This window comes from Acinetobacter sp. YH12252 (genome assembly GCF_013417365.1).
GTDB lineage: Bacteria > Pseudomonadota > Gammaproteobacteria > Pseudomonadales > Moraxellaceae > Acinetobacter > Acinetobacter towneri.
Genome location: NZ_VPEA01000003.1, coordinates 173,014 through 230,684, shown reverse-complemented (window position 1 = coordinate 230,684; position 57,671 = coordinate 173,014). Strand labels below are relative to the sequence as shown.

The 57,671-nt window shown below is 40.5% G+C and carries 50 protein-coding genes and 1 tRNA gene (2 of these 51 only partly in view); 26 read left to right on the top strand and 25 right to left on the bottom strand.

Annotation, left to right across the window (positions count from 1 at the left end):
• Positions 1–570, top strand: partial view of a hypothetical protein gene (locus FTV28_RS04900; RefSeq protein ID WP_167846097.1) — the 3' portion only. Its footprint begins 63 nt before the window's first position; the window shows 570 of its 633 coding nt (coding positions 64–633); its start codon lies beyond the left edge, outside the window; it ends in the stop codon at positions 568–570.
• Between the two features lie 121 nt (positions 571–691).
• Here the strand turns inward: FTV28_RS04900 and FTV28_RS04895 are convergent, their stop codons facing one another.
• Together FTV28_RS04895 and FTV28_RS04890 are read right to left on the bottom strand one after the other, a co-directional pair.
• Entirely contained in the window at positions 692–2,158 is a 1,467-nt protein-coding gene (locus FTV28_RS04895) for a CHAD domain-containing protein (protein WP_179989588.1), read from the bottom strand.
• 204 nt (positions 2,159–2,362) lie between these two features.
• A complete protein-coding gene (locus FTV28_RS04890; RefSeq protein ID WP_096901882.1) occupies positions 2,363–3,829 on the bottom strand; it encodes a CYTH domain-containing protein in 1,467 nt (488 codons plus the stop codon).
• Between the two features lie 503 nt (positions 3,830–4,332).
• On the opposite strand from FTV28_RS04890, the gene FTV28_RS04885 reads away from it, so the two are divergent.
• The 6 genes from FTV28_RS04885 to FTV28_RS04860 all read left to right on the top strand — a co-directional run bounded on the left by FTV28_RS04885 (position 4,333) and on the right by FTV28_RS04860 (position 12,670).
• Complete coding sequence (locus FTV28_RS04885) at positions 4,333–4,722, top strand: DUF962 domain-containing protein (protein ID WP_179989615.1); 390 nt, start codon at positions 4,333–4,335, stop codon at positions 4,720–4,722.
• Between the two features lie 643 nt (positions 4,723–5,365).
• Positions 5,366–5,986 carry a thiamine phosphate synthase gene (thiE, locus tag FTV28_RS04880; RefSeq protein ID WP_096900945.1) on the top strand — a complete coding sequence of 207 codons (621 nt, stop codon included), beginning with the start codon at positions 5,366–5,368 and terminating at the stop codon, positions 5,984–5,986.
• A 46-nt stretch (positions 5,987–6,032) separates the two neighbouring features.
• Positions 6,033–7,334, top strand: a complete 1,302-nt coding sequence (gene hemL / locus FTV28_RS04875) for a glutamate-1-semialdehyde 2,1-aminomutase (RefSeq protein WP_179989586.1) — start codon at positions 6,033–6,035, stop codon at positions 7,332–7,334.
• A 486-nt stretch (positions 7,335–7,820) separates the two neighbouring features.
• Positions 7,821–8,465, top strand: a complete 645-nt coding sequence (locus FTV28_RS04870) for an RluA family pseudouridine synthase (protein WP_004973024.1) — start codon at positions 7,821–7,823, stop codon at positions 8,463–8,465.
• Positions 8,466–8,611: 146 nt separating this feature from the next.
• On the top strand, positions 8,612–11,449 hold the full coding sequence (gene rapA, locus FTV28_RS04865) for an RNA polymerase-associated protein RapA (protein ID WP_179989584.1): 2,838 nt from the start codon (positions 8,612–8,614) through the stop codon (positions 11,447–11,449).
• 411 nt (positions 11,450–11,860) lie between these two features.
• Positions 11,861–12,670, top strand: coding sequence for an alpha/beta fold hydrolase (locus FTV28_RS04860; protein WP_179989582.1), 810 nt, complete (start codon positions 11,861–11,863; stop codon positions 12,668–12,670).
• Positions 12,671–12,747: 77 nt separating this feature from the next.
• Here the strand turns inward: FTV28_RS04860 and fabR are convergent, their stop codons facing one another.
• A complete protein-coding gene (fabR, locus tag FTV28_RS04855) occupies positions 12,748–13,428 on the bottom strand; it encodes an HTH-type transcriptional repressor FabR (RefSeq protein ID WP_179989580.1) in 681 nt (226 codons plus the stop codon).
• Positions 13,429–13,582: 154 nt separating this feature from the next.
• Here fabR and FTV28_RS04850 point away from each other — a divergent pair, with 154 nt between their 5' ends.
• Positions 13,583–14,653, top strand: coding sequence for a ferredoxin reductase (locus tag FTV28_RS04850; RefSeq protein WP_179989578.1), 1,071 nt, complete (start codon positions 13,583–13,585; stop codon positions 14,651–14,653).
• A 13-nt stretch (positions 14,654–14,666) separates the two neighbouring features.
• Complete coding sequence (locus FTV28_RS04845) at positions 14,667–15,761, top strand: acyl-CoA desaturase (RefSeq protein ID WP_096900933.1); 1,095 nt, start codon at positions 14,667–14,669, stop codon at positions 15,759–15,761.
• A 292-nt stretch (positions 15,762–16,053) separates the two neighbouring features.
• On the opposite strand, the gene FTV28_RS04840 is transcribed toward FTV28_RS04845, so the two are convergent.
• Positions 16,054–16,701 (bottom strand): HAD family hydrolase, encoded by a 648-nt coding sequence (locus tag FTV28_RS04840; protein WP_179989576.1) that lies wholly within the window; start codon positions 16,699–16,701, stop codon positions 16,054–16,056.
• The gene (locus FTV28_RS04835; RefSeq protein ID WP_179989574.1) at positions 16,668–17,873 is read right to left on the bottom strand and encodes a DUF1615 family protein; all 1,206 of its coding nucleotides are present in this window, start codon (positions 17,871–17,873) and stop codon (positions 16,668–16,670) included. The genes FTV28_RS04840 and FTV28_RS04835 overlap by 34 nt, the downstream gene beginning before the upstream one ends.
• A gap of 83 nt (positions 17,874–17,956) precedes the next feature.
• On the opposite strand from FTV28_RS04835, the gene dusB reads away from it, so the two are divergent.
• On the top strand, positions 17,957–18,982 hold the full coding sequence (gene dusB / locus FTV28_RS04830; RefSeq protein ID WP_179989571.1) for a tRNA dihydrouridine synthase DusB: 1,026 nt from the start codon (positions 17,957–17,959) through the stop codon (positions 18,980–18,982).
• An 84-nt stretch (positions 18,983–19,066) separates the two neighbouring features.
• On the opposite strand, the gene FTV28_RS04825 is transcribed toward dusB, so the two are convergent.
• Positions 19,067–20,113, bottom strand: coding sequence for a nitronate monooxygenase family protein (locus tag FTV28_RS04825; protein ID WP_154320665.1), 1,047 nt, complete (start codon positions 20,111–20,113; stop codon positions 19,067–19,069).
• Positions 20,114–20,272: 159 nt separating this feature from the next.
• Between FTV28_RS04825 and FTV28_RS04820 the strand changes: the two genes are divergently transcribed.
• Positions 20,273–20,788, top strand: a complete 516-nt coding sequence (locus FTV28_RS04820; protein WP_131260826.1) for a hypothetical protein — start codon at positions 20,273–20,275, stop codon at positions 20,786–20,788.
• Between the two features lie 403 nt (positions 20,789–21,191).
• Here FTV28_RS04820 and FTV28_RS04815 read toward each other — a convergent pair whose 3' ends face one another.
• Entirely contained in the window at positions 21,192–21,536 is a 345-nt protein-coding gene (locus tag FTV28_RS04815) for a hypothetical protein (RefSeq protein ID WP_179989569.1), read from the bottom strand.
• A 251-nt stretch (positions 21,537–21,787) separates the two neighbouring features.
• Between FTV28_RS04815 and FTV28_RS04810 the strand changes: the two genes are divergently transcribed.
• A complete protein-coding gene (locus tag FTV28_RS04810) occupies positions 21,788–22,006 on the top strand; it encodes a DUF1653 domain-containing protein (protein WP_004973051.1) in 219 nt (72 codons plus the stop codon).
• 87 nt (positions 22,007–22,093) lie between these two features.
• On the opposite strand, the gene FTV28_RS04805 is transcribed toward FTV28_RS04810, so the two are convergent.
• The 3 genes from FTV28_RS04805 to ahpC all read right to left on the bottom strand — a co-directional run bounded on the left by FTV28_RS04805 (position 22,094) and on the right by ahpC (position 23,776).
• Positions 22,094–22,300: a hypothetical protein gene (locus tag FTV28_RS04805; RefSeq protein ID WP_004973053.1), complete on the bottom strand. Its 207-nt coding sequence runs from the start codon at positions 22,298–22,300 to the stop codon at positions 22,094–22,096.
• Positions 22,301–22,549: 249 nt separating this feature from the next.
• Positions 22,550–22,867 carry a hypothetical protein gene (locus tag FTV28_RS04800; protein ID WP_225530638.1) on the bottom strand — a complete coding sequence of 106 codons (318 nt, stop codon included), beginning with the start codon at positions 22,865–22,867 and terminating at the stop codon, positions 22,550–22,552.
• 345 nt (positions 22,868–23,212) lie between these two features.
• Entirely contained in the window at positions 23,213–23,776 is a 564-nt protein-coding gene (ahpC, locus tag FTV28_RS04795; RefSeq protein ID WP_004973058.1) for an alkyl hydroperoxide reductase subunit C, read from the bottom strand.
• Between the two features lie 375 nt (positions 23,777–24,151).
• On the opposite strand from ahpC, the gene FTV28_RS04790 reads away from it, so the two are divergent.
• From FTV28_RS04790 to FTV28_RS04735, 12 genes are all read left to right on the top strand, one after another.
• Positions 24,152–28,111: a DUF3418 domain-containing protein gene (locus FTV28_RS04790; protein ID WP_179989567.1), complete on the top strand. Its 3,960-nt coding sequence runs from the start codon at positions 24,152–24,154 to the stop codon at positions 28,109–28,111.
• Positions 28,112–28,141: 30 nt separating this feature from the next.
• A complete protein-coding gene (locus tag FTV28_RS04785; protein WP_179989565.1) occupies positions 28,142–29,254 on the top strand; it encodes a beta-ketoacyl-ACP synthase III in 1,113 nt (370 codons plus the stop codon).
• 199 nt (positions 29,255–29,453) lie between these two features.
• Positions 29,454–30,875, top strand: coding sequence for a cysteine--tRNA ligase (cysS, locus tag FTV28_RS04780; protein WP_179989563.1), 1,422 nt, complete (start codon positions 29,454–29,456; stop codon positions 30,873–30,875).
• A gap of 65 nt (positions 30,876–30,940) precedes the next feature.
• A tRNA-Gly gene (locus FTV28_RS04775) sits at positions 30,941–31,016 on the top strand.
• A gap of 403 nt (positions 31,017–31,419) precedes the next feature.
• Positions 31,420–32,397 carry an SIS domain-containing protein gene (locus FTV28_RS04770; RefSeq protein WP_179989561.1) on the top strand — a complete coding sequence of 326 codons (978 nt, stop codon included), beginning with the start codon at positions 31,420–31,422 and terminating at the stop codon, positions 32,395–32,397.
• A 3-nt stretch (positions 32,398–32,400) separates the two neighbouring features.
• Positions 32,401–32,940 (top strand): HAD family hydrolase, encoded by a 540-nt coding sequence (locus FTV28_RS04765; RefSeq protein ID WP_004973069.1) that lies wholly within the window; start codon positions 32,401–32,403, stop codon positions 32,938–32,940.
• Positions 32,941–32,980: 40 nt separating this feature from the next.
• Positions 32,981–33,523, top strand: a complete 543-nt coding sequence (lptC, locus tag FTV28_RS04760; RefSeq protein ID WP_004973071.1) for an LPS export ABC transporter periplasmic protein LptC — start codon at positions 32,981–32,983, stop codon at positions 33,521–33,523.
• A complete protein-coding gene (lptA, locus tag FTV28_RS04755) occupies positions 33,513–34,079 on the top strand; it encodes a lipopolysaccharide transport periplasmic protein LptA (RefSeq protein ID WP_004973072.1) in 567 nt (188 codons plus the stop codon). The genes lptC and lptA overlap by 11 nt, the downstream gene beginning before the upstream one ends.
• Positions 34,079–34,846 (top strand): LPS export ABC transporter ATP-binding protein, encoded by a 768-nt coding sequence (gene lptB / locus FTV28_RS04750; protein WP_004973074.1) that lies wholly within the window; start codon positions 34,079–34,081, stop codon positions 34,844–34,846. The genes lptA and lptB overlap by 1 nt, the downstream gene beginning before the upstream one ends.
• 222 nt (positions 34,847–35,068) lie before the next feature.
• Positions 35,069–35,668 carry a YigZ family protein gene (locus FTV28_RS04745; RefSeq protein ID WP_096900925.1) on the top strand — a complete coding sequence of 200 codons (600 nt, stop codon included), beginning with the start codon at positions 35,069–35,071 and terminating at the stop codon, positions 35,666–35,668.
• Positions 35,661–36,287 (top strand): DapH/DapD/GlmU-related protein, encoded by a 627-nt coding sequence (locus FTV28_RS04740; RefSeq protein WP_096900924.1) that lies wholly within the window; start codon positions 35,661–35,663, stop codon positions 36,285–36,287. Before FTV28_RS04745 ends, FTV28_RS04740 begins: the two co-directional genes overlap by 8 nt.
• Before the next feature lie 126 nt (positions 36,288–36,413).
• Positions 36,414–37,256 (top strand): universal stress protein, encoded by an 843-nt coding sequence (locus FTV28_RS04735; protein WP_154320670.1) that lies wholly within the window; start codon positions 36,414–36,416, stop codon positions 37,254–37,256.
• A gap of 180 nt (positions 37,257–37,436) precedes the next feature.
• Here FTV28_RS04735 and FTV28_RS04730 read toward each other — a convergent pair whose 3' ends face one another.
• The 8 genes from FTV28_RS04730 to FTV28_RS04695 form a co-directional block, all read right to left on the bottom strand.
• On the bottom strand, positions 37,437–38,102 hold the full coding sequence (locus tag FTV28_RS04730) for an O-methyltransferase (protein WP_136144534.1): 666 nt from the start codon (positions 38,100–38,102) through the stop codon (positions 37,437–37,439).
• Positions 38,103–38,253: 151 nt separating this feature from the next.
• On the bottom strand, positions 38,254–38,973 hold the full coding sequence (locus FTV28_RS04725) for a D-Ala-D-Ala carboxypeptidase family metallohydrolase (RefSeq protein ID WP_004973092.1): 720 nt from the start codon (positions 38,971–38,973) through the stop codon (positions 38,254–38,256).
• Between the two features lie 142 nt (positions 38,974–39,115).
• Positions 39,116–39,439 carry a ferredoxin FdxA gene (fdxA, locus tag FTV28_RS04720; RefSeq protein WP_004973093.1) on the bottom strand — a complete coding sequence of 108 codons (324 nt, stop codon included), beginning with the start codon at positions 39,437–39,439 and terminating at the stop codon, positions 39,116–39,118.
• A 213-nt stretch (positions 39,440–39,652) separates the two neighbouring features.
• Positions 39,653–42,292 (bottom strand): DNA mismatch repair protein MutS, encoded by a 2,640-nt coding sequence (gene mutS / locus FTV28_RS04715; protein ID WP_179989559.1) that lies wholly within the window; start codon positions 42,290–42,292, stop codon positions 39,653–39,655.
• A 550-nt stretch (positions 42,293–42,842) separates the two neighbouring features.
• Positions 42,843–44,102 (bottom strand): OmpP1/FadL family transporter, encoded by a 1,260-nt coding sequence (locus FTV28_RS04710; RefSeq protein ID WP_179989557.1) that lies wholly within the window; start codon positions 44,100–44,102, stop codon positions 42,843–42,845.
• 236 nt (positions 44,103–44,338) lie between these two features.
• Positions 44,339–44,596, bottom strand: a complete 258-nt coding sequence (locus FTV28_RS04705) for a DNA-binding transcriptional regulator (RefSeq protein ID WP_004973099.1) — start codon at positions 44,594–44,596, stop codon at positions 44,339–44,341.
• Between the two features lie 145 nt (positions 44,597–44,741).
• On the bottom strand, positions 44,742–45,176 hold the full coding sequence (locus FTV28_RS04700; RefSeq protein ID WP_154321263.1) for a DUF2946 domain-containing protein: 435 nt from the start codon (positions 45,174–45,176) through the stop codon (positions 44,742–44,744).
• A gap of 148 nt (positions 45,177–45,324) precedes the next feature.
• Positions 45,325–45,732 (bottom strand): rhodanese-like domain-containing protein, encoded by a 408-nt coding sequence (locus FTV28_RS04695; protein ID WP_096900921.1) that lies wholly within the window; start codon positions 45,730–45,732, stop codon positions 45,325–45,327.
• A gap of 242 nt (positions 45,733–45,974) precedes the next feature.
• Between FTV28_RS04695 and FTV28_RS04690 the strand changes: the two genes are divergently transcribed.
• Together FTV28_RS04690 and FTV28_RS04685 are read left to right on the top strand one after the other, a co-directional pair.
• Complete coding sequence (locus tag FTV28_RS04690; protein ID WP_004973110.1) at positions 45,975–46,154, top strand: hypothetical protein; 180 nt, start codon at positions 45,975–45,977, stop codon at positions 46,152–46,154.
• Positions 46,155–46,408: 254 nt separating this feature from the next.
• Positions 46,409–47,452, top strand: a complete 1,044-nt coding sequence (locus tag FTV28_RS04685; RefSeq protein ID WP_257222797.1) for a maleylacetate reductase — start codon at positions 46,409–46,411, stop codon at positions 47,450–47,452.
• A 74-nt stretch (positions 47,453–47,526) separates the two neighbouring features.
• On the opposite strand, the gene FTV28_RS04680 is transcribed toward FTV28_RS04685, so the two are convergent.
• The 7 genes from FTV28_RS04680 to FTV28_RS04650 form a co-directional block, all read right to left on the bottom strand.
• Positions 47,527–49,521, bottom strand: coding sequence for a triacylglycerol lipase (locus tag FTV28_RS04680; protein ID WP_004973116.1), 1,995 nt, complete (start codon positions 49,519–49,521; stop codon positions 47,527–47,529).
• A gap of 128 nt (positions 49,522–49,649) precedes the next feature.
• Complete coding sequence (locus tag FTV28_RS04675) at positions 49,650–50,552, bottom strand: ABUW_2363 family tetratricopeptide repeat lipoprotein (RefSeq protein WP_004973117.1); 903 nt, start codon at positions 50,550–50,552, stop codon at positions 49,650–49,652.
• Positions 50,553–50,726: 174 nt separating this feature from the next.
• Positions 50,727–51,524, bottom strand: a complete 798-nt coding sequence (gene cysE / locus FTV28_RS04670) for a serine O-acetyltransferase (protein ID WP_004973118.1) — start codon at positions 51,522–51,524, stop codon at positions 50,727–50,729.
• A complete protein-coding gene (locus FTV28_RS04665) occupies positions 51,517–52,365 on the bottom strand; it encodes an RNA methyltransferase (RefSeq protein WP_004973119.1) in 849 nt (282 codons plus the stop codon). The genes cysE and FTV28_RS04665 overlap by 8 nt, the downstream gene beginning before the upstream one ends.
• Before the next feature lie 28 nt (positions 52,366–52,393).
• Positions 52,394–55,957 carry a DNA polymerase III subunit alpha gene (dnaE, locus tag FTV28_RS04660; protein ID WP_179989555.1) on the bottom strand — a complete coding sequence of 1,188 codons (3,564 nt, stop codon included), beginning with the start codon at positions 55,955–55,957 and terminating at the stop codon, positions 52,394–52,396.
• A gap of 244 nt (positions 55,958–56,201) precedes the next feature.
• Positions 56,202–56,897, bottom strand: a complete 696-nt coding sequence (locus tag FTV28_RS04655) for a methionine ABC transporter permease (RefSeq protein WP_004973122.1) — start codon at positions 56,895–56,897, stop codon at positions 56,202–56,204.
• A protein-coding gene (locus FTV28_RS04650) for a methionine ABC transporter ATP-binding protein (RefSeq protein ID WP_179989553.1) crosses the window boundary here: on the bottom strand, positions 56,894–57,671 show its 3' portion. It continues 248 nt past the right edge of the window; only the last 778 of its 1,026 coding nucleotides appear in the window; its start codon lies beyond the right edge, outside the window — the gene reads right to left on this strand; the stop codon is at positions 56,894–56,896. Before FTV28_RS04650 ends, FTV28_RS04655 begins: the two co-directional genes overlap by 4 nt.

Below are 57,671 nucleotides of genomic sequence, written 5' to 3'. Positions count from 1 at the left end.
TGGCCACCCGTGCAACTTGCCCATGTTGAAGGCTTGCCGATTTATTATGGAACACGCGCAGAAGTAGCAGAATACTATAAACAATGGACAGGGTTGATTGAACGTGCACAGGATTTATTTCAGCCTTTTATGCAAGATGCAGTCATTGATGCGGTGCATTTACCCAGTCATTTGAACTTGCCCTTATTTTATTTTCATGTCGATCGGATTCGAGTGAATAAAACCCGCGCCAAAGAATCGAAAACTTTTCGGGGGATTGCCAGCCTGATCGAAAAATGTGGGCAATTTGAACCGCAGGAAATTCAGCTCATGCAGCGTTGGTTAGACAGTGATGACAATGCAGCACTGGTGGCACATCGTGAGTTTATTGATTTGCGTACTTATGTGTTTCAGCATGGGCAAAGTGACTACACGCGCACCCGTTTTTATGTGAATGGTATTGTATTAAGTGTCGAACCATATTTTGAACTGGTCGATGCCCGAGATAAGCCACGTAAGCAGCGTAGTGACAGTTATCAAGACCCTTTGGCAGATAACCAAACATGGAAAGTATTTGGTAAATATCGTTAATCTTTTAGAAAGTTTGGAATTTGCAGATTAAATACTAATCTAAGATATAAAAAATAAGCTCAACATGAAATGAATCCCTGTTGAGCTTAAATGTGATCATTGATTGATGATCAAACTTCAACTACGACCAAAAAGGCTGACTTTCAGCAAACTGCTGTAAATCCTGTTCAATCTGTATGGAAATATGACGTTCTTCCGACGCAATCCAACCCAATACAAACCATGTTTTCGGTTCAGTTTGAGCATGGCTTTCATATAGACCTTGTGCCACCATTAAATCATTAAAATGCCCTAAAGTTTCCTGTAATGGTTTTAGGGTTTTTAAATACGTTTTGACGTCATCTTCTGCAAATAAACTACTCACAAACTCCACGGTATAGCGTAAACGTTTTACACGCTTACGCGTGCGGTGTTTAGATTCCACATCCAAGGTTTGGAAATGACCTGTATCATCACAAATTTGTTGATGCATTTTCTGCAAGCGTTTACGTAATACTTTTTTGATTGGTTTTGATTCTGCATCTGCAATCGCAGCCGAATGTGCAAAACTCATAAGTTGTAACAGTAATAAGGTTGTGGTCGGTGAGCGGAAAATTGCATCAATCGCAATGTTTTCAGATGCTGCAGGTGGTAGTTCGGTAATAGGTGAGCCTGCATTTTCAAGTTGCGGAATCAGACTTTCACGCAAAGCATCTTGATCACGGGTTGAACCTAACTGCTGAAAAAGTGTCGCCAATTGACTTTCCCAATTGTTATTTGCCAGTGCATCATATTCAGCAAAAATTTTTAAGGCACTGCGTAAACGTCGAATGGCAACACGCGCTTGATGCACATGCCCACTGGCATAATCTTGACTGGCAATCGCAGTTGCATTTGGCAGCAAGTGTGCCAAACAATTCTGGGTAATTTGCGCCAACAACTCATGCATATTTTCGGGGTGTTGCAATTGCAAGGTACTTTGCTGCTGTACAGGAATCATGGTTTCATTGTTATACAGCATATTGCCACGCTGCGATTTACTGCGTGTGTCGAGCCATAAATGATATTTTTTAATCCACGGCTGAATATAGGCAATTAAGTCTGCAATTTCACCTTGTTTCAGTTCAAACTCAACTTCGTAAATTTCAACCGAATTTTTGCTTTGGCGGATTTCACCTAAATCAAAAGCAACTTCAATTTGGCTGTTTTTATAATGTGCCAATTGGCTGTAGCGTAAAACATCGGTTTCAAACTGCAGGGTTAAATCTACCTCTGAACCGTCTAAGGCTTTTTTTAAAATCTTTCGTGCTTGTTTATGATTTTCATAACATGCCAAATCACACAATTCAGGCGCATCATGTCCTAATTCATGTTCAAGCTCAAAGCGTTCATAATGTTGTGGACTAGGCGCTTTTAAAGTTTGTTTCCAAATATCGCCCTCTAAACGCTGACGCAGGGCAATGCGTTGCTTGGCTAAGTGCTGTTCAGGACTATCATAATATTTAGCCCATAAGCGTTGTTGTTGAACCAGTTTGTTCTTTTTAAATGCTTTTTCAAATGCCGCACGATAGTTGTGTGGAATTTGAAATTTTAATTCTATTTCACACATCGGGAATGCCCTCGATGAAACAAGATAAGTTCTCTTTACTATAGTGTAAATCTATAAATGAACAAGGGGAGAATTGTGAACAAAAGCTTGAAAAATAAAATAATTTGTATTCAGTTTTTAACACAAAGCAGCCGAATGAATATTCACAAGGCTGCCGTTGTATTGCAGTATTTTTAGCGTGTGCTTTGAGGATGTTAAGGATACTTATTTTAAGAATTTACGGCTCACCATAAATTGTTCTGTCGCTTCCAATAAACGCTGTGCATACACTTCCTGTTTTGCAGTGAGCCAACCTAAAACAAACCAGTCGCTCGCTTCCAATTCAGTTTGTTGAATGTATGCTGCAGAAGATGCCAACACTTGATATTCCTGTGCTGCAAGCTGTGCATCATTCAAAGCTTTACTATATTTCTGCAAATTTTTGACATCATAAATATGCGTCAAAATGGGGAAGCTAAATTTTAGTTCCTGAATACGCAAAGCCAGTTGATCTAAACTTTCAAAATCGTGAATATCACTGTGCTGTAATTGTTCATGCAACTGCTTATATTGCTGTTGCAACGTGTTTTGTGCGGCAGTTTTTAAGTCTAAACCTGAGTGATCGCTCGCGGCTAAACTAAACATCAATAATTCTAAATAGTGATGCACATTTTGCGTTGAACGGACTAAATTGACCAATTTTTCTTGGGCGTACAAGGTATCTTTTTTTAGGTTCTCTGCAGTCGTCGGGTTCTGTAAAAATGCGCCGAGTGTGGCTTGCATGTGTTCCAAATGCTGCAGGTGATCAAAATGTTGTTTAAATGCTGCAATTTGCATTGCCCATTTATCGCCTAAATGCTTCGACCAATCTTTAAATAAGGATAGTGTTAGTTGTAAATGTTGCAAAGCGAACTGCGCCTGATCAATATGACTTTGTTCGGCAACTTGTGCAGAAATTGCGGCAATATTAGGCAATAAATGCTGTAATTGTTGTGCAATTAACAGGCGTAAATTTTGGTCTGCATGGTCTTTTTTACTGAATTGAAATTCTTTGCTCTGAGCCGCAGGGCTGACTTTTTGCTGCACAGAAAGCAAATGTCCAATTTCTGCTTTATTGCGCACATCCAGCCATAAATGAAATTTTTTCACCCATTCAAAACTAAAAGCCAGCAATTGCTGAATTGAACCTTGTTTCAGTTCAAACTCAACTTCATGTACTTCAACTTCAGCATCTGCACAACGAATGTGACCAACATCTAAACTGATTTCAATGTCAGTATCTTCAACGGTCATTAGTCGTGAGGTACGTTGAATATCGGTTTCAAATTGTAGTTGCAACTGATCCCAATTTTGTCCCAAAGCTTGATTTAGCAATTGTTGTGCTTCGGGAATACTTTGATAAATTTGCAGATCAAGTTGTGGTGGAGTATCAGGATTTTCAGTTGGCGCAAGTGGATGGTTATGTTCAAAACTATGAAAATGACTTTGACCTGCCGCTTTTAAAGTTTGTACCCATTGCTCACCTTCTAAACGCAGTCTTAACGCCATGCCATGATGCGCCAAGCTGTGCGTAGATGTATCAAAATAGCGTGCTTTTAATGGAATTTGAGTCGATTTTTTCGGGTCTAAAGTTTTGAGTAGTGCAGTACGACGTGCGACTGGAATTTGAAATTTTAATTCAACTTCGACCATGAAAAATATCCTGAACGTAAAGCATGTTGCGCCAAAGCAGCGGCAAACAAATTGGTATTATAAATTTGTGAAAATTGCAGAACGAAGGTTTTGCAAAAGTGCGTTTGATTGTAACTAAAATATGCCAAGAAGTAAGGCTTGACCTTGGCTTTTTTAGGGTCTGTTGGCATTTCCTAAATGGCTTGCGCTGTAGGCTAAAACTGAGCAGATCAGGCATGAAACGTAGGGTATAGCGAGACTATTGCCAAGTTTCATAACGCAATCTGAGAAAGTTTTAGCCACAGCCTTTCAGGACAAGCATATTTTTTGCTGCTATTGCGTTATGAGTCAGTTATTTAGAACGACTAAATTTCCTGTCTCATGCCTTATATCAGCTGAAAAATATGCGTTGTCGCAAACATAGACGAAGTGTCAACAGACCCTTGAGTTTGGTTTTTTTTTGGCTTAGTTTAAAGTGTCGTTGAGCGTAGTAAAAATAATTCAAACCTATAAACATCAGGATGATGAACATGAACGCAGCATTAAACCCCGAATTTGAGCCGACACCAGATCCCAAGCTTGAATTGCCAATTCAGGATTATTCAACATTTTATCGCTTTTATTTAACTGAACACCGCAACATTATGAGCCGTCGTTTGCACGTTGTTGGCAGTAGTATCGGTTTATATTGTGTGAGTAAAGCCATACGCCATAAAAAAGCCAAATATGTACTCTATGGTTTGCTGGCAGGCTATGCTTGTGCATGGGTCGGGCACTTTGTTTTTGAAAAAAATAAACCTGCCAGTTTTAAACAGCCTGTGTATAGTTTTATTTCAGACTGGCGGATGTTTGCCGATGTTTTGCGTGGTCATTTAAGTTTGCAAGATCGTGCTAAAGATAAAATTCCAAGTTGAATTGAGTGTTTAGTTATACCGTTTAGGCAAAAACTAGACGATATGTGATTATTTTCATAAAAAATGTACAAATAAAATTAATTTTTTGTTGAAATGATAGAGTGAATATTCTAATAATGTGTCATCAAATTTATTGATAAAAGTTTGTGACTTTCCAAGCCTAGAGTGACCTTTCTCTAGGCTTTTTTTATGTGAAAAATTATATTCAGAATGGTGTTAAATCAGAAGTCATTCATCTTTAAGAAAGGATATAAAGCAAGTAGATTACTGAGAGAGAAGTATGAAAAAAATATAGACACATGATCATTTGTCGCATCCCCACATGCGCTCTGGCACAAATGATCATGTGTCTAAATGGGCGACCTAAATATGTCGTTATTCGCTGTAGTCACCCGTATGGATTTTAAAATCCATATCTTATTGAACTGGTTGCAGTTCTTGTTTTGCGCAGTTCAATTAAAGCTAAATCTATCTTTTAGCGCTATCACTAGAATTTGGTATTTTTAAGTTTTTGACTCAATAAAACCCAAACAAAATAGAAGCTTATAGAGCCTATATAAAAAAACTTGTTGAGCCTGAGGTTCTGACACATGCCGCCTGAATGTGTAATAATACAGACCTTGTATTATTTGTGGCTGAGATTATGCGCGGTTTATATTTGATTACCAATGATGATCCTATCGAACTGCTTTTGGCAAAATTAGAAGGGGCGATGGCAACTTATGAAGTCGCGGTGTTGCAATATCGCCGTAAAAATGTGCCTCAAGCTCAGCAGGCATACGAAATTGAATATATGAAATCGATGTGTGATCAATACAAAGTGCCATTTGTGATTAATGATGATCTTGAAACTGCAGTGAAATATGGTGTTGGCGTACATTTGGGTCAAGAAGATGGCTCTATTGTTGAAGCGGTTGCACGTTTACCACAAGATGTATTGATTGGTCGCAGTTGTAATAACTCGATTGAATTGGCAGAGCAAGCCATTGCCGATGGTGCAAACTACGTGGCTTTTGGTGCAGTCTATGCAACTGAAACTAAACCTGAGGCAAGTACACTTACATTAGACACGCTCACACTGGCGAAGCAACAACTCAATGTGCCAATTTGCGCGATTGGTGGTTTAACTGTTGAAAACAGTCAGCCTGTCATTGAAGCAGGTGCAGATTTATGTGCAGTGATTAGTGATATATTAAGACGTCCGATGCATACTGTTGCACAGCGTGTTTATGATTGGTCTGCACTTTTCAAAGCAGACACTTAAAGCAGACAGCTAATTTTTTATTTTATTTTTTGAGTTGAGTGCCTCCATGAGCTTATCTCCAAAGCAAGAACAATTGTTTAAACAAGCCAATAAGCATATTCCAGGTGGTGTCAATTCACCTGTACGCGCATTTAACGGGGTAGGCGGAACCCCTGTATTTATTGAAAAAGCCAAAGGTGCTTATTTGTACGATGTCGATGGCAAACGCTATGTCGACTATGTAGGTTCTTGGGGACCAATGATTTTAGGTCATGCCCATCCTGCTATTATTCAGGCGGTGCAAGCTGCAGCTGAAGATGGTTTGAGTTTTGGTGCGCCAACGGTGCATGAAACGACTTTGGCCGATATTATTTGCGAAATTATGCCTTCAATTGAATTGGTTCGCATGACCAACTCAGGTACAGAAGCCACCATGACTGCAATTCGTTTGGCGCGTGGTTATACAGGCCGTGACAAAATCGTCAAATTTGAAGGTTGTTATCATGGACATTCAGATTCGCTGTTGGTTAAAGCAGGTTCAGGACTTTTAACCAGTGGTGAAGGTGAGGCGACTTCTGCGGGTGTTCCTGCCGATTTTGCTAAACATACGCTGACTTTACCGTATAACGATATCGCCACCTTAAAAGAATGTTTTACAAAGTTTGGTGCTGAAATTGCAGGGGTGATTGTTGAGCCAGTTGCGGGCAACATGAACTTGGTTAAACCAATTGATGGTTTCCTGCAAGCAATTCGTGATGTCTGCGATGAACGCGGCTCAGTCTTTATTATTGATGAAGTAATGACAGGTTTCCGTGTTGGCTTAGGCGGTGCTCAGGCGCATTATAATGTTAAACCAGACTTGACCACACTCGGTAAAATTATTGGTGCTGGCTTACCAGTAGGTGCATTAGGTGGTAAACGCGAAATCATGGAATGTATTGCGCCATTAGGTAAGGTGTATCAAGCAGGTACTTTGTCTGGTAACCCGTTGGCGATGCGTGCGGGCATTGAAATGTTTAAACATTTACGTGCCGAAGGTTTTTATGAAAATTTAACTGCGCAACTGGAAAAATTGTTGGCAGGCTTACAAGCTGCGGCAGATGAAGCAGGTATCCCGTTCAAGACGCAACAAGTCGGTGCTATGTTTGGTTTGTATTTTACTGACCAAGATGACATCACCAGTTTTGATTCTATGCTGAATTGCGATGTCGATGCTTTCCGTAAATTCTTCCACGGAATGTTGCAACGTGGTGTGAACTTGGCGCCATCTGCTTTTGAAGCAGGCTTTATTTCATCTGCGCATAGTGATGAAGATATTGCCTACACCATTCAAGCTGCAAAAGAAACATTTGCGGAAATGAAGGCGTAATTTGACCTCTGCTTAACACTGTCCTAAAAGGCATAGATATCTCCAAAATATCTATGCTTTAGGTTAAATTGAAGACATACTCTTCAATTTAATATCAAAGGCTTAGATCAGCGTCTTGTTAAACACTAAAATAGCCTGGTCAAACTAAATATGAATCCTATTACTTCATTTGCTCCCGCCATCAAAGATATAGCTTCAGAACGGCTTTGTTGTGCAACTATCTTGCACTATGATTTCATTGTATTTTTCTATCCAAATTTTAAAAACCTTTAAAACAGTATCTTAAAAAATATTTATGCAACAAAGCCTCCTGCATGCTATAAAACCCACATTTCTAAAAGCAGGCTGATTTAAAATTCAGCAGATTGTCTGATTCAGGAATGTAAATCGGAAAATTCATCGGGAATTGATGTATTTTGCATTGTAATTCTGTGTCAGGCTTTTTATTATTGCCGCCTTGTTTTCACGATCGGCCCGGAATTGAAATTGAGTAATTTTCTAAGCGAACACCTGATTCATCGTGACGATGAGTTTATGGTGATACATAAACCCGCTGGCATACTCACCGTTCCAGGTAAAACAGCAGATTTGCAAGATTGTGTGATGAGTCGTCTAGTTAAAATTGAGCCGCGCACTTTGCTGATTCATCGCTTAGATCGTGATACTTCGGGTATTTTGGTATTTGCACTCACGAAATGGGCGCAAAAACAAATTTCGCGTCAGTTTCAAGAACGCCAAACCGATAAAACCTATCAGGCATTGGTGGCAGGGCAACTGCAAGGTGAAGGCACTGTAGATGTGCCTGTGGTCTATGATCCTGCACATCCTCCATTACACATTGCCGATGCAACCCATAACAAACCTGCGTTAACGCATTGGCGTGCATTGGAGCAATTTGAATTGCAGGGGCAAATTGTGACTCGTGTGCAACTGACGCCTATCACAGGTCGTTCGCATCAACTGCGAGTACACATGCAATATTTAGGTCATCCAATTATTGGTGATACTTTGTATGCCACGCCCGAACAGCAACAACTCATGCCTCGTTTGTGTTTACATGCAGCAGAATTAAGTTTTCTGCATCCACAAACTGAGCAACGTGTACAGTTTACTTGCCCAGTCCCATTTTAAGCGAAAAAGATTACGCAAAGCCTGTGCTTTAGGCTCTCTTTTTAGTGCGCTTTATGTCAAAATATATTGCTATACGCCCTGAATTTTTGCTCAAATACTCAGCAGGTTTTGCGCAAAAATTTATACGTCCTAACTTCTAAATAAAGGTGGAAAAATTGCAGCAGTTTGCTATTGGTCAACGTTGGTTATCAGACACAGAAACGGAATTAGGACTTGGTGTTCTGATTGATGTAGATGAGCGATCGGTCAGCATTTTATTCCCTAAAAGTGATGAAACCCGTGTCTATGCACGCAATAACGCACCTTTATCGCGTATCATTTTTAATGTAAATGATGAAGTTCAAGACCAAGAAGGCAATGCGTGGACGGTTGAATCGGTCGAAGACCGCCATGGCGTATTGCGTTATAACGTGGTGCGTCGTTTGCAAGATGGCAGTGAAGAAAAGAAATCACTGAATGAAACCCGTATTGGTGCAAGTATCCAACTTTCAAAACCCTTAGACCGCTTGCTTGCCAGCCAAATTGACTATAAAGAATGGTACGACTTGCGTATTGAAGCCTTGTTGATGCAAGCCAATATGCAAAGTAGCCCACTGCGCGGCTTGGTGGGTTCGCGTGTAGGTTTGATTCCACATCAACTTTATATTGCACATGAAGTCGGTAAGCGTTTTGCGCCACGTGTCTTATTGGCAGATGAAGTTGGTTTAGGTAAAACCATTGAAGCAGGTTTGATCATCCATCAGCAACTCAAAACAGGACGTGCGGAACGTATCCTGATTTTGGTACCTGATTCGCTGCAATATCAGTGGATGATTGAAATGCGTCGCCGTTTCAATCTGCAATTCTCTTTGTTTGATTTAACCCGTACGGCATCTATTAAAGAACACGATCCTGACCTGAATCCATTCTTGACCGAACAATGCATCATTGCTTCAGTCGATTTAATGATTGACCACGATGACTTACGCGAACAAGCCCTAGAAGCAGGTTTTGATTTGCTGGTGGTCGATGAAGCGCATCACTTAATGTGGAGCGAAGAAGAAGGTGGTAATGACCGTTATGATCTGGTCGAAGAATTAGCTGAACAAACCGCAGGGGTGTTATTGCTCACTGCAACGCCTGAGCAACTGGGTGTAGAAAGCCATTTTGCGCGTTTACGTTTACTCGATCCGCAACGTTTTAGCTCGCTCGACCGTTTCTTGGATGAAGAAGCACAATATCAACATACGGCAAAAATTGCCGAAGTCCTAATGTCAGATGCAGCATTGGAAGAAAGCCATTTGGCTGCACTGGAAGGCTTGTTGGGACATCGCATAGAAGATAACCCTGAACAGCGTTTCCGTGCTATCCACGAATTATTAGACCGTCATGGTACAGGACGTATTTTGTTCCGTAATACCCGTGAAGCAATTCAAGGTTTCCCAGGCCGTGATTGTCAGCCTGCGCCGTTACCTGCACCAGAAAACTGGTCTAAAGATGGTAAGCTGCGTGAACAAATGTGGCCAGAAGAAGCACTGCTCGATGGCAGTTGGATGGAAACTGACCCGCGTGTAATGTGGTTAATGGAGCGTTTGCGTAGCGACTTAAAACATAAAAAAGTGCTTTTAATTGCGCGTAGCGGCCCTGTGGTAGAAGCCCTTGAAAATGCGCTGCGCCTACATGCAGGTATTCGTACTGCAATGTTCCATGAAGGCATGAGCTTGTTAGAACGTGACCAAGCGGCAGCATATTTCGCAGAAGATTCTTATGGTGCACAAATTTTATTGTGTTCCGAAATTGGTTCAGAAGGGCGTAACTTCCAGTTTGCATCAGACCTGATTTTGTTTGACTTACCTGCCAATCCCGACGTGTTAGAACAACGTATCGGTCGTTTAGACCGTATTGGTCAAGAAAACCGTATTCAAATTCATGTGCCGTATTTGGTGGGGACTGCGCAAGAGCGTATGTTCCGTTGGTATAACGAAGCACTCAATATTTTCAGCAATATTTCACCCACTGCACAAACCTTGCAGGAAAACTTTATTGTCGATTTAAAACACTGCTTACTTGCAGATTTAGGACAACAGTTTGAAGATTTACTGGAAGCAGTCAGTGTGCAGCGTGAAGCTTTGGAAGCAGAACTTCAAGCGGGTCGAGATCGTTTGTTGGAATACAACTCTTGCCGTCCTGTGGTGGCGCAGGAAATTGTACAAGCTTTAGAAGATTACGACGACAATACCACGTTGCCTATGTTTATGAAGCGCTTTATGGCATCGACCAATATTGACTTCGATGAACAAAGCAATGGCACGGTGATTATTAAACCAACTGATCAAATGCAAGTGCAAGGTTTGACCTTAGACGAAGAAGGCATGACCGCGACGTTCTATCGGGATCAGGCGCAAATTCGTGAAGATGCACAGTATTTGACCCTAGAGCATCCATTCACAGAAAGCGTGATGGAAATGATCAATACACAAGGTTTTGGTAGCACCAACGTTGCGGTATTAAAATCTGCCGCTTTGCCACAAGGTTCTGTGTTGCTCGAAGTCTGGTTCAAAGTGGATGTCATTGCACCTAAAGCCCTGAATTTGCCATCAAGCTTGCCACAGCAACTCATTCGTGTCTTATTGAGCGAAAAAGGGCAGGATTTATCGCAAAAAATTGCCCCTGAAATTTTAAAACCTTATTTACATCATTTAGATGGCAACAGTTGTCGTCAAGTGGTGAAAGCACGCCGTGACGCGATTGAAGCGCGTTATACACAGGCTTTGGAGTTGGCTAAAGCTGCATTGCCTGAATTTAAGCAACAAGCTAAAGATGTATATAGCAAAAAATGGCAATATGAAATTGACCGTTTAAGCTATTTGAAGCAATTTAACCCAAGTATTCGTGAAGATGAAATTACACGTTTACAGAAATTGCAAAAAGAAGGTGTTGCATTATTAGATGGTTTGTCGGTCACGCCTGAAGCAATTCAGGTGATGGTGGTGGTAAAGCCATAAAGAGTGCATTCAATACAGGTGTCTAGACGGTGTATTTGTATTGAGTCGGTTTTAATCAATCACTTTTTTAAATATTTGGCATCTTCTAAATTGCACGTTTTAAGTTGGGCATTGCGCCTCATTTTTACGGAGCAGTTTAGCGGGTGCTTTTTTAATATCGCAATAAAAATTTTGTGCGAGATTTTTCACATCACAGACTTAAACAAAGTAGCAACCAGTGCTTATGTGTCATTAAAATGACTCATAATTCATCTTTTTCAGCATTCCGGTCATTTGCAAAACCCAGTGGTATGCGTAGTTTAAAGGCTGTTGATCTTTTATCTATGATTGATGTGCCAAGTGTTGAATCTGTAAGCGCGTACGCATAGATCAAGTCACAGACCCGATATTCTTCTTTTAAGCGTATTTTAAATGACTAAAGCTGCAATTCATTTTACCCATGCCAATGGTATTCCTTCTGCCAGTTATCAAAAGTTTTTTCAATGTTTTGAAGCATATTATCATTTAAAGGCAATTCCACTGATTGGTATGCAAGCAGAATTTCCTGTGACCTATAAGTGGACCTATTTGATTCATCAAGTGATTCAGGACATTGAGCAGCAGTTTCCAAAGCAACAAGTGATTGGTTTAGGGCATTCTTTTGGTTCATTATTAACCCTGATGTGTGCCTATCAGCGTCCAGATTTATTTTCTCAATTGATTATTATGGATCCACCTTTTGTGATTGGATCGAAGTCGGCATTATTTGAAATTTTACAAAAATTTAAACTGAAATATGTAGATCAACTCACACCTGCCGCCGTGACCATGAAGCATCGAGATCATTGGGCTAGCCATGCAGAAGCCTATCAAGCTTTGCGGCATAACCGTTTATTTAAAAAATTTGATGCACAATGTTTTGAAGATTATTTTGCCAGCGGCATACAAGTCGATGCACAAAGAGGTGGTGTGACTTTAACAATTCCAAAACGGGTAGAAGCTGAAATTTTTAGAACCGTACCTGCATGGTGGTGGCGCACACCACGCAAAGCCCCAGATGTACCTGTGCATTTAATTACAGCAAGGCATAGCCCATTTTATTTGCAAGGTTTACCGCAAGGCATGCAAAAAACTTATGGAATTGAGTTTAGTGTGGTCGAGGGAGGACACATGTTTCCTTTGGAAAATCCTGAAACCACGGCAACACATGTGCAGCAATTAATTCAAAAACAACACGCTTAACAGCGAAGTCTAGCAATTAAATGCTCAAACGGGCGTGACCTGATTCAGGAAAATCGCCCGATTTATCCTGTGTTATGTTAACGAATTTTGGCATCATCCAAATGTCGTGCACCTTCTAAAATCATGCGAATCATGGTCATGGTTTGTTCAGCGGTTTCTTTACGTTCAGTCGCAGGCATATCAATGACTTTGGCACCCATATTAAATACCAGTTGTGTAATGGCTTTGGCTGCAATGTCGGGATGTGCCAATTTACTGTTATTTAAACGTTCTAAACGAATTAAATCATCCTGCAATTCTTGCTGAAAATAATTCAACTGGCGCTCAACAGCAAGTTTATAAGAGGTAGAACCTGTATAACCTTCACGTAATAGCAGACTTAAATTGCCTTCATCGGTATCTAGTTGTTCAATAAATACCTCAACCGAACTGCGAATAATGCTGTTTTGTTTTGTTGCTTTTAAACGTGCTTCATGCAGAATTTGACGCAACACCACACCTGCACGATCAATCAGTTCAATCGCAAGTTCATCGATATCTTTAAAATGACGATAAAAACTGTTTGGTGCGATGCCTGCTTCACGTGCAACTTCACGCAAACTTAAAGATGCGATACTTTTTTGTGGACCAATTAAATTTAATGCTGCCTGAAATAACTCTTGTTTTGTAATTGTGGCTTTACGCCCAACCGTACGCACGACAAGAGGCTCACGAACCGTTTCTGATTCTGGAAAAGTCACATCATGGTTTGTTTTCATGGCAGGCTGAGTCATATTTTCAATAATTTATAAGCTTAGAGGCATTATAGCGGTTGCGCCAGTACTTGTGAAACGATTAGAAACAATACACATGTATATACAAATATATATACATGTGTATAATAATTAAAATTTCATCATGTGGTGCTGAATCATGCAGCTAACTGAAAAAAGAAAATCACCCTTATCCAGTATTGCAAATGCAGTACTAGATCCTTATGCAGCAAACTTCTGGTTGCAAAAAATTAATCCATTATGGTCGGTGAATCAATCACTCGGCAAAATTGTGAAAAAAGATACTGCCGCACACGGTGTGGTGAGTTTAACTTTGCAATTTAATAATAAATTCCAAGTTGGTGCAGCAGGGCAGCATCATCCTGTTTATGTGACCATTCGAGGCGTGCGTTATGAGCGAACCTATAGTTTGACTCAGCTTGATGCACAACACGTTTTGTTGACAGTGAAAAAAGTTGATCAGGGCAAAGTCAGCACTTGGTTGGTTGAGCAAGCTAAAGTTGGCGATACTTTGGAATTTGGTGCACCTTATGGTGATATGCAACTGCCTGCACAAGCCCAGCCTTTAATTCTATTGGTAGCGGGTAGTGGTATCACACCAATGTATAGTTTGCTACAAGACATGGCGAAATCAGGTCGTCTTGGTAGCACTCCAGTAACTTTAATGTATTGGGTAAAAACCTTTGCAGACGCAGCATTTAAAGCACAGTTTGAAGCATGGGCACAACAATATCCAAACTTTAAATTTCAAGTGTTTTATACTCAAGAGCCGAGTGTAGCGCACAGCCGTTTAAATGCAGAACATTTACAAGGCTTGGCACAAATCGAGCAAAGTGCAGTGTTTGCATGTGGCCCATCGGGTTTTACCACGCAAGCTGAACAATTATTTGCACAAGCTGCTTTGCTGAAAACAGAAGCTTTTAGCATGACCCCTGTGTTAAGTGACGATGTTGGTTTGGTACAAGTTACACTGACTCAATCGAAAAAGATTGTCACTATTCCAAAAGGCAAGTCCATTTTAGAAAGTCTGGAACAGCAAAATATTAAACCTAAATACGGCTGTCGTATGGGAATTTGCCATAAATGCGTATGCAACAAGGCTGAAGGTTCAACTAAAAACTTGGTCGATGGTGTTCAAAACAGCGAACCGAATAACCAATTGAAAATCTGCGTCAATTCAGCACAAACCGATTTAATTATTGATTTATAAGCGAGTTCCGATTATGAATATGCCAGTAAAAATAGAATATTTCCGCAATCCTAAAAACCGTGAACTCACTCAATTTGAATTAGATGAGCTTGCACGTGAATTAGACGCCATTAAACAAGAAGTTTTGGATGATATTGGCGAAAAAGATGCTAAATACATCCGCCGTGTTTATTCAACCATTCGTTATAGCTCAATGGCAGGTCGTGCCTTATTGTTCGCAGGATGGTTCCCGCCAGCATGGGTTTTGGGTACAGGCTTGTTAGGCTTTGCCAAAATTATGGAAAACATGGAATTAGGTCATAATGTCATGCATGGTCAGTATGACTGGATGAATGATCCTAAATTCAATGGTGCAAGTTATGAATGGGATACGGTAGGTACTTCAGACAACTGGCGTCAAACCCATAACTTTAAACACCATACTTATACCAATATTAAAGGTATGGATGATGATATTGGCTATGGTTTGGTGCGTTTGTTCCCAGAACAGCGCTGGAGATCAGGCTATTTATTGCAACCTTTATACAGTATTCCTTTCTGCTTACTGTTCCAATGGGGTGTTGCCATTCAGAATTTAGAAATTGGTAAAATTTTGAATGGCCGTAAAAGCAAAGCCCAAGCCAAAAAAGAATGGCAACCTATGCAGAAGAAAATTGGAAAACAATTGTTTAAAGATTATGTGTTCTTTCCATTGATTGCAGGCCCTTCGGCTTTACCAGTGTTTACAGGGAACTTGGTTGCGAATGGTATTCGTAATATTTGGACATTCAGCATTATTTTCTGCGGTCACTTTACGAAGGATGTAGAAGTATTTCCAAAGTCTGTGATGCAAAACGAAAGCCGTGGTCACTGGTATATGCGTCAAATTCGTGGTTCATCGAATCTTACAGGTTCTGAAGCATTCCACATTTTGACAGGACATTTAAGCCATCAAATTGAACACCATTTATATCCAGATATTCCTGCACGTCGCTATCGTAAAATGGCGCCAAAAGTACAAGCTGTGTGTGAAAAGTATGGCTTGAACTACAACAATGCGAGCTTAGTTAAACAGTACGGCAGTGTGCTTAAACGTATTGTGAAATATGCTTTTCCATTTAAGAAATAAGTGACTTACAAATGAGTTGTTTAGTACGAATAGATTAAGTGATTGATCTTGGTTTAAAACTATACTTCTATTTTGAATTAGAGGTGATGCTGTAAAGTGTCACCTTTTTTATTGCTTTAGGTGTTGTAGTCGTTATTTTTATGCAGAATCATCAGCTATTTTATTAAGAGAAAACTCTATTTTTATTTTCTATTCTGGGTATAAAAAAGTAATCACCATAGGCGGCATCCGCTACATGTAACTTAAAAAACCCACAATTCAAATTGTGGTTTTATTATATCATTCATCAAAATCAAGCCAGTTTTTTATAAGTTACAATTTCTGGCAATGAATGATCACTACCCACCATATAAGAATAAGTCGCTAAACTCAGCATGGCATCATCTTCATCACTATTACCATACGCATAAATAGCAGCATAATTTTCTAAATCATATTGTTCTAAAATCCGTATTTTCTTTTGTTCCCGACTACAATCAGGTGTTGAATATTGCCCTGTAAATTGCTGCTTTTCAATTGCTGTTTCAGTACAAATCAAAGCGACATTTAACTGCTGACAAATATACTGTAAATAAATATCTACACTTGCAGAAACAACCACCACTTCATCTCCATTGAATTGATGCTGCTTTAATTGTTGTAATAGTTGTGGGTTAAGATCATGTATTAAATCTACTGCGTAGCGCTGTGCAAGTGCTAATATTTCAGCTGTATTTGCATCTTTAAACATAGCATTAAACAATTTAGGGCGCATGGCATGTGCAGGATAAACTTTTAAATAGTAAGCCTGAATCCAAGGCAAGATTTTAAGTCCTTGCTTAAAAATATGCCGCTTAGATAAAGCATAGAAAATAAACCCTGTAAAACTGTCTTTGCTGCACAGGGTCCCATCAAAATCAAATAGGGCTAGATTTTTATATTTTTGGCTTTTTGCATGCATGTTTTATAACGTCCATTGACTCGCGTAGCAAACCAATTGGTGTTGTAATCTCGACTCAGTTTAGGCCCTGAAATGACCACTTGCGGCATCATGGCATAAAATGGCTCTTTGCCCGTTTGCGCTTTATAGAGTTTCGTGACCGCCAAATAAGTTGCAGTGTCTTCAAATTTCTTTTCTTTTTCTTTTTTTAGGTCTGCACGAATTTGTCGTGGGGTGACTAGAATATTATGTTTGGAAAAAACAGCAATTAATTCGCGTTCTGATTCACTCTTTGCATTACGCACACCACCATCTTTAGTGTAAAGCAGCAAATCACCATCTAAATCTAATTCTGCTTCGGTTAAATCATTCAGCATACTTTGGAATGCTGCATTGCGGCTCGAATACATGCCAGAGTTATAATCAGCAAAGCGGTATAGCGGTTGATCGTAATCGGCAGGGTACATCATTAAACGATGAATCCCGTAATATAATCCGCCATATTGAGTGTATAGATCGCTGCGTAACTCTGCGATGTTACCACTTTGACGTTTATGCTCTTTGGCATAGCTAATATGCACTTGCATAGAACCTAAAGTGGTAATTGGATTAAGTTTTTCGCCAATATTTTGTCCAAACAGTTTGGCAGCACCTGTTAGTGCAGATACGTGATAATGTTTGGCCATATAGTCAAAAATTTCACGATACAATTCATCTAATTCACGTTCGGTTTTCACACGACGCATTTGGCTTAAATAGTTATCTTCAGGGCTAGGATGGTTTTTTAGTACATCCTGAAAATAGCCTGCAACCGTACCGCCAATCGCTTCGCCCAGTTTATCTTTAAATTTCTCATCCAAACGGTCTTGCACTTCTTTAACTGCTTTTTCACCCAGACCATAGACTTGAGGGTCGGCTACAAAGTTGGATTCCTGATCCACGACGGCAATGATGGTACACATATTTTCTTTGGTTTGTGGAATGCCCAATTGCTCTGAAATATCGTAAATATCTTTTGCCCAAGCACTACGCTCGCTGACCCGATTTGGAATGAGTTTGCGGATTTGTTCTGCTTCAAGGGTAGGCTCATTGTCCTTAGACCACCATGCGCTATCTCCACAGGCAGCCAAGCTTAATGATAAAGCAAGCACGCTGAAGGGTTTCATCAAAGAAGTGAATACAGTGTCTTTCATAGATAGGGAAAACTCGTTCCTAATGGATGAGCCCAAAGGGCAGATGCAGTATACTATGCCAATCGTTAAAGTTAAGAATATATATGTATATTGGTCCCTATCAACTGTCAAATAATTTGATCGTTGCCCCGATGGCAGGCGTCACAGATAGACCCTTTCGCTCACTGTGCAAGTACTTTGGTGCAGGGCATGCGGTCAGTGAAATGATGACCTCTGACAAAACTTTGCGCATGAGTAAAAAGAGTTTGTATCGTGCCAACTTTGATGGGGAACTTGCACCAATTTCTGCACAAATTGCAGGTTCAGACCCGCATGATTTGGCCGAAGCCGCACGTTATCAAGTCGCCAATGGTGCACAAATTGTTGATATCAATATGGGATGTCCTGCCAAAAAAGTCTGCAATAAGTTGGCTGGTTCGGCTTTATTGCAAGATGAAGATTTGGTGGCACGCATTTTAGATACTGTGGTTGCCGCGGTGAATGTGCCTGTGACACTGAAAACTCGCTTAGGTTTTTTGAATGGGCAGGAAAATATTTTACGGGTTGCCAAACACGCAGAACAAGCAGGCATTGCTGCATTGGCATTGCATGGGCGTACCCGTGAAGATATGTATTTAAACCGTGCACGCTATTCACTGATTAAAGAAGTGAAAAGCATGCTCAATATTCCTGTGATTGCCAATGGTGATATTGATAGTCCTGAAAAAGCCAAATATGTCTTGGACTATACAGGCGCAGATGCGATTATGATTGGACGTGCTGCGCAAGGACGTCCGTGGATTTTTCGGGAAATCGCACATTATTTAGCAACAGGTGAGCTGTTAGCAGCACCGAGCATTGCAGAAGTTCAAAAAGTATTACTTGGACATTTAGCTGAGCTGTATGAATTTTATGGTGAATATTCAGGTTGTCGTATTTCACGTAAACATATTGCTTGGTACACCAAAGGTTTACGTTCAAGTAATGAATTCCGTCAAAGTATGTATCAAGTAGAAAGTACTGCAGAACAATATAAAGTGGTTGAAGATTACTTTAATCAGCTACTTGCGCATGGTGAAATCATGAGTGATGTGCAGGTTGAAACCGTGAACTTGTTAGACACAAAGTAATCGCATGCAAATATATGCTTTAGCTTTTTTGGAACTAAATAAAAACTCAACTGTGATACACAGTTGAGTTTTCTGTACGTAAACTTAGCGTGCGTGAATCATTTCCAAAACCAACTGATTAATTAAATCTGCGGCTTCTAATTCACGTATCTGACTCACATTACTACCAGCCCAAAACGGAGCATAACCTTGCTCGCCTTGTATAACGGCTGCTGCATGCAACTGTTTTGCAAGATCATAGCTATACGGATAGGTAGGTACTGTTAAACGATCTGGCGTATCTACTTGTGTATGCCAATGATTAATTAAACCACGGGCAGGGCGTCCAGAAATGCTGTCGGTCATTTGAGTAATGTTTTGTTGAAATAAAGCTTGTCGATAAGCTGGATTGGCATTGGAACTTTTACATTGCACAAAAGCTGTACCCAGCTGTACCGCAGAAGCGCCCAATTTCAGCATTAACTGTGCTTGCTGACCATTCATAATGCCACCTGCTGCAACCACTGGCAGGGTACAATGTTCACGAATTAGTTGTACTAAATCGCTGGTTTTAATTGCACTATCAAAGGTTTGGTTAAAGATACCCCGATGTCCACCTGCCTCAATGCCTTGGGCGATAATGACATCAATTCCCGCTGCTTCAATGGCTTGAGCTTCGGCTAAGTTGGTTGCTGAAACCATAGTAATGATTCCTGCATCTTTTAAAGCCTGAATTTGATGCGCATGCGGAATCCCGAAGTGAAAACTGACGGCTTGTGGTTTAGTTTCTAGTACAAGATCTAAATATCCATCATGGTCTTTAAAACTTGGATAAATACAATTTAGTTGACTCGGTGCAGTTGCGCCATAGCGTTCAAAGATTGGCTGAAAATGTGCAATCCACGCTTGTGCAGCGACTTCATCTAGTGGACTTGATTCATGGCAAAAGAAATTGACCTGAAATGGAAAATCAGTCAGTTCTTGAGTGCGTAAAATTTGCTCACGTGCAGCATCTACCGTGTTTGCACCTAAACCGAGTGAGCCAAAACCACCTTGATTAGAAACCTCGGCTGCAAGTTCGGGAGTAGAAACGCCAGCCATTGGAGCAAGAAAAATAGGATGCTTTATATTCAGTTGTTCTAATAAGGTCATATTATTTACTCCATGTTTTTATCTACTTTGCCCAACTCTAGGTAGATTGGCAAATCATATCCGTCATTTCTTTATGAAATATTAAGATGAGCGATATCATTAAATTTGCAGATGCTTTCAGGCATAATAAGCCTGATGTATGAATTGATGAGTAAATTAATGAAGCCTTTCGTTTATGGTGGTTTGCTTGTGGTGTGTGGATTAAGTGCGTGTAGCAATCCACAGCAAACTCAAGTAAAAATTGATCCAAAGCAATATCAGGTTCAGGATGCGACTGCATTACAACAGCGTATAGATGCTTTAAATGTCAAATTGGCGCAAGACTTCAAACAATTTAAACAAGTCGAAAATATCGCATTTGCGCATCAATTCCCTTTAGATGTAAATAACTTACAAACTTTGAATCAGCATTTGGTCGCCAGTACTGCTTTAAAGCCGACTAAAATTGCTTATTGCGATATGATGAATGGTTATTTTGCTGAGTTATATCGCTTAGGACATAACAATCTAGATTTTCTTAAAGATGTAAAATTACCGCGTGCAGAGCAGGAAAATTTGGCTGAAAATTTTGCCAATGCAGAATCTTATTATGATTTTATTTTGAATCGTTACACCAGTTACCGCCAAGTACAACAGACCATGGGCTATGGTTGTAATTTAAAAGCGGCGTTATAGTTGCGGCAGGATTTAGGTTTACTAGGGTCTGTTGATATTTCATAAATGGCTTGCGCTGTAGGCTAAAACTGAGCAGATTAGGCATGAAACGCAGGGAATAACGGGTTTATTTTCAAGTTTTATAACGCAATCTGTGAAAGTTTTAGCCACATGAGCAAAAACAAAGCACTGCTTTGTTTGCTGCGCAAGGATACAAGCATATTTTTTGCTGCTATTACGTTATGTGCCAGTCATTTAGAATGAGTAAATTTCCTGTCCCATGCCTTATATCAGCTAAAAAACCTTGCGAGATATATCTCTCATGTCGCAAACATAGACGAATTGTCAACAGACCCTAATTAAATCGTGCTGAATAAAAAACTCCTGAGAACTTGCTCAGGAGTTTTTGTTTTATACAATCAAATTATTGTTGTGCTTTTTCTTTCACATTTGCAGCACCTTGTTCAACCGCACCTGCAGTCGCAGCAGTTGCATCTTTAGCAGCTTGTACAGTCGTATCAGCTGCGTTTTCTGTTGCTGTTGCAACATTGTGTGCAGCATTTTCAGTTGCTTGCGCTGCGTTATCTACCGCAGTTGCTGTAGCAGTAGCAGCTTCATGTGTTGCATCTTTGGCATCATGTGCAGCTTGAGCCGCAGCGTTTTCTAAGTGTTCACCCGTAGTTGCCCCTGTTTCTGGTGCTTTTTCTTTTGCACAACCTACAAGTGCTACAGTGGCAGCAAGACCTAAAGCAATAAGAAGTTTATTCATTATCATGTTTCCTTTTTTTACATCCACTTAAGATGGGATAATGCGAATATAACCAAAAAACAATCAATTTGAAGCTTAAAATTGTTCAAATAATGTAATGGGTTTAGATATTTTTTTGTTGTGTAGATTAGAACGATAAATTAGAGAAAAATATGCCGATGCGATTCATTTTTTCTGATAAGGTGAAATCTTGAGAATGGTTACAGTTTTTATTGTACAGTAATGCCATTCTGTAAGATTGGGATTGTAAAATGCTTAAAAAAGGGATTTATCAACATTATAAAGGGCAATTGTATCAAGTGCTGCATGTGGCTACACACAGTGAAACCCAAGAGAAATTGGTGGTTTATCAATGCTTATATGGCGATTATTCTATTTGGGCCAGACCGCTTGATATGTTCACGGAGAGTATTACTTTGGATGATGACCGTGAACAGGAACGCTTTAAATTGATTCAAGAAGTGTATTAATATTTGAAGTTATTTACCTATTTAAAACGATCCAATCTATTTTTAGATTGGATCGTTATGTGGATGCTCAAAGTTTAATAAAATCAATTATTGAATGGAAATACGGTTAAAGCTTAAATCGTATGCTAAATATTTACTCACAAAAGCTGCTTTATCACTGCGTCTTAATAAGTTGTCATAAATAAATTGTGGTACAGGATGGAATAAATCCCCAGAGCCATTTTCGTAAAATATTTTTAAATAACGTGAAGATGCACTGTATGTCCAGGATGTCACGGCAAGTGTTTTACCCATAAGCAACTCCTTTATTTTTTATATTATTTTTCACAGAATAAATCTGCTTATTTTGAACATAAGTGAAGTGCTTGCTAAAAAGTATTACAGAATTGTAACTTTTGAATATAAGTTTTTTGCGCAACCTAAACGTGCCAAAAACGACAAAACTATTATGAAGCGAAATAAAACACCACATTTAGGATGTGGTGTTTATGCTTTGCACATGAATAGTCATTCATTTAAATAAAATGATTGAAAGACTAGATTTTATAGATGACGACATTGATCTTCTTTGTCACCAGAAACACGGTTTGTGCCGCCAGTCGGTTTTACGCGGTTATCTTCACATTCTAAATTGCCATTCACGCGGTTATTTTTTACAACGATTGAGCCTGAATTATCTTTAAGTTGAATATTGCCATTTACACGGTTTGACGTGAGTTGGATGTTACGCCCATCTTCGAGTTGGATATTGCCATCAATGCGGTTGGCATGTGCATTAACCTGACTAAAGTTTCCTTTAGATTCTAAATTGCCATCAATCGTACTATTTTTAATTGCCGTATGTGAGTTGGAATGCAACATTAGGTTGCCCTTAATAGTCACATGATCAAGAACACATTGTTTATGCACTTTGACATTATCATCAATAGTTCGATTTTTAATGCTGCCATTACAGTTGAAATCAGCTAAAGCTGGCACTGAAAATGCTATTAATGTTGAAAGTAAAAATAATTTTTTCATAGAACAGCCCTCAAAAATAAATCTCACAACTGTTACCGGTACAGATTCGATTGTAGTGTTGTAATGTTTTTACATTTTCTATTCTAGAGATGAAATATGAATAAATAAGGTAGAAAAGGGTGATGTTCTGATTAAAAAAAACCACGCAAAATATGCGTGGTTTTTTTGAGTGGTTTAATCTAAAACTTAGATTTTACCTACTAGGTCGATAGATGGGGCTAAAGTTGCATCACCTTCTTTCCATTTAGCTGGGCATACTTCACCTGGGTGAGCGTGAACGTATTGAGCTGCTTTAACTTTACGAAGAAGTTCTTGAGCATCACGGCCAATACCGCCAGCATTGATTTCGATGATTTGGATTTTACCTTCTGGATCAATTACGAAAGTACCACGGTCAGCAAGACCAGCAGATTCGATTAATACTTCGAAGTTTTTAGAAAGCGTCCAAGTTGGGTCGCCAACCATTACGTATTGGATTTTTTTGATTTCTTCTGAAGAATCGTGCCAAGCTTTGTGCGTGAAGTGAGTGTCAGTAGAAACTGCATAGATTTCAACGCCTAATTTTTGGAATTCTGCGTAGTTGTCTGCAAGGTCACCAAGCTCAGTTGGGCAAACGAAAGTGAAGTCAGCAGGGTAGAAGAATACTACAGACCATTTGCCTTTAAGATCAGCTTCAGTTACTTCAATGAATTGACCGTTGTGGTATGCATTTGCTTTAAATGGTTTAACTTCAGTATTAATTAAGCTCATCATTGTCTCCATGATTAAGGTTTGTATTTCGTTGGCAATAGAGTATCTAATTTTGTTTTATTGCTGAAATGGTATTTTTACATTACTAGCATCGGAAAAACAAATGAGTATGTAAAAAGCGTACACTTTCATCACAGTATTATTGAGTCTTTATTAGGCCTCAAAATGATGATGATTGCATGACAACCTATTTTTCAGGTTCAAATACAACCCATTTCAAGCAATTGGTGAACATACATCTATATGGGGATGCTATTTTGAAATTCAAGGGGGGATTTAAAACTTTTTAAATACGCATTCTAAATCACTGTTCTTTCGCTTAAAGGCATTACAGCGTAAAATACGCGTTTGTGTTTTGGTTAGGAAGCGTATTCTGTGCAGAGTCATTTAAATGTAGACCACCTCGTTTTGGCGCGTGATCGTCATCGTTTAAATCGACTACGAAAAGGCAAAGATGCCAATCCAAAGCAATATCAGGAATTATTTGAAAAATCTAATTTAAAAGTGTTGGAGCGTGCACAGCGCATTCCCAACATTAAGTTGAATCAAGATTTACCTGTGACTCAATCTGCCGAACAGTTGATTACTGCAATTCAGCAACATCAGGTCATTATTGTGGCGGGTGAAACAGGTTCAGGGAAAACTACACAGTTACCACAAATTGCAATGTTGGCAGGTCGTGGTTTAACGGGGTTAATTGGTCATACTCAGCCACGACGTCTTGCTGCGCGTAGTGTATCGCAGCGTATTGCCGAAGAAGTTGGCGAAAAGTTAGGTGAGTCCATCAGCTTTAAAGTTCGTTTTAATGAACAGGGTTCGCAAGATTCAATTGTCCGTTTAATGACCGATGGTATTTTGTTAGCAGAGCTTGCCAATGATCGTTATTTAAATAAATACGACACCATTATTATAGATGAAGCGCATGAGCGTTCTTTAAATATTGACTTCATTATGGGCTATTTAAAGCAACTTTTGCCACGTCGCCCTGATTTAAAAGTCATCATCACTTCTGCAACTTTAGATGTGCAGCGTTTTAGTAACTATTTTAACGGCGCACCTATTTTTGAGGTCGAAGGTCGAAGCTATCCTGTCGAAGTACGTTATCGTCCAATTTCTGAATTAAGCATTGGTGGTAGTGATGATGATGAGTTTGATGACTTTGAAGAAAACTTGCCACGCGCAGTGGTGCAAGCGGTAGAAGAATGCTTTGCCGATGCACAGGAAAAAGGTCATCCTGAACATGCCGATATTCTAATTTTTGCCAGTACTGAACAGGAAATTCGGGAGCTGCAAGAAACCTTGCATAAGCATGGACCGCGTCATACTGAAATTTTACCGTTGTATGCGCGTTTGGCTTTGGCGGAACAACAAAAAATTTTTAATCCTTCAGGTGGTGGTCGTCGCATTATTATTGCCACCAACGTCGCTGAAACCGCACTCACTGTACCCAATATCCGCTATGTGATTGATAGCGGTTTTGCACGTATTTCACGTTATAACTATCGCTCACGGGTGCAGCGTTTACCGATTGAAGCAGTATCTCAGGCAGCAGCGAATCAGCGTAAAGGACGTTGTGGTCGTATTGCACCAGGCGTTTGTATTCGCCTGTATTCAGAAGAAGATTTTTTAAGTCGCCCAGAGTTTACTGAACCTGAAATTAAACGCACCAACTTGGCATCGGTCATTTTACAAATGCAAAGTTTGGGCTTGGGTACGCTCGAAGATTTTGATTTTATTGAGCCGCCAGATCATCGTTTAGTCAATGATGGTCGTAAGCTGTTGATTGAACTGGGTGCGATGATTGAGAAGGGTAAAGCCCCTCTTTTAGACGGAATGAGTAGCTCTGCGACGCAAAAGGGAGACAATCATCCGAATAATTCCACTAAATCCACCGCTAATAAAGGCGAGCTTCAAGGCAGCAGCTTAACCAAAATTGGTCAGCAAATGGCAAAAATGCCGATTGATCCAAGACTGGCACGTATGATTTTAGGCGGTGCGCATTTTGGGGTGTTAAATGAAGTCCTGATTATTGTAGCGGCATTGGCGGTACAAGACCCGCGTGAACGTCCTGCAGACAAACAAATGCAAGCCGATCAAAAACATGCTTTGTTCCGTGAAGCAGATTCTGACTTTTTATTCTATTTAAAATTGTGGGAAACTTTACACGAAAACCGTGATGGCATGAGTGAAAACAAACGTCGTACTTTTGCCCGTCAGCATTTTTTAAGTTGGTTGCGTTTACGTGAATGGAAGAAAACTCATGAACAATTGGTGGATTTGGCGCGTGGCTTAAAACTGTCGTTTAATGAGAAAAAAGCCAGTTATGAAAATCTGCATCGGGCGTTATTAACAGGGTTGCTTTCTTTTATTGCCAATAAAACCGATGAGCGCAATGTGTTTATGGCAGTACGCCAACAAAAAGCACGAATTTTCCCTGCATCGACTTTGCATAAAACCAATACACCGTGGGTCATGGCATTTGAGATGGTAGAAACTTCGCAAGTGTATCTACGCACCTTGGCAAAAATTGAACCTGAATGGATTTTATTGGCTGCACGTGATTTGCTGAAGCATCACTATTTTGAACCACATTGGTCTAAAAAAGCAGGCGTGGTGAATGCCTATGATCAAATTTCGCTGTTTGGTCTAATTATCGAGCCGAAACGTCCTGTCAATTACGAAAAGGTCGATCAGGAAGCCGCCCATGAAATATTCTTACGTGATGCTTTAACCACAGGCAACTTGGGCATTACCCCACCATTTTTAAAACACAACCTGCTTAAACTGGAAGAAGTGGAACGGGTTGAAGATAAATTACGTCGTCGTGATTTAGTTGTTGATGAAGAAACTATTTATCAATTTTATGCCGCCAAAGTACCTGCAGAAGTTGCAAGCCGTCGTTCCTTTGAAGATTGGCGTGCCACAGTAGAGCCGCAAAATCCACGTTATTTATTTGTGGAAGATGATGCACTTTGGCTGAATGATCGTCCGACCACGCAGCAATTTCCTGACTATTTGCGTAATGGTGAGCTGCGCTTGGCGGCCAGTTACCGTTTTGACCCCAGCCATGATGAAGATGGCGCAACCGTTAAAATTCCAGTGCAAGCGTTGGCACAGGTCGATGAAAATATCTGGTCGTGGGGTGTTCTGGGTTGGCGTGAAAATTTAATTGAAGCCTTGCTCAAGACTTTGCCTAAAGATAAGCGTCGTCATTTGGTGCCTATTCCAGACACAGCTCGAAAGTTGCTACAACGTGTTGATGCGGTAAATTTACGCGAGCACATTTTTAGCTTTTTGGCATTTCAATTACGTGCTGAACACATCACCGAAAAAGACTTTAGCTTTGAGCGGGTAGATGCGTATTTATTGCCGTTCATTAAAGTGCTAGATGAAAAAGGGCGGGTGATTGAGCAAGGTCGTGATTTATCTGAATTAAAAGCGCGTTGCCATACCGAAACGCATAGTCCTGTAAAGCAGGTGCACGGAGAATTTCAAACTTTTCCTGAACGATTTGTATTTGAAGCTTCGCAAAAAGTTACGGGCGTAGTGGTTAAGCAATATCAGGCGTTGGTACCAAGCAAAACATTTGCAGAGCTTTTACCAAAAGATGAATCGGGTGTGGTGATTCAAACCTTTAATGATCAGAGTGAGGCGATTCGTCAGCACCGTGAAGGCGTGATTCGTTTGCTATATGTGCAATTGGGTGATTTATCACGCCAATTGAAAAAACAAATTGATAAACCCTTGGCTTTGGCGTATTCGCCTTTGGGTGATAAAGCTCAACTTGAGCAAATGTTGATCTATGCAACATTGCAAAGCATTATTGGTGACTTACCAGTCAACTTGGAAGAGTTTCAAAAGTTGCAGCTTGAGGTAAAAAAGACTTTCCTCAGTCATGGTCAAACCACGCTGCGTATCTTTAATGAAATTTATATTGCTTGGCAAGACATCCGCCGTCAGCTCCTTATGCTAGATGAAGCCGTGTTTGCCAAAAATATGGATGATATTGAAGATCAGCTGGACTTAATGCATCTGGCAGACTTTGTGTATAGCAAGCCTGTAGAGGTGTGGAGCGAATATCCGCGCTATTTGAAAGCGTTGTTATTACGTTTAGACCGCTTACCCAACAACTTGCAAAGAGACGATGCTGCCATCGCCCAAATTGACCCTTGGATGGACAAATTGTTTAAACACAAACAAGATGCCCGACTCAAGGAATTGTACTTTATGGTGGAAGAATTACGCATATCGCTGTTCTCTCAACCCATGAAAACCAAAATGCCAATTTCTGCAACTCGGCTGCAAAAAGTATGGGAAAAGCTCGGAATCAGTTAAGATATTAGTAATTTCTAGAAGGAGTTTTACATGGGCATTCGCATTACAGGTACTGGTCTTTATCACCCAGAAGATGTTATTACCAATGAAGAGTTGGTCGAAAGTTTAAATGCTTATGTGGAACAGTATAATCAGCTCAATGCTGACAAAATTGCAGCAGATGAGCTTGAAGAACGTCGTGGCTCAAGTGCTGACTTTATCGAAAAAGCCTCTGGGGTAAAACGCCGTTACGTGTCAGAAAAAACAGGTATTCTGGACATTAACCGTTTACGTCCAAATTTGCGTGAACGCGGGGATGATGAAATTTCGCTACAAGCAGAATGGGGTGTAATTGCTGCAAAACAAGCCATGCAAAATGCAGGCGTGACCGCAGAAGATATTGATGTGGTGATTTTGTCTTGCTCAAACTTGCAGCGTGCTTATCCTGCGGTGGCGATTGAAATTCAAACTGCACTTGGTATTCAAGGTTATGCCTATGACATGAACGTGGCATGTTCTGCTGCGACTTTCGGCATTAAGCAAGCGCATGATGCGATTAAAGCAGGTGCGCGCCGCGTACTGTTGGTGAATGTCGAAATTACCTCAGGTCATAACGATTTCCGTTCACGTGACTGCCACTTTATTTTTGGTGATGTAGCAACCGCTTCAATTTTGGAAGACACTGAAACCAAAGCAGGTTTTGAAATTTTGGACATGAACCTGTTTACTCAGTTCTCGAATAATATCCGTAATAATTTCGGTTTTTTAAACTTAAGTGAAAATGCAGATATTGACGATAAACGCTTCCATCAAGATGGTCGCAAAGTCTTTAAAGAAGTTTGCCCCTTAGTTGCCAAAATGATTACTGCGCAATTAGAAAAGAATCAGATTGCGCCAACCGAGGTGAAGCGTTTCTGGTTGCACCAAGCCAATGCCAGCATGAACGAACTCATTTTGAAATTGGTGGTTGGTAAAGAAGCAGCACAACCAGGTTTAGTACCTATTATTTTAGATGAGTTTGCCAATACTTCTTCGGCAGGGGTAATTATCGCTTTACACCGTACTGCACACGAAGTCGAAAACGGTGAATATGGTGTCTTGTGTTCATTTGGCGCAGGCTATTCAGTTGGCGCGATTTTGGTACAAAAACGTGATGCTGCATAAGCTTTGCCAAACCGTATAAGATCAGCAAACGCCTAAGTACAGGTATCAAAAAGTTCCTTCTCCTTCGGGAGAAGGCTTGGATCATCCGCGATATTCTCTTCACACAGACACATACAGAATAAAAACATCGAAAAACTTTATGAAAAATAATGCTTAGGTTAAGATGGAGCATCTTTTAATAGACCTATTTTGAAAACCTATGCAACCATTTGTTCTATATAACTCAGAGCAACGAAAAAAAGTTAAATTTGTTCCGCGTAAAGAAGGACATATCGACATGTATGTCTGTGGCATGACGGTTTATGATTACTGTCATATCGGGCATGCGCGGGTTATGGTTGCATTTGACTACATCATTCGCTTTTTGCGCAGTCAAGGTTGGAATGTGAAATATGTCCGCAACATTACCGACATTGACGACAAAATTATTAAACGTGCCAATGAAAATGGCGAGAGCATTCAAGCTTTAACAGATCGTTTTATTCAAGCCATGAATGAAGATGCGGCAAACTTAGGCTGTGTTGAACCTGATGCTGCACCACGTGCCACTGAATATATTGATCAAATGCAAAATATGATTGGTAATTTGGTCAATAAAGGCACAGCTTATCCTGCAAGTAATGGCGATGTTTATTTTCAGGTTGAAAAATTTGACAAATATGGCCGTCTTTCAGGTCGCAAGCTAGAAGACATGCAGGCGGGCGCGTCTGAGCGTGTTGATGTTGAAGTCGACAAAAAGCATCCATTTGACTTTGTTTTGTGGAAACATGCCAAAGAAAATGAACCATCTTGGGCTTCGCCGTGGGGCAATGGACGTCCGGGTTGGCACATTGAATGTTCTGCGATGTCGACTTGCTGCTTAGGTAATCATTTTGATATTCATGGTGGTGGTTCAGACTTAATGTTCCCACACCATGAAAATGAAATTGCCCAGTCTGAAGCATCAACAGGTGAGCAGTATGTAAATTACTGGATGCACGTTGGCTTTATTAATGTCGATGGCGAAAAAATGTCGAAGTCATTGGGTAACTTCTTCACCATTCGTGATGTGATGGAAAAATTCCATCCTGAAGTGATCCGCTACTTTATTGTGTCATCGCATTATCGTAGCCCTGTAAACTTCTCCGATGTAGCACTCAAAGAAGCCAAAACCGCATTATCACGTTTCTATCACTCATTTAAAGCTTATCAACAAGCGTACGGTACGCAAACAGTTGAGCAGTTAGATGAGGCTTTGGTGGAACGTTTTAATGCCGCAATGCGAGACGACTTTAATACAGCCGAAGCAATTGCAGTTCTGTTTGAAGTGAATAAAGAGCTGAACCGTTCAGTAAAAGAGCAGCAGGCAGATCAGGCGGCGGTGTACTATTCGACTTTGCGTCATTTGACCAATATTTTAGGTTTGGTGCAGCATGATGTCGATGAATTCCTGAAGTCTGATATTGGTCAGGACGCTTTAGGTTTATCTGAACAAGCCATTGCAGACTTCATTCAGCAACGTCAGGATGCCAAAAAAGCCAAAGATTTCGCCCGTGCTGATGAAATTCGTCAGTCTTTGCTCGATCAAGGTGTGGTCTTGGAAGATACCCGTCAAGGTACAGTATGGCGTCGTGCTGATTAATTGAGCACTTGGGAGCATAGAGAGTTGACAGTTGTATGAAATTCTCTATAATTCACTTCCATATTGCGGGAATAGCTCAGTTGGTAGAGCACAACCTTGCCAAGGTTGGGGTCGCGAGTTCGAGTCTCGTTTCCCGCTCCAAAATTTTAAAAAACGCTTATCGAAAGATAAGCGTTTTTTTATGGCTGTTTGTTACAGCTTGCTTGCAGTCAGCTTTATAGATGGGTTTGATCCATAATTTTTAGAGCATTTTCGTTGAAATATGCTTCTGAGCTAGTTCTATCTTTAGCTTTATCTGCAACTTTGAATCAATAAAATAAATAGCCTAAGCTCAAATATGATTGTTTTTCATTTGAAACTCGAGTCAAAAAGCGAGTTAATTAAAACAGCATACAAAAATGCGTTAAAACAAAAAACACACGCAGAATCAAAGTGTAGAATTGCATAGATATGCTAAAATTGCGAAAATTAAATGTGCTTCAATAAATCGCTTTTATTGAGGTGTAGAAAATACTCAATTTAAGTTGAACGTTGAATGCCAAACATGTCAAATACCATGGATTTCCAATCTGTAGCCTTAGACACTTTAAGAATAGAAGAACAAGCATTACAAGTCTTGGCGACGCAAATTGATCAGCGTTTTAGCCGTGCCTGCGAAATCATGTTGCATTGCAAAGGGCGTGTTGTGGTCACAGGTATGGGAAAATCAGGTCATATTGGTCGTAAAATGGCTGCGACGTTTGCCTCTACAGGCACGCCGTCTTTCTTTATGCACCCGGGTGAAGCAGGGCATGGTGATTTGGGAATGTTGGTACGGGGTGATGTTTTAATTGCTATTTCCAACTCCGGCAAAAGTGATGAAATTATGATGTTGATGCCACTCATCAAACATCTGGAAGTTCCTCTAATCACAATTAGCGGTGATGATCGCGGGCCGATGCCACAAAATGCTGATGTCGCTTTAACATTAGGCAATATTCAGGAAGCTTGTCCACTTGGTTTAGCACCAACCTCAAGTACGACTGCAACCTTGGCATTAGGTGATGCATTGGCTGTAGCGTTACTTGATGCACGTGGTTTTACTGCCGATGATTTTGCTCGTTCACATCCTGCAGGCGCTTTGGGTAAGCGCCTGTTATTGCATGTGAAACATTTGATGCATACCGGTACAGAATTACCTAAAGTTGCACCAGATACACCAATGAACAAAGTGTTATACGAAATTTCAAACAAACGTCTAGGTTTAACCACAATTGTCGATGAAAATGACGTCTTGTTAGGCATTTTCACCGATGGTGATTTACGACGTTTAATTGATAAACAACAGGGCTTTGATGTGAATTTACAAGTTGGGCAAGTGATGACTCAACATCCTGCAACGATTTCACAAGAAGCACGTGCAGTTGAAGCTTTAGAGCAATTACGTGACCGTAAAATCAATCAGTTTGTGGTGGTGGATGATGCCAATAAAGTCATTGGTGTGATCAGTATGCATGACTTGATTCAAGCAGGGGTAAACTAAACAATGGCATCTTATATTTTATTAGAGCAAGCGCGTCATATTGAAGCTTTGGTTTTAGATGTCGATGGAATTCTAAGTGATGGTTTTGTCACCTTAACCAACAGCGGTGATGAAATTAAATCATTCGATATTCGTGATGGTTTAGGTATGAAACTGGTGCAACAAGCAGGTGTTAAAGTCATTATCATCACGGGTCGTAAAAGTAATATTGTAGAAAAACGCATGTCCGATTTAGGTGTAGATTTGGTCTACCAAGGACGTGAAGATAAAGGCACTGCATTGCAGGAAGCCTGTGCCAAGTTAGGTTTATCACCTGCAGATTGTCTCTATATGGGCGATGACTGGCCTGATCTTTCAGCGTTTTCGATTGCAGGGATGAAAGTCACAGTGCCAAATGGACATATTGAAGTGCGTCGTCGTGCCGATTTAGTTACACAGGCCATGGGTGGGCGCGGTGCGGTACGTGAAATCTGCGATATGATTTTAACCGCCAAAGGTGTGTACCAAAGCTTACTTGAAAAATATCTCAGCATCCCTCATTAATTAAGTCATACATTCAAAGGTTTGAGTTACAGCCCCACTTATGGATACTAAAGTTTTATACGTTACTGCGATTGCAATTGCAGCTGTAAGTGGTGGTTATTACTATTACAGCGGTAAAGGCAAAAAACTGGAAACTGACGCTGCTCGCTCTATGACTTATAGTGCAGAGCAAATTCATCTGACCCAAACAGATGAGCAGGGCAATTTATATGTGCGTGCGCAAATTGACCGTTTAGAGCAAGACATGCAGCAAAAAACCTCTAAGCTGGAAAATTTGAATGCCTCTATGTATAAAGCGGGCGCGGTGGATGCCACTTTTTTTGCTAAACAGGCACAAGGTTTTAATGACAATGAAAAGGTTGTGTTGTCAGATCAAGTGCTAGCAACCAAGTTACTCGCTCAAGGCAAACTGACGCTTGAAACAGTCGAGTTGAATGTGTTTCCTAAAACACGTGAAATCAGTACCGAAAAACAAGTGACTGTACAATCTCCACAGGCTGATTTTATCAGTCAGGGCTTAAAAGCCAATTTAAATGACGGGCAATACGAATTTTTTAATATTCGAGGAAAGTATGAACCATAAATCTAAGCTTACAGCTCCTAAAGCGTTGATAAAACAAGCAGCACTTGTGGGCTTGGCGGTGCTTTCATCGGCAGGTGCATGGGCAATTCCGTCAGACCGCAGTCAGCCTATTACTTTATTGGCAGACCGTGCGACCTTTAGTGAACGTACTGGCGTCACCACTTATACAGGCAATGTGGTGATTGAACAGGGCACCATGAAACTGCAGGCAGATTCGATTGTTGCTAATCTGAACAGCAAAAAAGAAATTAGTGTCATTACGGCAACGGGCAGACCTGCGCAATTCCAGCAAAAGACTGATCCAGCCAAAGGGCTTGCCAAAGGTCAGGCGCAAAAGATTGTTTACAATGCTGAAACAGGCATTATCACCTTAACGGGTGGCGCACTTTTAGAGCAAGATGGAGCCAGTATTCGTGGTAATACCTTGCGTTATAGTATGAACAAAGGCGATGTTGAAGCGATTGGTACACCGAACAAAACTGGTTCTGAAGCGGGTCGTGTAAAAATTGTGATTCCACCATCAAGTTCAAAATCATTCCCGGGAGCGCGTGATTAATGGATCAAACGAGCGCAGCACAGGACAGCGTCCAGCACGGTCAGCAGACTTTGTGTATTAAGCATTTAGCCAAAAACTATAATAAGCGCTGGGTGGTTAAAGACGTTTCATTTGAAATGAAAAGTGGTGAAATTGTCGGGTTACTTGGGCCGAACGGTGCGGGTAAAACCACCAGTTTCTACATGGTTGTGGGTTTGGTGCGTATGGATAAAGGCGAAATCCATTTAGATCAACTGGATTTATCTGACCTTGCCATGCATGAACGTGCGCGTAAGGGGATTGGTTATTTACCGCAAGAAGCCTCTATTTTCAGAAAGCTGACCATCGCTGAAAATATTATGGCTATTTTAGAAACCCGCAAAGATTTAAATAAACAGCAACGTCAGCAGCGTTTATCAGAATTGCTGGCAGATTTTAAAATCACGCATATTAAAGATTCATTAGGGATGAGTGTGTCGGGTGGCGAACGCCGTCGTGCAGAAATTGCCCGTGCTTTGGCAGCAGACCCTAAATTTATGTTGTTAGATGAGCCTTTTGCAGGGGTCGATCCTATTTCTGTCGGTGATATTAAAGATATCATTCGTACCTTAAAAGATCGTGACATTGGCGTATTAATTACCGACCATAACGTCCGTGATACTTTAGCCATTTGTGAACGTGCTTATATTGTTAGCGAAGGTTCAGTCATTGCAGAGGGTACACCGCAAGAAATTCTGGAAAATGAAATTGTGCGTGAAGTTTATTTGGGTGAAGACTTTTTTGTTTAAAGCTTGAATGTTCTAACCGTTATTGGTTTTCGTATGCTTACTGCATAAGTTGTAGAACAGAAAGTCGTGTAAACATTATTTAACCTTCTATACCTTTGAGGATAGAAGGTTTTTTCATGGTGGTTATCAGTCCAAATAAGCTATAACTCTAAATACGTTAGAGCGCTAAACACGTTATAATTATCAAGTTTTTATTTAACTGGTTGATTGATCTGGAGTGTTATGCCATTTACCATTGCTGCGCCCATCACTTTTGAAGAAGAAATTAAAAAAAGTCGATTTCAGGCAATTGCTGTGCCTGTAGATAATGAGCAAGCGGTAAAAACTTTTTTGGAACAGCAGCGTGATTCATCTACCACACATCAATGTTGGGCATGGAAAATCGGGCATCAATTACGTTTTAATGATGATGGCGAACCTTCAGGTACGGCAGGACGTCCTATTTTAGCCACGATTGAAGGCAATGAGTTGACTAATGTTTTGGTGTTGGTGAATCGTTGGTACGGCGGCATTAAATTGGGCACAGGCGGCTTGGTACGTGCCTATGGGGGATGTGCAGGGCAATGTTTGGCTCTAGCAGAAAAAATAGAACTGATTGAAAAAAAGACCGTGCAATTTTCCTGTCATTTTAATGAGTGGGCAATTTTACAATACGAGCTAAATAGTCAGCAGATTGAGTACAGCGAAGACTACACCGCCGAAGGCGTGTTGGTAAAGGCATTCATGCAAGTCGATCAAATAGACCCTTTAAAACTAAAATTACAAGATATTAGCCGTGGGCGTGAACAACTCAAAATCCTTGAGGATGATCAAGATGACTGAAGCAAATTCACCTGATCCATTATCGAAGTACCGTGAGCAGCATAAACACCGTTTAAACTACATGCCGTGGTTATATTGGTCATTAAAACCTAAACATCGTGTATGGGCAGAAGCTTGGCAGCAGGAATATCAAGCTTATTTAATGGCAATGGAAACGGTGGAGATTGGCAAAAACTGTTTTATTTCCCCTTTGGCACATATTTTTGCAGAGCCGGGGCGTAAAATCAGTATTGGCGATAATACCTTTATTGCAGCCGATTGTACTTTGCATGGCCCTTTAGAAATTGGCAATGAAGTCGCGATTAATCACCACTGTATTTTAGATGGTGGCAGAGTTGGAATTAAGCTTCATGATCAGGTGCGTATCGCAGCATATTGTCATTTATATGCATTTGATCATGGCATGGCTTTGGATCAGCCCATTTATCAGCAAGCGGTGCGTTCACAGGGCATTGAAGTTGGTAAGGATGTTTGGTTAGGTGCGCATGTTGGTGTTAAAGATGGGGTGAAGATTGCGGCACATGCAGTCGTTGGTATGAATAGCATGGTCACCAAAGATGTTCAGGAGCGGGAAATTGTGGTAGGAAACCCTGCAAAATTGATTCGTTATCGTGAGTAAATACGATGCAGCAAGGCTAAATCTTTAAACTTCATTACATTTTTTCATGTCCCTGCAACACGAGTTGTGTTAAGTTAAAAATAACAACTAAAAAATAGCCTGCAAAAGGCAGTAAGAGAGGCAATAATGAAACGTGTAATTGCTTGTATTGATTCTTCGCCTTGTATTAATGCGCTTGCTGAAGCTGCTGCGTGGATTGCAACACAAACTCAACGTGAATTGGTGTTATTACAAGTTTTGGATTATTACCCCGCCAGTTATCATTTGGGGGAAATTAGTGGCGTGATTGGTTTTGAAAGTAATGCGATGTTACTCAAAGAATTAGCTGAGTTGGAACAAAAACAAAGTGAATTAGCACTCGACTATAGCAACAATTTATTGCAGCACATTTCCAATATGATTCAGGAAAAATATGAAATTGTACCTACTCAAATTCAAGAAAAAGGCGATTTTCTAGAACAAAGCTTCAGTGTGTTGAATGAAGACGATATTGTGGTGATTGGACGCGTGGGCGAAAAATCTGCTGAACGCAATAAGGCTTTAGGGAGTAATGTCGAAAACTTTATTCGTGGTGCAAATTGTACCGTGATGACTGTGGGAGAGCATTTTAAAGCACCAACCCGCTTTATTTTTGCTTATGAATATTCCCCAACTTGCATCAAAATGATGAAGCGAATTGCACAAAGTGATTTGCTTAAATTACTGCAATGTCATTTGCTTTATGTGGGCGATCATCCTGAAGTTTTAAATGAACCTGCAGATTTTTTAACAGCAGCGGGTTTAGATGTGGTGGTTGAATATCGTTATGGTGATGTAGCTGAAAATATTTTAGATTATCAACGTGAACATGGTATCCAGTTGATTGTACTAGGGGCATTTAGCCACAGTAAAATTCATCAATTTTTCTTGGGAAGCATTACCACCAATATTTTCCGTAACTCAACTGTTCCTTTGTTGGTGGCAAAGTAAAAATCGTAAATGATTCAAAAAAGATCATTTCAAAAGATTGTTTAGTTGAACTGATGTAAATGCTTGCTGACTGTCCATGGTTATCCGCATAATTTGTGGATAACTGTATGGACAGTATATGTAACATTATAATATATAATGTAAAATTGCTTTAGGTTGTTTTTTAACCTTGTGTGGACTTTACTTTACAATCGCTAAAGCAAAGCCATCATGTCCTTTGCTGCCTACAGTTTGTAATGCTGTGCACGATAAAATTCGCGAATGATTTTGCATGGCTTTGAACATGTCACGAATCCCTTCAATGCTTGGTTTGTGATTGTCAGGATTTAAAATTTCCCCTGCACGAATTACATTGTCTAAAAAGATAATTGTACCTGAGCGTGAAAGTTTAAGACTCAGTTCCAAATATTCAGGATAGCTTTGTTTGTCGGCATCAATAAAAATAAAATCAAAAGCTTCAGTATCTTCTGGCAGAGCTTTTAGAATTTCTGCAGCACGACCAACTTTTAATTCAACCTTTTGTTTTAATTGAGCGCGGTCAATATTTTCCTGTCCCAAAGCTGCATGGGTATCACGTCCTTCAATCGTGAGTATATAACCATCTTCAGGCAGCGCACGTGCTAGCCACATTGTGCTATAAGCTGCGAATGTGCCCAATTCCAACACACGTTTGCATTGATTCATTTGAATGAGCATTTGTAGCAACATGCCCTGATTTGCCGCAACTGCAAGGTGATCTGGAAAACCTTTGGCATCGGTATTTTCTAAAGTTTGCGTCAAAACTGGGTCTTCGGGAATTAAATGTGATTCGATATAGTGATCGATATCCGTCCACATTTGTTGCATAGCGTGCTCACCTTTGTTGCGATGTGTGCATTGTAAACTTTTCTGCTCAGAGTGCAATTTATTCGCGGAATGGAGCAGGTGATAATCTATTTCGCAATAAAAAAAGAGGTCAATTTGACCTCTTTAGGATTTAATTCTAAACAACACTGAATTAGAAATTACACATAGATGAATGGCGGCTTAAATCTGGCCCCCAAGTTCGATAACCTTGTGTATCAATATGAATTTGTCCTGAAGCGTATAAGCCTAAGCCCATGTTTAAACTTTGACCATATTGCTGCCAGAACTGACACAGTCTGTATTTGGTACTTTCAATATAGGCATAGTCTTCGGCATTCGGGAATTGTGGCCCAATTCTAAAATCAATGGCTGAGTTAAATAAGTGACGCGATGAGTTCGCACCACCTGCACATTGATTCAGTGGTAAATCTCGATAGACAGAAGTGACTTCAAAATCAGTTAAGACTTTAGAGGCGACCAAATATTTAAATACACGCAAGGTAGGCACCTGATTTTGCCACAATTCACGACTTGGAATCATAAATTGCGAACGTCCACAGCGTTGCCAGTCACGTGCGGTACGCATTAATTCAAAACTTGGAATAATATTGCCAACACCGTTGTGTTCCAAGAAGCGTTCATATTCACGAACTTGGCGTAAATTGTCACTCACTGCCACCCATGCATTATACGAATAAGGCACAATTTTAGGTGCTACCTGACGCTCATAGGTGATTTTTTCTTGAGGAATGAAAATTCGTTTTCCATCGGGCGTGGTGATCGTTGTTGTTCTGTTTGGGGTTGAACTACAGGCAACCAAGATAACGGGAACAATGCTGAACGAAAACAGCGCCTTGAAAAATTTCTTCATTAGGCAAATCAGATATTTATTTAAAGTGGCAGTATTCTAATCGAAAATGCTGGTTAAAATTTGAAAATATTGCAATCAAATGTGTGTTTTAGGTATAAAAAAAGATCAGCACAGGACTGATCTTTTTCACAACAAGACGAACTTACTTTTCTAAGTATTGTAATTTGTCTGGTTTTCCATTCCATTCTTCACGATCAGCAGGTTGATCGCCAATTTGTGTAATGTTTGGCCAAGTCTGTGAAAGTTCAGCATTTAGCTCGATAAACACTTCCTGACCTTCTGGTAATTCATCTTCAGAGAAAATAGCGTTGGCAGGACACTCTGGTTCACATAATGCACAGTCGATACATTCGTCTGGATTAATGACAAGGAAGTTCGGACCCTCGTAGAAGCAGTCTACAGGACAAACTTCAACGCAGTCTTGATATTTACATTTAATACAGTTTTCAGTGACAACAAATGTCATGGCGACAGCTACCTAAAAATATGGTTCTAATTCAGAATAGTCTATTTTAGGCAAAAATCACTACAACTAACAATCGCTTTTACTGATATTTGATATAGACAGTGCTGCTAAATTTGATAAAAGGGGGATAAAATCATCAAAAAAACTTATAAATGACAAAGACTCTCAATTGAGAGTCTTTGTTTAGCTCAAATATTTTAGAAATAACAGCGGCTAAGCGTTCAATTGTTCCTTTAAAGCATACAATTGTTCCAGCGCTTGTCGTGGCGTTAAATTATCGACATCTATACTGCGTAATAAATCTAAAGCAGGTGATGGTTTTTCTACCTCTATTACACGTTCAATCATTTCTGGTTCAGCTGAGCTTGTTGCTGGTGCAAATAGGTCATCTTGAACGGCTAAATTGACATTTTTGTGCTGCTGTTTTTCTAAAATTCTTAAACGGTTTTGCGCTTCTTTAATCACATTGGCTGGAATGCCTGCCAATTTTGCCACTTGCAAACCGTGACTTTGGCTTGCAGGACCTTGTTGAACTTTGTGCAAGAGAATCAGGTTGCCATTCATTTCTTTGGCGGTTACGTGGTAGTTATCCACCCCAGATTCTTTGCTTAATTCGGTCAATTCAAAATAATGCGTTGCAAATAGGCATAAACATTTGATGCGTTTGCTTAAATCCAACACACATGCCCATGCCAAAGATAAGCCATCGTAGGTACTGGTTCCGCGACCAACTTCATCCATCAGCACCAAAGACTGTGAGGTTGCATGGTGTAAAATTTGTGAAGTCTCAGTCATTTCGACCATAAAGGTCGATTTACCTGTCGATAAATCATCGGCAGAACCAATACGGGTAAACACGCGATCAATAGGACCTAATACGGCTGTTTGGGCAGGCACATAACTACCACAATAGCCAAGTAGGGCAATGAGTGCGGTTTGACGCATATACGTTGATTTACCGCCCATATTCGGGCCAGTAATAATTGCCAAACGATGATTGTAGTCGAGTAAAGTATCATTCGGTGTAAAGGCGGTTTTACTCAAGGCCTCAACAACAGGATGACGTCCTGCAGTAATTTTAATTCCAATTTCAGGGCTATATTCAGGGCGTGCCCAATTGCGTAAACGTGCTTGATGGGCAAAGTTTGCCAATAGATCAATTTGTGCAATCGCGCTGCTCATCATTTGTAATTGAGCAATGTCTTGGCGTAATTCATCCAATAGCATTTCAAATAGCATCTTTTCACGGGCTAAAGCACGGGACTCGCTAGACAGGACTTTATCTTCAAAACTTTTTAGCTCTGGGGTGATGTAGCGTTCTGCATTTTTTAAAGTTTGACGACGGATATAGTGTTCAGGTGCTTGCTCGGCTTGGGCGCGAGTGAGTTCAATGTAGTAACCACTGACACGGTTGTAGCCAATTTTTAACGTTGGGATACCGCTTTCTTGGCGCTCTTTGACTTCTAAATCAATCAGGAATTGCCCCGCATGATCACGGATTTTGCGTAGTTCATCGAGTTCACTGTCAAAACCCTCTGCAATGACATTGCCATCACGCAATAGTACAGGTGGGTTTTCTACAATTGCCTGCATCAGCCGTTGATGCAGTCCATGAAAATCGCCCAGTTCTTCATTCAGGTTTTGAATGAGTGCGGATTGTTGTGCAGAAACAATGGGCTGTAAGGCATGACGCAAATAGGGAATTTGCGCACAGGCCTGACGTAGTTGTACCAAATCACGTGGGCGTGCGCTACCGAGTGCGACACGACTCAGCACACGTTCAATATCACTAATTTCTTTCAGTACCAAACGCACAGGCGACTCATGGTAACCTTGTATTAAGGCTTGAATTGCATCCAGTCTTGCATCTAACAATGCCGTGTCACGCAAAGGTTGCATCAAGGTACGACTCAGTAAACGGCTACCCATGGCAGTTTGGCAATCGTTAATCAGTTGGAATAAAGAAGTGCCGTGTTCAAATAATGGTTCAACCAATTCCAAATTACGTCGGGTCACAGGATCAAGTGCAATAAAATTGCTGCTTTGTTCTAATTGAATACTGCGAATATGTGGTAAAGCCGTTTTTTGGGTTTCTTTGGCGTAGTGTATTAACGCTGCCGCTGCTGCTTTGGCTAAGGGCAAATGATCAATACCAAAACCTGAAAGTGTCGATACAGCAAACTGATCACAAAGCGTTTTTTGCGCATTGTTTAGGTTGAAATCGACATTTGGGCGTTTGGTCACAGGGCAGTCAAGTTGCTTTTTAACCTGTTCAATAATATTCGGATCGACAATATCTTCATCGACCACAATTTCGCTTGGCATTAAACGAGAAAGTTCAATCGCGAGTTGTTCAGGCAAATAATCCATTTGCTGAACTTTAAAAATCCCTGCACTTAAATCCAGCAACGCGATACCAATTTGGTTTTGCTGTAAGCATAAAGAGACCAAGTTGGAAGATTGATGACTGTTGAGCAGGGCATCATCGGTGAGCGTACCAGGGGTGATAATCCGTACCACTCCACGCTCTACAGGACCTTTGCCTGTTACCTCGCCAATTTGCTCACAAATTACCACGGTTTCGCCTTTTTTAACCAAGCGAGCGAGATAACCTTCAGCAGCATGATATGGCACGCCCGCCATTGGAATAGGTTTGCCACTAGTTTTACCACGGTGGGTGAGGGTAATGCCTAAAAGTTTGGCAGCTTTGTGTGCATCATCAAAAAATAATTCGTAGAAATCGCCCATGCGATAGAACATTAAAGAATGTGGATGTTCCATCTTCACCCGTAAGTATTGCTGCATCATTGGAGTGTGTGAAGATAGATCAGCCATGATTTCTGTCATGTTCATGCAGTTGAAGTCCTTTAATTTGAAGCGTAATTTAAGTGTAAGTATGTGACTAGCTTATTTTACGCCATCTTAGTCAAATTAGTGAACCTGCATGTCATTGTTGCTCGCTCTCTAACGAGTCGAACATCGAGCGGTTTAAGCTTTTAAATGGATAATATTCAATTGATCGGGTGTGTTAGTGAGCACACAGCCATAAAAAATATCGCCCATAAAATCTAAACCCACAGTTTCAAAAATGATATCGCATAGCTCAAAGAGCTTAGCTGTTGAAAATGTATGATTTGCGAAGTTAAAAGTGAAAATTATTGTGTCATTTGGCTGAATTTTACTGAGTTTTTCGTGTAATTCATCGTTATAAAAAGCATCGAAATTTGATTGTTTTCTATGGATTCATTTAGAAAGTAGTGCATGTTGTAACATTATGCTTTGCATGGTCTTATTTCTAGCTAAAAGCCGTACTTTGGAAAAACTTCATCACAATCAAAGTAAAAAAAGCCATCATCTTTTCAGATCATGGCAAGCTATTATTCAAACTCAAGCTATGTAGAATTTAAAAATTCAAACTATATGACACGCCCAAAATATTTTGGCTCATGCTTAAATTGGCTTCGCCACCACCAAAATCAGCGGGGATAGAGTTGTTACCTTGCACTGTTTCTTTGAGTGCGTGTGTATAAGCCACACTTACATTTTGTTGATCATCGAGTTGCCAAGTTGCACCAACACTTAAATGCTCTTGTACCACACCTGGTGCCAAAATATTTAGGAAGGTTTGATCATTTTTAACAGGCTGATCGTTATAGCTATAACCCGCACGTAAAGTCAGTTTTTCTGAGGCTTGATAAGTCGCTGAAATTTTATAGACATTGATGTCATCCCATCCAAAACCAGGACCTTGTGTTGTGCCAAATTTATTGTTTGCGAATAATTGATCCAGTTTATTGCCAACAGAATCTACATCTGAATAATTAATGCGTAAGTAATCTGTCGCGACTGATAAAGCAGGGGTAAGTTGATAATTTAAACCTACACCATAGCTTTCAGGTACGTCAAAATCACCTTGTTTGGCAAATAAACCTTCATATTTCTTAAAGCGGCTGGCATTAATTTTAGATGAATAGCTTGCACCAAGGGTCAGTTTCTCATTTGGTTTTGCAGACCAGCCAATACGTGCACCTACACCGTATGAATCGTCATTGCCACGGTCGCTAATTGCTGCATCGTTGGACGAAGCACCACCAAATACATCACCAGCAAAACCTTGTGCGCTAAAACGTTGATATAAAATATTTGCAGCCAAAGCTATAGATTGATTTTCTGCATATTTGCAAGATAAAGCAGGTGAAATAAAGGCTTGGGTTAATGAAATACCTGCGCTTCCTGTATTATCATAAACTGCATAAGGATTATTTTTATAATTGGTATTCATGCCACCATTGCCATAAACCGCAATACCCGCAGTGACTTGTTCATTCACTGGGTGAACATAACCTACATCTGGAATTACAAAGTATTTACGGCTATTGCCATCATACTGACCATTTGCTCCATAACCATTTCCTGTAATTTCAGACTCACGATCTGGAGAGAAAATAGTTAAACCTGCATCAACACGCTTATCTAACCAGCTCAAACCCGCTGGGTTGCTTGCAATAGTCAGACTGTCCTGAAAATTGGCAATGGCTGTGCCTGCATTTCCTTGAGATTTCGCACTATATGCATGCATGAAATATCCTGTTGTTGCAAAAGCAGATGTTGAAAACAAAGGTGCGATAACAGCAATTGAGATAAAAGAAGATAGATATTTCATGAGAATATAGATCGAGTAAAAACAATATATGCGGCAGTATATTGAAAAGTTATATTCTTGTATTTGAATATAAATTCATATCTTTATTATATTTTTGAATATAGAGCTATGAAAACAGCAAGGGTATTCATTCTATATGTATATCAAAATGATGCTTCAAATCTTTTGACCAAAGAAGCTCCCTTGGGAGCTTCTTTATTGATTTACATTGCTTTAATTCATCATCATAAAGTGCTTTATGCCAAATTTTCTAACACAAATTGTGGCGATTTAATAAATAATCGAATTAATGCTTGAGCAGAACTCGAGGGTTGACGAACACCACGTTCCCAACTTTCTAAAGTTCGGGCAGAGATACACAATTTTGCCGCAAGTTCAGTTTGTGAAATATTCATTTTTTGCCGAACTTTAATGATCTGTTGTGCTAAATCCAAACAAGCCGTTTGCTCTACAGTATGATTCACATGATTATGACTGTGTTGAAGCAGATGCATAGTTATCTCCTCCTTAGGGTCGAATAAACAAGTCAATGAGTTATTAAAATAAGTATTGTCCTACAGCTGCATAAATTTGATACTGCAAAATTTACACTTTAGAGTGAAGCAAAGATGGCAACACTGTAAGAAATGATAAGAAAATTCAAGAGTCAAAGTGGGGCGGGGCACGACCTTGTGGCAGAACAAAAAGCGGCTCAGTTTGAAATAGTGTTGGTGTAAACGATGTTTTAAAAGACAAAACCCGAATTTGCGTTCGGACTAAAATTGGTCTGATTTTGTTTTCAAATAATGGTAGTGCAAAACTATAAACTAGACAGTATTCACATTCATGATCTGTATGCGCCGCATCTTCAGATGATGCATGTTCGTGTGAACTTTCAAGTCCGAATGCAACATGAGTCGCAGTTTCATGGTGTGTAGATGAATACGAAGAATGGGGTGCGGTGCGTTCTAAAAATAATGCTTGGGCAATAGTTTCACAGACAGAGGAAAAATGTTGTTTCTCTGGTAATAAAGGCTGTAGGAACACAGCGACTTGTAACAAGATTGCAAATAATCCTAGCAATCTGCCCCACATCATAAACACTGTATCAATCTTTTATTCAATTTATTCATGTAATACTATAACAAAAATGACAATGATAAATATTGAAGTATTACACGAAGTTTTAATTAATATTTAACCTAATATTGAGCGTTATTTAAGCATTCAACAGACCCTAGTATCATCTTGTAAAAGAAACTGTCGGAAAACCTGCTTCCAGCCAAGCTTGCATACCACCTTGCATTGAATAGACTTTCTCGAAACCCATTCTTTGTAAGGCTTGAGTGGCAAGTGCAGAACGCGCACCAGTACCACAAAGTAAGTAAATATCTCGTTCAGCCAGATTGGTAAGAGCACGTTCAACATCGCAATAGTGGTTTACTACAGGGTGTTGTGCAATTTTCATTTCTAACATGCCGCGTGGAAAATTCACTGCACGGTCTATTGCACAAGCCTGATGTTCTTCAGGTTCTCGTACATCAATCAAAATAATATCGGGATGTTGCAAATATTTTTCATGCAATTCTTGCACGCTAATTTCTGTAATTTCACTTTTGGCTTCAGTGATTAGTTGATCTGGTGTTTTCATTCATCCACACTCATTTATTTTGAGTTTATATAATATAATATTATATATTTAATAAGATTTTATTATTGTTAGGAAATGTGTCTGATCGAATATCGTTGTGATTTTCTATAAAAACATTTTAAATCAGGTGTTTAAATCCTAATAAAATTTAAGTCATCAATTGATCAAAAAGTCATATCTTATTCAACTATAAGGTATATACTAGATCTAACACTTTTGTTCGATTGTTCAGGGGACGTCAAATGCCTGCAAGATTTTTTGGAATTTTTCTGGGTTTAATTGCAGCGGTATTAATCATTGGTGGATTATTCATCAATATGATCAGTGGTGAAGCTACCGTCGTGGAATACTGGATTTTATTGTTGCTTCCATGTTTTGGTATTCCAATTTTGTCTGCAGTGTGCCTAAAAGAAATAGACTAAGCACAAAAGTATAAGTTTTCTTTACATTAAAATTGATAGATGATTCATCGCATTTAATTTTAATGATCCAAAAGCCCATGCGATCATGGGTTTTTGTGTTTACAGCAAAACAGTTGGTTTTGAGTTTTATTTGAATATTTGCAAAGCAGCGTTGCAGAATTGGGCTGTTCAGCAGCCTAGTCATAGTTAAATGCTATTAAAATCTAAAGACAATATTTAAGTTTAATAACATGTAAGCATTCCATTATCAGGTATTGCCAATCAATGTTCATTTTGGCGTAGGTCATCTGCAAAAAATTCAAGAGATTTTACGATCTTATACCTATAGGCGTATTTTAACTATTGCCACTGCAGGGCAAAAAGCCGCAGGCGAGCGTTTATTGGCACTAATCCAAGACATGGCTGTAGCGGTCTATCCTCATGCGGTGATGCATGTGCCAAAAGAAGTTGCCGATCAAGCCATTCAAGATGTGCAGCGTTTAAAGGTCGATTGCTGTTTGGCACTCGGCGGTGGCTCTGCGATTGGTTTAGCCAAAGCGATTGCCTTAGAAACTCATTTGCCGATTATTGCAATTCCGACCACTTATGCAGGTAGTGAAATGACAGCGGTGTATGGCATCACCGAAAACCAGCTGAAAACCACAGGCAAAGCAGCTCAAGTTTTGCCTAAAGTAGTGATTTATGATCCTGAATTGACACTCAACTTACCCACTGAAATTTCGGCATGTTCGGGCATGAATGCGATGGTACATGCAGTTGAGGCATTATATGCACAGGATAAAAATCCCATTGTAAGTTTAATGGCGCTAGAGGCGATTACTCAACTGGCACAGGCTTTACCTGAAATTGTGCAAGCGCCTCATAATATGCAGGCACGTGAACACGCTTTATATGGTGCATGGTTGGCTGGTGTGTGTTTGGGTTCGGTGGGGATGGCAATTCATCATAAAATTTGCCATAGCTTAGGTGGACGTTATCAGTTGCCACATGCGCAAACCCACGCCATTGTGTTGGCGTATTCAGTGTATTACAACCGACATGCAGATATTGCTGCAATGAATCAACTGGCAGCGGCTTTAAATGTGTCAGATCGGGAACAGTTGGGCTTGGCGATTTATCAGCTTAACCAAAGATTGAATATTCCAATGGCACTTAAAGATTTAGGATTACCCGAAACAGCACCTGCCCAAGTGGCACGTATTATCTGCGATAGTCCATATTATAATCCACGCGAATATGACTATGCCGAATTAGAGGCCTTATTGACCAAAGCTTATTGGGGACAAGCACCAATCTAATACTGCTGAGAAATAGCATGATAGATAAAAAACCGAAGCCACTTAGACTTCGGTTTTTTATTTGCCGTGACGGATTACGGTTTATACAAGCCTAAATCTTGCAAATGTAATCTAAGAATACGTCGCAGTTCCAATACAGCTTCTGGCGTTTCCTGAATGGAATGTCCGCCTTTAATAATTTTTTCTGAAACAGCGCCATCTAAGTGGGCACTGTTGTAATGCACCACATCGTCATTCATTAACAGATGCTCAGTGCTGTCGGTATTATTGCCAATAATACTGTGATATTTAAATCCTTTGACAGGCAAAATATCTTCAGTTAATTCCGTAAATTTGGAATTTTTACTTAAATCACTCGGTCCATTTTGAATGACGCCATGCCCAATTTCTTTGGTTAGATTTTTTAAATCGACTTCATGTTGCTGCAAGGTATCCGCAAACGCGCTTAAAAATGCAGTCGGTAAGCGAATGACTTTACGTGCTGCAAGGGTGAACCAGCGGTCTGCAAACTCTGTACCTTTATGCGGTGCAGCCAAGAATATTGCACGGTTAAAATTGGTGATGGGTTTAAGGCGCAAACGTGCTTGCAACAAAGGATCAGATTTAAAGCGTTCCAGACGTCGGTTTTTAAGCATTTGCATGGCAGGTTGAGTTAAATCAGTATCGCTGACCAACAAACGTGCCAAAATACCACCCATGCTGTGTCCAATTACTACAGCATCTTTTTTGGCTGCAGCAGAAGGACTGACCTGTTTAAAGCCTTGTTGAAGCAAGGCATAAATTTGGAAACGGCTTTCTAAAATTGGCATATTGGTCGAGTAAAACACTTGCCAGACTTGAAAGTTTTCCCGCAATACAGGATCGCCCATAATATCGTTGGTTAAGCGAATCCACGCTTCGGGGCTACTGGCCAAACCATGAATGAGGACAATGACTTTTTTATTCGGATTATACGGCTCAAGTAAGTACAAATGCGGCATACTGAGTCGTTCTTCACGATCAATTAAGGATAAATAAGCCGATTTACCTAAATTATTTTGCGCTAACCACAAGCCATAAGGTGCAGAAAAGTTAGCTGCAAGCGGGTAGTTCTTTTGTGCAATTTGGGCAGATTCATATTTATACGGATCATAAGCCTTGAGCTTAAAATGCGGCCGATTCAAAATATCTTCAATGGAATTGGCGCTATGTGGTTCTGCAGTGATTGTCGCGGCTAAATAGCGAGCTTGGTGAATATTTGGATTTTTTCCTGCAGGATAATCATATTTTAGCGGATCAATAATATATTTGCTTTTGCTCAGATCATCGTTTGGATTTTCAGGCAATACCACCAGAAATTCAGACCCAAAACCATCACGGCGCGTGACCGAGCGCAAACCCGAAAAGTTCAGGTTATAGGTTGACATCAACTGCTGAATTTTTTGTTGTTTCAGCTGCGGGTAGTACTCAAAATCAATGTCATAAATGCTGTTGCCAACACGAATTTGTTGTTGCAATTCATCGTGTTTATAGCGCAGCGCATAGCTGCTGACCAATTTGGCAATCGCCTGATTATAAAAATCCCGAATTTGGACTTGTCTGTTATCAAAAAGACGGTCTTGCGGCGCACGTTTGGTTTTAAACATGTAGGCGTAACTATAACGAATACTTTGATCGAGCATGTGCAATTGCTGATCTAAACATTGTTCATAATTGGCCTGATGAATTTTTTGTTGTTCTTCCGATCTTTTACTGTTCAGAATACTGATTTTACAGGACGATGAATTTTCCAGTTCAATCGCTTTCGCTAAATATAATTCACTGGCGGTTGAGAGCAGTTGTTCATCCTGAATTTGTGGGATTTGCTTGAGTGCACTCACACATTCTTCAGGTTTTTCGGCACAAATATTGGCTTCACGTCCTGTCATCGACAAGACATTTAAACTGGCTTCACTCAGTTTTTTGCGCGATAAAATACTATCACGTTCATTGGCAATACTAACTTTTAACGCCTGATTTTTAACACTGACCACCTGACAACCAGACAGCAGTGTTGTACTGAGCAATGCAGCAATCACAATTTTATTCATGGAAAGTCTGGCTTAATTTTTAAGATTTTTTTCCATCATACGTTTTTTTAAAGCTTTTTCAATTGCGTAGAAAGCAAAATAGACCGTCGAAACGGTCTATTTTTAGGTATTTTTGTATCGATTTTTTATTAAGTGCGTGGTGCGATCACTTGCCACACATTCCAGCGACCTTGCTTTTCAATTTCAGCAATCAAACGGTCAGCCACTTCGGCTTCTTGCGGGTATTTGATTTTATAGTTTTTCAAAGTTTGTACTGCATTTTTCTTTTGTTCCATGGCAATATAATTGTTTGCCGCAGACAAATAAGCTTCCTGCACACCTGCTTTCATGGCTTTGTCTAAATAAGGAATGGCTTCACGATGACCGCCACCTTCAGACAGACCGAAACCAAACCAGAAATTCGCTTCGGCATCTTCCTGATTAATTTTTAAGATACGCTGCGCATAGTTAAGTGAGCGTGTGGTGTAAACAGAGCCTAAGTCTAGATTACGTGCCATAACACTGGCTTTAAATGCACGCATCAAAATATCAAAAGAGGCATTTTCATTGGCTGCCAAAGTGTCTAATTGTTGTGTCACTTCTTTGAGCTTTGCCTCGAAACCACGACGTTCCTGACGTTCGCTAAAACGTGGTGGATAGTGACGTGCTTTGCCTTCGACCAATTGTAAGAAGTCATCAATTTCGGTGATGTCAATTTCGTTTTCACCTGCCAAAACTGCAAACTTCAAGCTACGGGCATTGTTATTGACCGTAGGTACAATCAATTTGTTTTGATCTAAGGTAATGCTTTTGCTTGGATCATTTGGGTTAGTAACCACCATTTTAGTCACAGGCTGTGCTGCTGCTTTTTGTAGGTTAATTTCAAATGGTGGTGGGGCATCATAATTAAATGGATTTAAGGCATAGAATGGTGCACTTAATTCAGGTTCGGTAAATACGATAGGTGGTTTTACTTCTTGTTTTGGTGGTGCAACACAGGCGCTAACGAGCGTTGCGGCTAGAATACTGAGTGCCAAAGGCTTAAGGGTCATGGTGTTCTTCCGTTCAATTTATTTTAAAAGTGAGAGGTGATTGTGTCGGATTAAAATATTGCATGTCGGTCAGTCTAAGAAATCTGTTCCGAACATGCAATACAATTGAGGGGGCTTAGTTACACAGTGATACGAAGTTTTTTTAAGTATGTAGGATTGATCAAATAAACAGCCCTATTTACTTTGTGCTTCACACTCACGTCTAACATCTTCAATTATTTTTAATTCTTCTGCACTATAAGGTTGTTCATTTTGCTGTGGGTTTTTAAAGCTTGGGTCAAGTAAAGAGAGACGCTGACATAATAAATTCATACGTTTTTCATTTTGTTCCAAGCGATCTAGTAATACTCGCATGCCGTCCAATACTGGGTCAGATTGGTCCTGCGTTGCTGCATAAGGTTGGAAACCAATACTGGCAGCATAATCACGACGACGTGCTTCCTGATCATCGGCAGGTTTATTTTTCATAATAAAGCGCGCAGGGTTACCCACAGCAGTTGCGCCTTCAGGTACTTCTTTGGTCACAACCGCATTAGAGCCAACTTTGGCATTTTTATGTACGGTGAATGGGCCTAGAATTTTCGCGCCTGCACCGACTACTACGCCATCTTCCAAAGTTGGATGACGTTTGCCTTTATTCCACGTTGTGCCGCCTAAAGTCACGCCATGATATAAGGTGACATCATCACCAATTTCAGCAGTTTCACCAATTACCACGCCCATGCCATGGTCAATAAAAAAGCGACGACCAATTTTTGCACCGGGATGAATTTCAATTCCTGTAGCAAAACGGCTAAATGACGAGAGTAGACGTGCCGACCCCTTGCAGTCTTTGTTCCATAATTCATGCGCCACACGATGCATAATTAAAGCGTGAATTCCTGGATAAGTGGTTAAGACTTCAAGTGTATTTCGAGCAGCAGGATCGCGCGCGAAGACAGCTTGAATGTCTTCTTTGAGCTGTTTAAGCATTAGTTTGATCCTCGTCCTGTGTTGATGTAGATTTTTTCCATGAACCGTTATTCATTGCTTGTACGCGGCTAAAAATACCGCGAAGTAAATGGTATTCCATACGATCTAATTGTATACGTCCGAAAAGCCGACGCAAGCGCAAAGGCAATAATCGTGGATTTTTTGGATCCATAAATTCAATTTCTGCCAGCATTTTTTCTAAATGTGGATAGAACTGTTGCATTTGTTCATGGTTGACCAAAGGTTCATCCCATTGCATCGCTTCAGAATCTGTCACTTGCATCGTCGCTGCAGGATCGGCAATTTTTCCGACAATATCGATGGCAGCCATACGCATTTCATAGCAAATCACTTGAATGGCTTGAGCAACATTGAGCACACCATATTCTTCATTGACAGGAATCGTCACGTGATAATTCGCCAAAGCCAGCTCTTCATTGGTTAAACCACGATCTTCACGTCCAAAAATAATGGCAACATTTTGCCCATGCTGTGCCACAGCATTTAACGACTTTTCTGCCGCAGGGCGTGCATCTAAGAGTGGCCAAGGAATAGTACGACTACGTGCACTGGTGCCAAAGACCAAATGGCAGTCGGCAATTGCATCTTCGAGCTGTTCAACCACTTCAATCTGTTCAATTAAATCGGTTGCACCTGCCGCCAAAGCATCAATATCTGGATGCGGATAGGTTTTTGGATCAACCAAAACCAATTTACATAGCCCCATGGTTTTCATGGCGCGTAAGGCGCTACCGATGTTGGCAGGCAGGGTGGTATTCACCATGACAATACGCACGTGGGAGAGGTGTGCGGCAACAGCTGCATTGTCGGTTTGACTCATAACAAATCCAGATGGGTTAAATTTTTAATTAAGAATATTGATCAACTTCGGTATGGTATAAATCCATAGCATCATCCATGCTCATATCAGCAGGTGGTGGAGCAATCGATGCAGGTTTCGCCACATCGACAGCTTTCGCGGCTTTGGATTTCACTTGATATTCGATATGCAGGCTTTCTTTACCAAAATAGTCACGCAATTTGACCAAGGCTTCATCTAAGGGTGCGATTTTCCACTGAATGCCCAAATGTAATTCTGCAGTGGCATAAGCATAGTCAAGGTGCAATAAAACAGGAATATGCGTGCATAAATCCACATTACAATAAGGCAGCAACATATTTTGTAAGTCTTGACTCAAGGTCTTGCTTAAATGTTCTGCATGCAAGTGAATTTGAATACTATTGGCGCGTTTTTGACGAATTTCATTCAAGCTAAACGCTTTGGTTAAGCGTCCCATTGGGCGGTCAAAACCTTCACGTTCGTAAATTTCGCCTTCAATCACCACCACTTTTTCAGTTTGTACAATATCTTTAAAGCGTTGGAAGCGCTCATGGTTGGCAGATACTTCAATACGTGCCGTACCATCATCTAAAGTGACCACCATCCGATTTGGGAAGTTGGCGACATCCACCACCAAGCCTGCAAAGACGGTGGTCACGCCACGACGGGTTGGCGTCAGTTCATTAATTTTACTTGGAATAAAGGCTTTTAATTCATTGCGATAGACATCAATCGGGTGACCAGTGAGGTAAAGTCCAAGTGTGTCTTTTTCACCTTTAAGTCGGACTTCATCTGACCATGGTTTTACAGGTTTGGCAGGCTTACGTTGTACTTCTTCAACTTCACCAAATAAATCCATGATGCCTGTTTCACGGTTGGAACGTGCTTGTTCCGCCGCTTGTACCGCTTCTGGCAATTGTGCCATTAAACTTGAGCGTTCGATGCCTAAACAGTCTAATGCACCCGCACGAATTAAGGCTTCAAGGGTTCGTCTGTTGATTTTTTTCAAATCAATACGATGACAGAAGTCAAATAAATCGCGGTATGGACCTTCTTTTTGGCGAGAATCAATCACCGATTGCATGGCTTGTTCGCCCACGCCTTTAATTGCGCCAAGTCCGTAGACAATGGTGCGTTCATCGCTGGCGTGGAAATGATACAAAGACATATTTACCGAAGGTGGTAAAACTTCCAGACCATTGTGGCGACAGTCATCAATCAGGAACACCACGTTATCGGTGTTTTGCATTTCCGACGACATTACCGCAGCCAAGAATTCGGCAGGGTAATGTGCTTTCAGCCATGCCGTCTGATAGGCAACGAGGGCATAAGCAGCCGCGTGGGATTTGTTAAAACCGTAGCCTGCGAACTTTTCCATATAGTCGAAAATATGGTTGGCTGTGGCGGCATCAATGTCTTTTTTCGCAGCACCTTCAATAAAGATTTGGCGCTGTTTCACCATTTCTTCAGGTTTTTTCTTACCCATAGCACGACGTAGTAAGTCCGCACCACCGAGGGTATAGCCTGCACAATACTGTGCCGCCTGCATTACCTGTTCCTGATAAACCATAATGCCGTAGGTTGGTTCAAGCACACCTTCTAGCAAAGGATGCAGATACTCAAACTCGCCACCGTGCATACGGTGAATAAAGTCTGGAATGAGATCCATCGGGCCAGGACGATACAAGGACACGAAGGCAATAATTTCCTCAAATTTGCTTGGGCGTGCTTCTTTCAGCATCTTTTTCATGCCCACGGATTCAAACTGGAATACCGCTGTGGTGTTGGCATTGGCAAAGACTAAATAGGCGTCTTTATCGTCCAATGGAATATGGGCAATATCTAGCGGTGTATCGGCTTGGATGCGTTTATTGATATTTTGTACTGCATCTTCAATAACCGTCAGGTTACGTAAACCCAAGAAGTCAAATTTGACCAAACCTGCCGATTCAACATCGTCTTTATCGTATTGTGCAACACGGGCGGTTCCATCAGCATCGCACATAACCGCAGAAAAGTCGGTGATTTTGGTTGGTGCAATGACCACACCACCTGCGTGTTTGCCTGTGTTGCGGGTAATGCCTTCAAGTTTTAAAGCCATTTCCCAAATTTCTGAAGCATCGTCATAGTCTGGGTTAGATGGATTGGTCACCACATCTTTCAGCTGTGGTTCGGCTTCAATTGATTCTTCCAAACTAAGCCCTAAAGGTTTAGTTGGAATCAATTTAGAAATACGGTCTGCCAAACCATAAGACTTGCCCAAAACCCGTGCGACATCTCGAATCGCACCTTTGGCGGCCATAGTACCGAAAGTGGCAATTTGTGATACCGCATCACGTCCATAGGTGCGTGCCACATAATCAATGACTTTATCGCGTCCTGCAATACAGAAATCGACGTCAAAGTCGGGCATGGATACACGTTCTGGGTTTAAGAAACGTTCAAAGAGTAGTTCATAACGCAATGGGTCTAAGTCGGTAATTTTTAAGCTATAAGCGACCAATGAGCCTGCGCCTGAACCACGACCCGGCCCAACAGGTACGCCATTATTTTTAGACCATTGAATAAAGTCCATGACGATGAGGAAGTAACCCGGGAAGCCCATCGAGTTAATAATATTAATTTCGTATTCAATTCGTTCATCATAAGGTTTGCGAATTTCTGCCCAGTCTTCATCGCGCTGTGTGACAGGATAGAGCACATTTAGACGTTCTTCTAAACCTTGTTTGGATAGGTGCGCGAAGTAGGTATCAATGGTGTGTCCGTCTGGAATTGGATAATCTGGAAGGAAATATTTACCCAATTGCAGCGTGACGTTACAGCGTTTGGCAATGTGATAGCTGTTTTCAATAGCACTTGGAATGTCGGAAAATAATTCCGTCATTTCTGCAGTAGTTTTAAAATATTGCTCAGGACTATACGTTTTAGGACGACGGTTATCCCCTAAAACATAACCATCGGCAATACAAACTCGCGCTTCGTGCGCTTCATAATCTTCACGGCGGACAAAGTGCACATCATTATGTGCCACCACGCCAATATTATATTTTTTAGCTAATTTAACCGCTTCGGCAATAAAAGCATCTTCATCGGGACGATCTGTACGGGTCAGCGCCAAATAGACCCGATTACCAAATTTTTCGATCCATTCTTCTAGCAACGGTTCGGCTTTTTGTGGATTGGACGTGATCAGCATTTTGCCGACATCACTTTGAATGCCGAGTAACAGAATCAGATCATTGGCTTGTTCTAAAATCCATGCTTTATTGACGCAAGGGATATTGAGTTGCTGACCTTCAATATAGCCACGCGACACCAGTTCGGTCAGATTGCGCCAGCCGTGATTGTTCATCGACAATAGCGTCACACGATGATCGGCATCATTTAAACGCAGCACTGAACCTAAAATCGGTTTGATGCCTTGCCCCAAACATTTGCCATAAAACTTTACGGCAGCGTGCAGGTTAGAGAGATCGGTCAATGCCAAAGCAGGCATTTCTTCATTGACTGCAGCTTTAATCAAGTCAGGTACGCGTACAATCGACTCGGTAATCGAAAATTCTGTATGTATACCTAAATGAACAAAGCGCATGAATCAGTCCCTTAAAAAATCACGGGTTAGTTTAGCATGCTCTGCTCAAGACAAAACATGCTGCAAAGTTTTTCCTACGGTTTTCGATGATCTTGACCGTATATCAAAATTTCAGTTTTTTGGATGTTGATATGGCGTGAATCACGTATGCATGGAGAAGGAGTGTGGTTTTAACCCCTTACACACTCATACGAGTAGCAAGGAGTTAAATGGTGAATCTATTTCTGATGTGTAGATGAAAGATTTATCTGAGTTTAGATAACCAATCGCCTAAACTTTGCACCAATTGCACTAAAATTAATAAGACCACCACGGTTAGCATCACGACACTACTATCAAAGCGTTGATAACCATAAGAAATAGCAAGGTCACCAATGCCGCCTGCACCGACTGCACCTGCCATCGCAGTTGCGCCAATTAAGCTAATGGTGGCTGTAGTTAGGTTCAAAATGAGTGAGCTGCGTGCTTCAGGTAAAATAAATTTGAAGATAATTTGTAATGGTGTAGCACCCATTGCCTGTGCAGATTCGACAATCCCTTCATTGACTTCAAGTAGTGAAGTTTCTACCAAACGACCAATATACGGGCCGACATAAATGGTCAGCGGTACAATGGCTGCCCAAGTTCCGATGGATGTACCCACTAACAATTTAGTCAGCGGAATCACCGCAATCAATAAAATAATAAAGGGTAGGGAGCGCAGTGCGTTTACAATCGGGTTAAGCCCGTGATAAATCACACGGTTTGGCAAAATACCTGTCGGACGAGTCACTACAAGGGTAATGCCCTGAATAAAGCCCCAGATACAACCAAACAACATGGCAAAGAACACCATGTGAAAGGTTTCTTGTAAGGCCGTAACAAATTGGTCAATAGATAAAGAGCTTTTCCAGAAAGGCGCAGTTACTGAGGTCAGCCACTGTACAATTAAATCTCTCATGCTTGTACTCCTGACTGTTCAACTTCAACACCATTGGCTTGCAGAAATTCAAGTGCTTGTTGAATGACGCTTGCATCACCGAGCAATTGTATAAACATTTGCCCAATCACAGCGCCATCAATTTCGGTCATATTGGCAAATAAAATATTCAGGCTGATATCAAACTGTTTAATGACGGCTTGAATTACGGTTTCCTGAGCTGATTTACCTAAAAATTTCAGACAATAAATGCTGTGCTGATTTTGATTTTCCAGATTATTCAAAATATTGATAGGCAATTGTTGCTGCAACACAGTTTGAATGAAGCTTTTAGTGGTCGGGTGTTGCGGCTGACTAAAAATTTCCAAGGTTGAACCTGTTTCAATCACTTTGCCTTGTTCCATCACTGCAACATAATCACAAACCGATTCAATCACATCCATTTCATGCGTCACCATTACAATGGTAATGCCTTGTTCACGGTTAATTTTTTTCAGTAATTCCAGTACAGATTTGGTAGTCTGCGGATCAAGTGCCGAAGTCGCTTCATCGCAGAGTAAAATTTTAGGATGATTGGCTAGCGCACGCGCAATACCGACACGTTGCTTTTGTCCGCCTGAAAGTTCATCAGGATAGGCATCTTTTTTATGTTTTAAATCAATAAACTCAAGTAATTCATTTAAACGTTTTTCACGTTTGGCTTTGTTCCAGCCTAACAGTTTCATCGGCATTTCAATATTGGCAGCCACAGTTTTGGTCTGCAATAAATTGAAGTGCTGAAAAATCATTCCAATA

Excerpts from the sequence above, each read along its gene's own strand:
- FTV28_RS04895 (WP_179989588.1), bottom strand. The coding sequence starts at position 2,158 with ATGTGTGAAATAGAATTAAAATTTCAAATTCCACACAACTATCGTGCG.
- FTV28_RS04890 (WP_096901882.1), bottom strand. The coding sequence starts at position 3,829 with ATGGTCGAAGTTGAATTAAAATTTCAAATTCCAGTCGCACGTCGTACT.
- FTV28_RS04885 (WP_179989615.1), top strand. The coding sequence starts at position 4,333 with ATGAACATGAACGCAGCATTAAACCCCGAATTTGAGCCGACACCAGAT.
- thiE (WP_096900945.1), top strand. The coding sequence starts at position 5,366 with ATGCGCGGTTTATATTTGATTACCAATGATGATCCTATCGAACTGCTT.
- hemL (WP_179989586.1), top strand. The coding sequence starts at position 6,033 with ATGAGCTTATCTCCAAAGCAAGAACAATTGTTTAAACAAGCCAATAAG.
- FTV28_RS04860 (WP_179989582.1), top strand. The coding sequence starts at position 11,861 with ATGACTAAAGCTGCAATTCATTTTACCCATGCCAATGGTATTCCTTCT.
- fabR (WP_179989580.1), bottom strand. The coding sequence starts at position 13,428 with ATGAAAACAAACCATGATGTGACTTTTCCAGAATCAGAAACGGTTCGT.
- FTV28_RS04850 (WP_179989578.1), top strand. The coding sequence starts at position 13,583 with ATGCAGCTAACTGAAAAAAGAAAATCACCCTTATCCAGTATTGCAAAT.
- FTV28_RS04845 (WP_096900933.1), top strand. The coding sequence starts at position 14,667 with ATGAATATGCCAGTAAAAATAGAATATTTCCGCAATCCTAAAAACCGT.
- FTV28_RS04840 (WP_179989576.1), bottom strand. The coding sequence starts at position 16,701 with ATGCATGCAAAAAGCCAAAAATATAAAAATCTAGCCCTATTTGATTTT.
- FTV28_RS04835 (WP_179989574.1), bottom strand. The coding sequence starts at position 17,873 with ATGAAAGACACTGTATTCACTTCTTTGATGAAACCCTTCAGCGTGCTT.
- dusB (WP_179989571.1), top strand. The coding sequence starts at position 17,957 with ATGTATATTGGTCCCTATCAACTGTCAAATAATTTGATCGTTGCCCCG.
- FTV28_RS04825 (WP_154320665.1), bottom strand. The coding sequence starts at position 20,113 with ATGACCTTATTAGAACAACTGAATATAAAGCATCCTATTTTTCTTGCT.
- FTV28_RS04820 (WP_131260826.1), top strand. The coding sequence starts at position 20,273 with ATGAAGCCTTTCGTTTATGGTGGTTTGCTTGTGGTGTGTGGATTAAGT.
- FTV28_RS04815 (WP_179989569.1), bottom strand. The coding sequence starts at position 21,536 with ATGAATAAACTTCTTATTGCTTTAGGTCTTGCTGCCACTGTAGCACTT.
- FTV28_RS04810 (WP_004973051.1), top strand. The coding sequence starts at position 21,788 with ATGCTTAAAAAAGGGATTTATCAACATTATAAAGGGCAATTGTATCAA.
- FTV28_RS04805 (WP_004973053.1), bottom strand. The coding sequence starts at position 22,300 with ATGGGTAAAACACTTGCCGTGACATCCTGGACATACAGTGCATCTTCA.
- FTV28_RS04800 (WP_225530638.1), bottom strand. The coding sequence starts at position 22,867 with ATGTTGCATTCCAACTCACATACGGCAATTAAAAATAGTACGATTGAT.
- ahpC (WP_004973058.1), bottom strand. The coding sequence starts at position 23,776 with ATGAGCTTAATTAATACTGAAGTTAAACCATTTAAAGCAAATGCATAC.
- FTV28_RS04785 (WP_179989565.1), top strand. The coding sequence starts at position 28,142 with ATGGGCATTCGCATTACAGGTACTGGTCTTTATCACCCAGAAGATGTT.
- cysS (WP_179989563.1), top strand. The coding sequence starts at position 29,454 with ATGCAACCATTTGTTCTATATAACTCAGAGCAACGAAAAAAAGTTAAA.
- FTV28_RS04770 (WP_179989561.1), top strand. The coding sequence starts at position 31,420 with ATGTCAAATACCATGGATTTCCAATCTGTAGCCTTAGACACTTTAAGA.
- FTV28_RS04765 (WP_004973069.1), top strand. The coding sequence starts at position 32,401 with ATGGCATCTTATATTTTATTAGAGCAAGCGCGTCATATTGAAGCTTTG.
- lptC (WP_004973071.1), top strand. The coding sequence starts at position 32,981 with ATGGATACTAAAGTTTTATACGTTACTGCGATTGCAATTGCAGCTGTA.
- lptA (WP_004973072.1), top strand. The coding sequence starts at position 33,513 with ATGAACCATAAATCTAAGCTTACAGCTCCTAAAGCGTTGATAAAACAA.
- lptB (WP_004973074.1), top strand. The coding sequence starts at position 34,079 with ATGGATCAAACGAGCGCAGCACAGGACAGCGTCCAGCACGGTCAGCAG.
- FTV28_RS04745 (WP_096900925.1), top strand. The coding sequence starts at position 35,069 with ATGCCATTTACCATTGCTGCGCCCATCACTTTTGAAGAAGAAATTAAA.
- FTV28_RS04740 (WP_096900924.1), top strand. The coding sequence starts at position 35,661 with ATGACTGAAGCAAATTCACCTGATCCATTATCGAAGTACCGTGAGCAG.
- FTV28_RS04735 (WP_154320670.1), top strand. The coding sequence starts at position 36,414 with ATGAAACGTGTAATTGCTTGTATTGATTCTTCGCCTTGTATTAATGCG.
- FTV28_RS04730 (WP_136144534.1), bottom strand. The coding sequence starts at position 38,102 with ATGCAACAAATGTGGACGGATATCGATCACTATATCGAATCACATTTA.
- FTV28_RS04725 (WP_004973092.1), bottom strand. The coding sequence starts at position 38,973 with ATGAAGAAATTTTTCAAGGCGCTGTTTTCGTTCAGCATTGTTCCCGTT.
- fdxA (WP_004973093.1), bottom strand. The coding sequence starts at position 39,439 with ATGACATTTGTTGTCACTGAAAACTGTATTAAATGTAAATATCAAGAC.
- mutS (WP_179989559.1), bottom strand. The coding sequence starts at position 42,292 with ATGAACATGACAGAAATCATGGCTGATCTATCTTCACACACTCCAATG.
- FTV28_RS04710 (WP_179989557.1), bottom strand. The coding sequence starts at position 44,102 with ATGAAATATCTATCTTCTTTTATCTCAATTGCTGTTATCGCACCTTTG.
- FTV28_RS04705 (WP_004973099.1), bottom strand. The coding sequence starts at position 44,596 with ATGCATCTGCTTCAACACAGTCATAATCATGTGAATCATACTGTAGAG.
- FTV28_RS04700 (WP_154321263.1), bottom strand. The coding sequence starts at position 45,176 with ATGTGGGGCAGATTGCTAGGATTATTTGCAATCTTGTTACAAGTCGCT.
- FTV28_RS04695 (WP_096900921.1), bottom strand. The coding sequence starts at position 45,732 with ATGAAAACACCAGATCAACTAATCACTGAAGCCAAAAGTGAAATTACA.
- FTV28_RS04690 (WP_004973110.1), top strand. The coding sequence starts at position 45,975 with ATGCCTGCAAGATTTTTTGGAATTTTTCTGGGTTTAATTGCAGCGGTA.
- FTV28_RS04680 (WP_004973116.1), bottom strand. The coding sequence starts at position 49,521 with ATGAATAAAATTGTGATTGCTGCATTGCTCAGTACAACACTGCTGTCT.
- FTV28_RS04675 (WP_004973117.1), bottom strand. The coding sequence starts at position 50,552 with ATGACCCTTAAGCCTTTGGCACTCAGTATTCTAGCCGCAACGCTCGTT.
- cysE (WP_004973118.1), bottom strand. The coding sequence starts at position 51,524 with ATGCTTAAACAGCTCAAAGAAGACATTCAAGCTGTCTTCGCGCGCGAT.
- FTV28_RS04665 (WP_004973119.1), bottom strand. The coding sequence starts at position 52,365 with ATGAGTCAAACCGACAATGCAGCTGTTGCCGCACACCTCTCCCACGTG.
- dnaE (WP_179989555.1), bottom strand. The coding sequence starts at position 55,957 with ATGCGCTTTGTTCATTTAGGTATACATACAGAATTTTCGATTACCGAG.
- FTV28_RS04655 (WP_004973122.1), bottom strand. The coding sequence starts at position 56,897 with ATGAGAGATTTAATTGTACAGTGGCTGACCTCAGTAACTGCGCCTTTC.